General features: G+C 72.8%; 43 protein-coding genes (1 of these 43 only partly in view). 26 read left to right on the top strand and 17 right to left on the bottom strand.

All coding sequences use genetic code 11. The features are described 5' to 3' along the window. Positions 1-69 precede the first annotated feature (69 nt). Positions 70-933 carry a helix-turn-helix domain-containing protein gene (locus tag P8A18_RS23920; protein WP_306057473.1) on the top strand — a complete coding sequence of 288 codons (864 nt, stop codon included), beginning with the start codon at positions 70-72 and terminating at the stop codon, positions 931-933. Continuing rightward, positions 930-1,175 (top strand): DUF397 domain-containing protein, encoded by a 246-nt coding sequence (locus tag P8A18_RS23915; RefSeq protein WP_306057471.1) that lies wholly within the window; start codon positions 930-932, stop codon positions 1,173-1,175. Before P8A18_RS23920 ends, P8A18_RS23915 begins: the two co-directional genes overlap by 4 nt. Positions 1,176-1,235: 60 nt before the next feature. On the opposite strand, the gene glyA is transcribed toward P8A18_RS23915, so the two are convergent. Then, entirely contained in the window at positions 1,236-2,519 is a 1,284-nt protein-coding gene (gene glyA / locus P8A18_RS23910; protein ID WP_306057470.1) for a serine hydroxymethyltransferase, read from the bottom strand. A gap of 397 nt (positions 2,520-2,916) precedes the next feature. Between glyA and P8A18_RS23905 the strand changes: the two genes are divergently transcribed. Beyond that, positions 2,917-5,151: an ATP-binding protein gene (locus P8A18_RS23905; RefSeq protein ID WP_306057468.1), complete on the top strand. Its 2,235-nt coding sequence runs from the start codon at positions 2,917-2,919 to the stop codon at positions 5,149-5,151. Positions 5,152-5,614: 463 nt separating this feature from the next. On the opposite strand, the gene P8A18_RS23900 is transcribed toward P8A18_RS23905, so the two are convergent. Then, positions 5,615-6,862 carry a hypothetical protein gene (locus tag P8A18_RS23900; RefSeq protein WP_306057464.1) on the bottom strand — a complete coding sequence of 416 codons (1,248 nt, stop codon included), beginning with the start codon at positions 6,860-6,862 and terminating at the stop codon, positions 5,615-5,617. A 272-nt stretch (positions 6,863-7,134) separates the two neighbouring features. On the opposite strand from P8A18_RS23900, the gene P8A18_RS23895 reads away from it, so the two are divergent. Continuing rightward, entirely contained in the window at positions 7,135-10,341 is a 3,207-nt protein-coding gene (locus P8A18_RS23895) for an AfsR/SARP family transcriptional regulator (protein ID WP_306057463.1), read from the top strand. A 369-nt stretch (positions 10,342-10,710) separates the two neighbouring features. On the opposite strand, the gene ku is transcribed toward P8A18_RS23895, so the two are convergent. Then, a complete protein-coding gene (gene ku, locus P8A18_RS23890) occupies positions 10,711-11,841 on the bottom strand; it encodes a non-homologous end joining protein Ku (protein ID WP_306057461.1) in 1,131 nt (376 codons plus the stop codon). A gap of 61 nt (positions 11,842-11,902) precedes the next feature. On the opposite strand from ku, the gene ligD reads away from it, so the two are divergent. From ligD to P8A18_RS23845, 9 genes are all read left to right on the top strand, one after another. Next, on the top strand, positions 11,903-12,799 hold the full coding sequence (gene ligD, locus P8A18_RS23885; protein WP_306057459.1) for a non-homologous end-joining DNA ligase: 897 nt from the start codon (positions 11,903-11,905) through the stop codon (positions 12,797-12,799). A 147-nt stretch (positions 12,800-12,946) separates the two neighbouring features. Beyond that, a complete protein-coding gene (locus tag P8A18_RS23880; RefSeq protein WP_306057457.1) occupies positions 12,947-15,052 on the top strand; it encodes a HEAT repeat domain-containing protein in 2,106 nt (701 codons plus the stop codon). Beyond that, on the top strand, positions 15,049-15,381 hold the full coding sequence (locus tag P8A18_RS23875; protein WP_306057455.1) for a zinc ribbon domain-containing protein: 333 nt from the start codon (positions 15,049-15,051) through the stop codon (positions 15,379-15,381). Before P8A18_RS23880 ends, P8A18_RS23875 begins: the two co-directional genes overlap by 4 nt. A gap of 128 nt (positions 15,382-15,509) precedes the next feature. Further along, entirely contained in the window at positions 15,510-16,247 is a 738-nt protein-coding gene (locus tag P8A18_RS23870; protein ID WP_306057453.1) for a hypothetical protein, read from the top strand. Beyond that, entirely contained in the window at positions 16,244-17,557 is a 1,314-nt protein-coding gene (locus tag P8A18_RS23865; RefSeq protein ID WP_306057451.1) for an ATP-binding protein, read from the top strand. Before P8A18_RS23870 ends, P8A18_RS23865 begins: the two co-directional genes overlap by 4 nt. Positions 17,558-17,626: 69 nt before the next feature. Next, positions 17,627-19,015, top strand: a complete 1,389-nt coding sequence (locus P8A18_RS23860; RefSeq protein WP_018550008.1) for an FtsW/RodA/SpoVE family cell cycle protein — start codon at positions 17,627-17,629, stop codon at positions 19,013-19,015. After that, entirely contained in the window at positions 19,012-20,469 is a 1,458-nt protein-coding gene (locus tag P8A18_RS23855; RefSeq protein WP_306057448.1) for a penicillin-binding transpeptidase domain-containing protein, read from the top strand. Before P8A18_RS23860 ends, P8A18_RS23855 begins: the two co-directional genes overlap by 4 nt. Positions 20,470-20,473: 4 nt before the next feature. Further along, on the top strand, positions 20,474-21,541 hold the full coding sequence (locus tag P8A18_RS23850) for an amidase (protein ID WP_306057446.1): 1,068 nt from the start codon (positions 20,474-20,476) through the stop codon (positions 21,539-21,541). A gap of 119 nt (positions 21,542-21,660) precedes the next feature. Continuing rightward, complete coding sequence (locus tag P8A18_RS23845) at positions 21,661-21,969, top strand: SCO0607 family lipoprotein (protein ID WP_306057444.1); 309 nt, start codon at positions 21,661-21,663, stop codon at positions 21,967-21,969. A 31-nt stretch (positions 21,970-22,000) separates the two neighbouring features. On the opposite strand, the gene P8A18_RS23840 is transcribed toward P8A18_RS23845, so the two are convergent. From P8A18_RS23840 to P8A18_RS23830, 3 genes are read right to left on the bottom strand one after another with little or no spacing between them, the layout of a single operon-like run. Continuing rightward, entirely contained in the window at positions 22,001-22,876 is an 876-nt protein-coding gene (locus P8A18_RS23840) for a hypothetical protein (RefSeq protein WP_306057443.1), read from the bottom strand. Between the two features lie 46 nt (positions 22,877-22,922). Then, positions 22,923-23,972 carry a protein kinase family protein gene (locus P8A18_RS23835; protein WP_306057441.1) on the bottom strand — a complete coding sequence of 350 codons (1,050 nt, stop codon included), beginning with the start codon at positions 23,970-23,972 and terminating at the stop codon, positions 22,923-22,925. Beyond that, entirely contained in the window at positions 23,956-25,074 is a 1,119-nt protein-coding gene (locus P8A18_RS23830) for a ferritin-like domain-containing protein (RefSeq protein ID WP_306057439.1), read from the bottom strand. Before P8A18_RS23830 ends, P8A18_RS23835 begins: the two co-directional genes overlap by 17 nt. A gap of 177 nt (positions 25,075-25,251) precedes the next feature. Between P8A18_RS23830 and P8A18_RS23825 the strand changes: the two genes are divergently transcribed. The 5 genes from P8A18_RS23825 to P8A18_RS23805 all read left to right on the top strand — a co-directional run bounded on the left by P8A18_RS23825 (position 25,252) and on the right by P8A18_RS23805 (position 31,400). Continuing rightward, positions 25,252-26,187 carry an AurF N-oxygenase family protein gene (locus P8A18_RS23825; RefSeq protein WP_306057437.1) on the top strand — a complete coding sequence of 312 codons (936 nt, stop codon included), beginning with the start codon at positions 25,252-25,254 and terminating at the stop codon, positions 26,185-26,187. A 26-nt stretch (positions 26,188-26,213) separates the two neighbouring features. After that, positions 26,214-26,963: a TetR/AcrR family transcriptional regulator gene (locus tag P8A18_RS23820; protein ID WP_306057435.1), complete on the top strand. Its 750-nt coding sequence runs from the start codon at positions 26,214-26,216 to the stop codon at positions 26,961-26,963. Between the two features lie 17 nt (positions 26,964-26,980). Then, positions 26,981-27,283, top strand: coding sequence for a DUF8847 domain-containing protein (locus P8A18_RS23815; protein ID WP_306057433.1), 303 nt, complete (start codon positions 26,981-26,983; stop codon positions 27,281-27,283). A gap of 52 nt (positions 27,284-27,335) precedes the next feature. Further along, positions 27,336-30,059, top strand: coding sequence for an outer membrane protein assembly factor BamB family protein (locus P8A18_RS23810; protein WP_306057431.1), 2,724 nt, complete (start codon positions 27,336-27,338; stop codon positions 30,057-30,059). 168 nt (positions 30,060-30,227) lie between these two features. Beyond that, positions 30,228-31,400 carry a C40 family peptidase gene (locus tag P8A18_RS23805; protein ID WP_306057429.1) on the top strand — a complete coding sequence of 391 codons (1,173 nt, stop codon included), beginning with the start codon at positions 30,228-30,230 and terminating at the stop codon, positions 31,398-31,400. A 31-nt stretch (positions 31,401-31,431) separates the two neighbouring features. Here P8A18_RS23805 and P8A18_RS23800 read toward each other — a convergent pair whose 3' ends face one another. From P8A18_RS23800 to P8A18_RS23780, 5 genes are read right to left on the bottom strand one after another with little or no spacing between them, the layout of a single operon-like run. Then, complete coding sequence (locus P8A18_RS23800) at positions 31,432-32,673, bottom strand: styrene monooxygenase/indole monooxygenase family protein (RefSeq protein WP_306057427.1); 1,242 nt, start codon at positions 32,671-32,673, stop codon at positions 31,432-31,434. 28 nt (positions 32,674-32,701) lie between these two features. Further along, positions 32,702-33,352: a GTP-binding protein gene (locus tag P8A18_RS23795; protein ID WP_306057426.1), complete on the bottom strand. Its 651-nt coding sequence runs from the start codon at positions 33,350-33,352 to the stop codon at positions 32,702-32,704. Further along, positions 33,333-33,749 carry a DUF742 domain-containing protein gene (locus P8A18_RS23790; RefSeq protein ID WP_306057425.1) on the bottom strand — a complete coding sequence of 139 codons (417 nt, stop codon included), beginning with the start codon at positions 33,747-33,749 and terminating at the stop codon, positions 33,333-33,335. Before P8A18_RS23790 ends, P8A18_RS23795 begins: the two co-directional genes overlap by 20 nt. Beyond that, positions 33,746-34,225, bottom strand: a complete 480-nt coding sequence (locus P8A18_RS23785; RefSeq protein ID WP_306057423.1) for a roadblock/LC7 domain-containing protein — start codon at positions 34,223-34,225, stop codon at positions 33,746-33,748. Before P8A18_RS23785 ends, P8A18_RS23790 begins: the two co-directional genes overlap by 4 nt. Continuing rightward, complete coding sequence (locus tag P8A18_RS23780) at positions 34,222-37,239, bottom strand: sensor histidine kinase (protein ID WP_306057421.1); 3,018 nt, start codon at positions 37,237-37,239, stop codon at positions 34,222-34,224. Before P8A18_RS23780 ends, P8A18_RS23785 begins: the two co-directional genes overlap by 4 nt. 364 nt (positions 37,240-37,603) lie before the next feature. Here P8A18_RS23780 and P8A18_RS23775 point away from each other — a divergent pair, with 364 nt between their 5' ends. Continuing rightward, positions 37,604-38,389 carry a protein phosphatase 2C domain-containing protein gene (locus tag P8A18_RS23775; RefSeq protein ID WP_306057420.1) on the top strand — a complete coding sequence of 262 codons (786 nt, stop codon included), beginning with the start codon at positions 37,604-37,606 and terminating at the stop codon, positions 38,387-38,389. 37 nt (positions 38,390-38,426) lie between these two features. Here the strand turns inward: P8A18_RS23775 and P8A18_RS23770 are convergent, their stop codons facing one another. Beyond that, on the bottom strand, positions 38,427-38,924 hold the full coding sequence (locus P8A18_RS23770; protein WP_202453320.1) for a MarR family winged helix-turn-helix transcriptional regulator: 498 nt from the start codon (positions 38,922-38,924) through the stop codon (positions 38,427-38,429). A 226-nt stretch (positions 38,925-39,150) separates the two neighbouring features. On the opposite strand from P8A18_RS23770, the gene P8A18_RS23765 reads away from it, so the two are divergent. Together P8A18_RS23765 and P8A18_RS23760 are read left to right on the top strand one after the other, a co-directional pair. Then, positions 39,151-39,993 carry a lysozyme gene (locus tag P8A18_RS23765; RefSeq protein ID WP_306057418.1) on the top strand — a complete coding sequence of 281 codons (843 nt, stop codon included), beginning with the start codon at positions 39,151-39,153 and terminating at the stop codon, positions 39,991-39,993. 275 nt (positions 39,994-40,268) lie between these two features. After that, positions 40,269-40,949 carry a polysaccharide deacetylase family protein gene (locus P8A18_RS23760; RefSeq protein ID WP_306061109.1) on the top strand — a complete coding sequence of 227 codons (681 nt, stop codon included), beginning with the start codon at positions 40,269-40,271 and terminating at the stop codon, positions 40,947-40,949. A gap of 132 nt (positions 40,950-41,081) precedes the next feature. Here the strand turns inward: P8A18_RS23760 and lon are convergent, their stop codons facing one another. Further along, positions 41,082-43,496, bottom strand: a complete 2,415-nt coding sequence (lon, locus tag P8A18_RS23755; protein WP_306057417.1) for an endopeptidase La — start codon at positions 43,494-43,496, stop codon at positions 41,082-41,084. A gap of 190 nt (positions 43,497-43,686) precedes the next feature. On the opposite strand from lon, the gene P8A18_RS23750 reads away from it, so the two are divergent. The 5 genes from P8A18_RS23750 (at position 43,687) to P8A18_RS23730 (ending at position 50,703) form a co-directional block, all read left to right on the top strand. Next, positions 43,687-43,833: a hypothetical protein gene (locus tag P8A18_RS23750; RefSeq protein ID WP_306057415.1), complete on the top strand. Its 147-nt coding sequence runs from the start codon at positions 43,687-43,689 to the stop codon at positions 43,831-43,833. Between the two features lie 37 nt (positions 43,834-43,870). After that, the gene (locus P8A18_RS23745; RefSeq protein WP_306057414.1) at positions 43,871-44,563 is read left to right on the top strand and encodes a spermidine synthase family protein; all 693 of its coding nucleotides are present in this window, start codon (positions 43,871-43,873) and stop codon (positions 44,561-44,563) included. Between the two features lie 235 nt (positions 44,564-44,798). Next, a complete protein-coding gene (locus tag P8A18_RS23740; protein WP_014154105.1) occupies positions 44,799-45,536 on the top strand; it encodes a response regulator transcription factor in 738 nt (245 codons plus the stop codon). Further along, the gene (locus tag P8A18_RS23735) at positions 45,533-46,609 is read left to right on the top strand and encodes a HAMP domain-containing sensor histidine kinase (protein ID WP_306057410.1); all 1,077 of its coding nucleotides are present in this window, start codon (positions 45,533-45,535) and stop codon (positions 46,607-46,609) included. The genes P8A18_RS23740 and P8A18_RS23735 overlap by 4 nt, the downstream gene beginning before the upstream one ends. Positions 46,610-46,866: 257 nt before the next feature. Further along, positions 46,867-50,703, top strand: coding sequence for a multifunctional oxoglutarate decarboxylase/oxoglutarate dehydrogenase thiamine pyrophosphate-binding subunit/dihydrolipoyllysine-residue succinyltransferase subunit (locus P8A18_RS23730; protein WP_306057408.1), 3,837 nt, complete (start codon positions 46,867-46,869; stop codon positions 50,701-50,703). Between the two features lie 70 nt (positions 50,704-50,773). On the opposite strand, the gene fxsT is transcribed toward P8A18_RS23730, so the two are convergent. The 4 genes in view from fxsT to P8A18_RS23710 are tightly spaced (at most 6 nt apart) and all read right to left on the bottom strand, a layout consistent with a single transcriptional unit that may run on beyond the window. Further along, positions 50,774-54,088: an FxSxx-COOH system tetratricopeptide repeat protein gene (gene fxsT, locus P8A18_RS23725; protein WP_306057407.1), complete on the bottom strand. Its 3,315-nt coding sequence runs from the start codon at positions 54,086-54,088 to the stop codon at positions 50,774-50,776. Next, on the bottom strand, positions 54,085-55,362 hold the full coding sequence (locus P8A18_RS23720) for a CHAT domain-containing protein (protein ID WP_306057405.1): 1,278 nt from the start codon (positions 55,360-55,362) through the stop codon (positions 54,085-54,087). The genes fxsT and P8A18_RS23720 overlap by 4 nt, the downstream gene beginning before the upstream one ends. Further along, positions 55,355-57,295, bottom strand: coding sequence for a hypothetical protein (locus tag P8A18_RS23715; protein ID WP_306057403.1), 1,941 nt, complete (start codon positions 57,293-57,295; stop codon positions 55,355-55,357). Before P8A18_RS23715 ends, P8A18_RS23720 begins: the two co-directional genes overlap by 8 nt. Positions 57,296-57,301: 6 nt before the next feature. Further along, positions 57,302-57,671 carry the final stretch of an AAA family ATPase gene (locus P8A18_RS23710; protein WP_306057401.1) on the bottom strand. 578 nt of this gene lie beyond the right edge of the window, so only the last 370 of its 948 coding nucleotides appear in the window; its start codon lies beyond the right edge, outside the window; it ends in the stop codon at positions 57,302-57,304.

Genomic DNA, 57,671 nt, shown 5'->3' with positions numbered 1-57,671 from the left:
AGCCCCCGCCTCGACCATGACACCGAGTCAGAAGCGGTACGACGGGGTGCAGCGCGAAAGGTGGCCACGATGGCCTACGGGAACACGGACGGCGGTACGGGATCTGCGGGCGGTACGGAGCCGGAGGCTTCGGACAGTCTGCGTACGTTCGGCGCGGTCGTCCATGCCCTACGCGAACACGCGGGCCTGAGCCGCGAGGAGTTCGGCAAACTGGTCGGCTACTCGAAGCACACGATCGCCTCCATCGAGCAGGGCCGCCGCTGGCCGGAGCGCGGCTTCGTAGAGAGCGCGGAGCCGGCCCTCGGCAACACGGGTGCCCTTCGCAAGGCCGCACCGTATCTGACCCGGCAGGCCGGTCTCGCGAGTTGGTTCGTGCAGTGGGCACGCCTGGAGGCGACGGCGATCAGCCTCTACACGTACGACTGCCGGGTGATCCCGGGCCTGTTGCAGACCGAGGCGTACGCGCGGGCCATCTCGCTCGACGTCCCACCCCTGCCGGACCCGGAGGAGCTGGAAGAGCGGATCGCGGCACGGATGGCCCGTCAAGAACTGCTGTCCGTAAACCGGAAGCCGCCTACCGCCGTCAGCTTCATCGTGGAGCAGTCGGTGCTGGAGCGACACACGGGCGGGGACGACGTCACGCGCGAACTCCTCGACCACTTGATCGAGTTGATCGAGGGAAACTGGAACGTGGAGTTTCAGATCATGCCCATGCGTCAGCCACACCACGCAGGCACGGATGGCCCGATCCTGCTGGCGGAAACGCCCGAACACCGATGGTTCGCCTACTCGGAGGGCCAGCAGAACGGGCGGCTGATCTCCGATCCGAAAGAGATCAGCATCCTCCAGCAGCGGTATGCGAAACTGCGTTCACAGGCTCTGACTCCCGAGGACTCGCTGAGCCTGCTGAAGCGAATGCGAGGAGCGCTATGAGCACGTCCGGCCTGACCTGGTTCAAGAGCAGTTACAGCGGCTCTCAGGGCGACGCCTGCGTCGAGGTGGCAATGGATTGGCACAAGTCCAGCTACAGCGGCTCGGAGGGCGACAGCTGCGTCGAGGTCGCCGCCTGCCCCGCCGCCGTCCATGTCCGGGACTCCAAGGACCAGCACAGCCCCGAACTCGCCCTCTCCCCCGCCGCGTGGGGCGAGTTCGTCACGTACGCCGCCCGGGGCTGAGCCCCAAGCCGTGCCCCGCACCGGTCGACTCCGGTGCGGGGCACAGTCATGCGCGCCGCGTCAGGCGACCGGCAACCCCGGGGCCGGGTACCCGGCCATCAGTTCCTTCACCTCGGCCCGCACCGCGCCGATCGTGGCCTCGTCGCCCGCGCGGGCAGCCGTGATCACGCGGTCGATCCACTCCGCGACGGCCGCCATCTCCGACCCGGGGACGCCCCGCGAGGTGAGCGCCGGGGTGCCGATGCGGATGCCGGAAGGGTCGAAGGGCTTGCGGGGGTCGTAGGGGACGGCGTTGTAGTTGACGACGATGCCGGCGCGGTCGAGGGCCTTGGCGGCGGTCTTGCCGGGGATGTCCTTGCTGGTGAGGTCCACCAGGAGCAGGTGGTTGTCGGTGCCGCCGGAGACCAGGTCGAAGCCCCGGGCGGCCAGTTCCCCGCCCAGTGCTCGCGCGTTGGCGACCACCCTGTGGGCGTAGGAGCAGAACGCCGGGGTGGCCGCCTCGTTCAGGGCGACGCCGATGGCGGCCGTGGTCTGGTTGTGCGGGCCGCCCTGGAGACCGGGGAAGACGGCGCGGTCCAGGGCGCGGGCGTGCTCGACGCGGCTGAGCAGCATCGCGCCGCGCGGGCCGCGCAGGGTCTTGTGGGTGGTGGTGGAGACGACGTCCACGTACGGGGCGGGCGAGGGGTGGGCGCCGCCCGCGATCAGGCCCGCGATGTGGGCGATGTCGGCGACCAGGACCGCGCCCACCTCGCGGGCGATCTCCGCGAAGCCCGCGAAGTCGATCTCGCGGGGCACGGCGGTGCCGCCGCAGAAGATCAGCTTCGGCCGCTCGGCGAGGGCCAGGTCGCGGACCTCGTCCAGGTCGACGCGGCCGGTGTCGCGGCGCACGCCGTACTGGACGCCGTTGAACCAGGTGCCGGTGGCGGAGACGCCCCAGCCGTGCGTGAGGTGGCCGCCCATCGGCAGGGACATGCCGAGCACGGTGTCGCCGGGCTTGAGGAAGGCCAGGTAGACGGCGAGGTTGGCGGGTGAGCCGGAGTACGGCTGGACGTTGGCGTGGTCCATGCCGAAGAGGGCGCGGGCGCGCTCGGCGGTGAGGGTCTCGACCTGGTCGATGACCTGCTGGCCCTCGTAGTAGCGCTTGCCGGGGTACCCCTCGGAGTACTTGTTCTGGAGCACCGTGCCGGAGGCTTCGAGCACGGCGGCGGAGACGTAGTTCTCGCTGGGGATCAGGCGCAGGGTGTCGGCCTGGAGCTGTTCCTCGGCGGCCACGAGTGCGGCGAGCTCCGGATCGGCTGCCGCCAGGGCGGGGTGGCGGGGCTGTGCGGGTACGGACGCGGTCACGGGGTTCCTCCCGGGTCGGTCGCATGGCTGCGGCGTGGACCCGGATGCCCAGGCGGACGGCTCTCCGGCATGACGCCCCCGGGCACGCCCGGGGTGTGCCGCTCCCTCGTGGTCGATTCCACTGAGCACCCCGCGCGGGGATGCGCGCCAGTCGCGGCGTCTCGCACTTTACCGGGCGGACGTACACCGACCAAGGCCCCATTCCCGGTACCGGCGGCCTCTCGCGGCACTATGGTCACTCAGGCGCACGCATATGCCTGCGACATATGCGAAACACCTCGATGCGACGCGGGATTCGGCAATCGGCCGCAGTCGGCCGCCGCGGGCCCGGGTATCGAGCGCACGTACGGAAAGGATGTCTGTGGAAGTCGGCACTCGGCTGTCCGGAGGGGAACGCATGCGGGGGCACGAGCACACCAACAACGATCTGAGCGGTACGGTGCACGGCTTCGTGGTGCAGGCGAGAAACGTGGACGGCGGCATCCATGTGTCGGGCGCCGCCCCACGGGAAGAGGTGCCGCCGCCCTGGCAGTTACCGCCCTCGGTCCGCATCACGGACCGGACGGACGAACTCCGCACCCTTGAGGCGCACCGCTGCCGGGCCGCGGAGGGCGGCCACTCCACGCTGGCGGCGGTGAGCGGGCTGGGCGGGGTGGGGAAGACCGCGGTCGCGCTGGCCTGGCTGCACGCCCTGCGCCCGGACTTCCCCGGTGGTCAGCTGTACGCCGACCTGGGCGCCCAGGCACCGGGCGGGCCCGTCGACCCCGGCGAGGTGGTGGGGCGGTTCCTGCGGGCGCTCGGCGTCCCCACCGGCCAGGTACCGCCGACGCTGGGCGAACGGGTCGCGCTCTACCGGTCGTTGACCGCTGACCGGCGGCTCGTGGTCCTGCTCGACGACGCCGCGACCGCGGCCCAGGTACGGCCCCTGTTACCCGCGGGGCGGTGTGTGACGGCGGTGACCAGCCGTCGGCGGATGTCGGGGCTGAGCCTCGACGGGGGCCATGTGCTCCACCTGGAACCCCTCTCCACCGAGGCCGCGGTGGAACTGCTCGACGCGACCCTCGCCGACGGCCGGGTCGCCGCCCAGCCCGAGGAGGCGCGGGCTCTCGTCCTGCTCTGCGCGGGCCTGCCGCTCGCGGTACGCATCGCCGGGGCGCGGCTGGCGGCCCGCCCCCGGCAGGGCATCACCGCGATGGTCCGCGCCCTGTCCGAGGAGCACGAGCGGCTGAGGGCCCTGGCGATAGAGGGCGACCACGACGTACGGGCGGCGCTGGACCTCTCCTACCAGAGCCTGCCCACCACGGCCGCCCGCCTCTACCGGCTGCTGGGGCTCCACCCGGGCCGGGAGTTCGGCGCCCCGGTGGCACACGCGCTGCTGGGCGGGGATGCCGTCGAGGCGCTCGACGCGCTGCACGACGCGAATCTGCTTGTCGACATCGCCGGGTCGTCGGGCGGCGAGCGCTACCGGTTCCACGATCTGGTGCGGCTGCACGCCGCCGCGCGGGCGGCGCAGGAGGAGAGCGGCGAGGAACGGGCCGCGGCCCTGCTCCGCATCGGTCACCACTATCTCGCCAATACCCGCCGGGCCGAGGAGATCATCGAGCCGGGACGCTCGCTCCCCGCGCCGGACCCCGAGCCGGAGCCCGGCGTCCGGGAGGACCTCGGCCCGGTGGGCGGGCAGACGGGGCCGGAGGCCGCGCTGGACTGGCTGGAGCGGGAACTGCCCAACCTGATGGCGGTGATCCGCCTCGCGCGCCCGATGGGCGCCCCGGAACTCGCCTGGGGGCTCACCGACGCGCTGTGGCCGCTGTTCCCGCGCCGCAAGCTCTACGGGGAGTGGCGCGAGTCGCACGAGGAGGGGCTGCTCGCCGCCGAGGAGGCGGGGAACGAGGAGGCCGTCTGCCGGATGCTCACCTCCGGGGCCCTGGGGAAGCTCGCCACGGGGGACCACGCCGAGGGGCTCGCCATGTTCGAGCGGGCCTCCGCCTCCTTCCTGGCGCGCGGCGACGCCCTCGGGCACGCCCGGACGCTGAACTACCGGGGTCTGGCCCATCGGCGGCTCGGGCGGCTCGACCGCGCGGCCGAGCTGTTCGCCCGCGCCGCGACCGGGCTTCCCGCCTGCGGGGATCTCCGGGCCGGTGCGCTGGCCCGGTTCAATCTGGCCGATGTCGCCCTGGCCGAGGAGCGGTACGAGGACGCCGTCGTCAACGCCGAGGCCGCCCGCCTCGCTCTGGAGGCGGCCGGCGACACGTACAACGCGGCGCGGGCCGCCGGTCTGACCGGGCGGGCCTGCGTGGGGCTGGGCAGGCTCGCCCGAGCGGAGTCGGAGCTGTCGGCGGCGCTGTCCGCGCTCCAGGCGGAGGGGGCCGGATTCGAGGCCGCCCACGTGCTCGGAGCCCTGGCCCGGCTCTCCGAGCGGCGCGGGCAGCCCCAGCAGGCCCGGCGGTACTACAGCAGGGCGCTGTCCCTGTACGCCTCAGCCGGCCGGTCGCGGTCGGCGGAGGCGGACGAGGCGCGGGCACGGCTCGGCGCCCTGGAGCCGGCGGAGACGGAGCCCGGGGCTCCGGACGCCGAGGCCCCGGGTGCGGCCGGCCCCGAGGACGTGCGGGACGGCGGGGACGCCGGCCCGTAGCCGCGTACGGTCCTGACGACCCGGATGGCGGCCGGGTCGAATCCGTCCGGGTCCAGGCCAGCCACCAGCCAGACGTGCGCGACCGAGGCCCAGACCGCCCAGGACTGTGCCGGCCATCCCCGGCCGTGGACCAGCAGCCGTGGCCGGCCGCCGCACCGCAGCCAGCAGTGGTTCCCCCGGTACACGGCCACCACCAGGGCGCCGGGGTGGCGGTCGGCGAGTCCGGCCGCGTACCGGACGGGGCCCTCGTACCGCGCATGCCCCGTCAGGAGGTCCCCGGCGGAGGGGAGTTCCGCCACCAGGACGTCGGCCAGCAGCGGCATCGGGGGCGGCGTGGCGAACCGGACGCGCAGATGCTCGTCGACGTCCCGCAGCGCGCGGCCGGCCTGCAGCACGGTGGCTCCGGTACGGCGGACGCCCCGCTGCTGGACGTCCTCGGTGAGACGCACCGTCGTCGCGCCCATCAGGCCGGCCCGCGTTCGCCGGGCCGCACGGTGACCGGCAGTGGGGCATGGTCCGTATGCGGCCGGGCCGCGGGGGCGCGCAGTCGGAGCTTGCGGTAGATCAGGGCGCGCATCCTGACGGCGAACCGCCCCGGCTCCGAGGTGATCCGGGCCGCCACCTGTTCGTAGCGCTCGGCGCGGTGGGCCGAGGCGGCGCGGGCGAGCTGGCGGTCCAGGGGGCGGCCGGTGTGCAGTCTGGGGGCGAAGGAGGCCAGTTCGGCGGCGGGCGAGGCGGGGTCCAGGTCGCCCTCCGGGTCACTGCCCATGAAGACGGGAACGCCGGTCATGGCCCCGTAGAGGGTGAGCGAACCGTGGTCCCCGACGATGTGGTCGGCGGCCACCAGCGCCCCGACCCAGTCGGCGTACTGGCTGATCAGCAACAGCCCGGAGCGTCCGAACCCCGCGAGCCAGCTGCGTATCTGCCAGGCGCCGTGGGCGTTCCAGACGTGCGGGTGGAGCAGGAGGGCGACCCGGAAGCCGTCCCGGGGCAGCTCCGCGACCAGTCGTTCCAGCAGTTCCCACTGCCGGCCGAGGAGGGAACCCGGCCCCCAGGTGGAGCAGGCCGTCACCAGTCGCTGCCGCGGCCCGACGCCCAGGGCGTCGCGGTAGAGGGCCCGTTGGGGCAGGCTCGCCGTGATCCGGTCGAAGCAGGGGTCGCCGACCACCTCGGCCGCGGGCAGGGCCTCGGGGCATTCACGGCCGAGCCGCGTCATGTCCTCGTGGTGGGCGAGCACGATCGATTCGGGCACCAGCCGGCCGTCCTGGATCAGCCACTGCCGGTCGAGTCCGTAGATCCCGCGTCCGGCGACCGGGCGGCCGCGCCGGCCGGCGGGGATCAGCTTGTTGTGCCCGGCGCCGTGCGGCAGCACGATCACCGGGGCGTGCAGTTCGCCCAGTCCGCCGTGGGCCGCGGCCAGTGCCAGATCGAACGGCGTCTGCACCGCCTGGTGCCAGGGCAGCACGAGGCCGCCCAGCTGTTCCAGGAAGTGGTCCACCCCGTGGCTGAACACGTCGGGCGCCTGAGTGAAGAACACCTGCAACCGCGCGTCGCCCTCCAGCAGACGTACGGCTTCGAGCAGTCGTTGCCCCGCGGTGACCGTGTGCACCACGGCCAGCACTCTCCTGCGGGTCCGCCGGGTGGCCCAGCGGTCGACGTCCAGGCGCACAGGCACGAGAGGCCGGTGCGCGTCCGGCATGGTCAAGCTCATCTGATCAGTCCCCGTTTCGTCGCCGCGGACCGGCGGCCCGCGAGGGCCGCGACTGGTGGCGGCCCGGCACGCTTCTGCCCAGGGACGTGGACGGACGGCTTGCAGGAATCCTGCGTTCCAGCTGTACGAAGAAATGCGCCGCGTCATGCGCCCCGGACACGCCCCTGTGCGCTCTGGTCCGGGTCGATGGGTCAGGGAAGAGTGGACGGTTCCGCACAGACGTGCGGACGCTGCCGACGGCGGCAGGAAGTGGCGCACCCATCGGGGGCGATATGGATCTTCTTGCTCTGGGACCTCTCGAACTGTGGCACGGGGAACAGCAGCACATGCTCGGTTCGGTGAAACACCGCGCCGTGCTCGCGGTTCTGGTACACGCGCGCGGGGAACCCGTCGCCGTGGACACGTTGATGGAGCGGGTCTGGGGCGACGAGCCCCCGCTCAAGGGCCCCACCACGCTCCAGACCTACCTCTCCAAACTGCGCGGCTGTCTGCGCGACGCGGTGGGGCCGCTCGTGCAGGTGGACCACGTGCCGCCCCGGCTGTACCGGCTCCGGATGAACGAACCGGACGACCTGGACCTGATCCGCTTCCAGCGGTTTCGCACCGAGGCCGCCGCGGCGGCGGAAGAGGGCCGGACGGACTGGGCGATCGGTCTGCTGCGTCTCGCCGAGAGCATGTGGCGGGGCGAGCCGCTGGCGGAGAACTCCGGAGAGTGGGCGGCGTCGGTGCGCGCCCGCCTGCTGGAGGACCACCGCCATGTACGCGAGGAGCGCATCCGGCTGGAGCTGGAGCTCGGGCACCATGCCGATCTCATCGGTGAGCTGCGGGAACTGGCGGCGGAGAGCCCGCTGGCCGAGGGGATCATCGGCTCCCTGATGCTGGCGCTCCACCGCAGCGGCAGGCACAGCGAGGCGCTGGAGCTGTACCGGACGACGCACGCCCGGCTGCGCGAGGCGCTGGGCATGGAACCCGGGCCCGGTCTGCGGACACTCCATCAGCGGATTCTGGAACAGGACCGGGCCCTGACGCGGCCCGAGGTGGTCGCCGCCACCGCCGGGCCCCCGCCCGAGCCCCCCTCTCCCCCGCCCGCGCGCCCTGTGGCCGGCCCCCCGGTACGTAACAACCTCCCCCGTGACACCCGGGACTTCACCGGCCGCACCCGGGAGCTGGCGCTCCTGCGCGAAGGGCTCGACGGCGCCGACGAGTACGCGCTGCCGCTCACGGTGCTGCACGGAATGCCCGGTATCGGCAAGACCGCGCTGGCGGTGCACGCGGCGCACCGGCTGGCCGACGCGTATCCGGACGGTCAGCTGTACGTGGATCTGCACGGGTTCAGCGGGCGGCGGCCCTTCGACCCGGCGGAGGCCCTGGCGCTCCTGCTGCACGCGGCCGGCGCGGGCGCCGCGATACCGGCCACCCTCGATGAGCGGGCGGCCAAGTGGCGGGAGTGGACGGCGTGCCACCGGGTGCTGGTGGTCCTCGACAACGCGCGGGACGCCGCCCAGGTCAGATCGCTGTTGCCCGGCTCGGCCGGCTGCATGGCGATCGTGACGAGCCGCAACCGGCTCTCCGCGCTGGACGGGGCGACCTCCCTGCTCGTGGACGCGCTGCCGGCCCGGGAGGCGGCGGCCCTGTTCACCCGCGTGGCGGGCACCGCCCGTACGGCGCGTGATCCGGAGGCGCTGCGGCTGCTCGTGGAGGCATGCGGCCGCCATCCGCTGGCCACGACCCTGCTGGCCGGACGGTTCCGGCACCGGGAGATCTGGGACCTGCGCCACCTCCTGGACCGTCTGGCGCAGTCGAGCGATCCGCTGGACGAACTCGACGAAGAGGTGTTCGTCTCCGCGTTCCGGTTCTCCTACGCGGAGCTGGCTCCCGGCACCCGCAGGCTGCTGCGCCTGCTGGCGCTGCACCCCGGCCCCGACATCACGGCCGCGGCGGCAGCCGCGCTGGCGGGAGACCAGTCCGGTCCCCGGCCCGGCGGCGGAGCCGGGGGCGCGCGGCGCAGCATAGAGGAGCTACTGGACTGCCACCTCCTGACCGAGCCGGCGCTCGGCCGCTACCAGCTCCACGACCTCACCCGGGCTTTCGCGCTCCGCATGTCCACGGCCACGGACTCTCAGAACGCGCGCGGCGCGGCCGTCGGCAGGCTCCTCGGGTACTACCTCACTTCCGCGCACCGGGCCCACCGCCTCACCCACCCGCGCCGGCGGACGCTGGAGCCCGAGCACCCGTCGGTGTACGCGGCCGAGTTCGACGACGACGCGCAGGCGACGGTCTGGCTGAACGCCGAGCGGGCCAACCTGCTGGCCGCCGCCCGTACCGCCGCCGCCGAGGGCACGGAGCACGCGCCCCTCTTCCCGCACGCGCTGGCCCCCTCCTTACGGATCTGGGGCAGCTGGGCGGTCACCAACGAGCTGTACGGCGCGGCCGTGGAAGCGCTGCGCCCCCGGGGGAACCCGGTACTGCTGGCGCAGACACTGGTGGAGGCGGCGGACGTGCTGGCTCAGACAGGGCCCGGGGAGGCGCTGAGCTGCGCCGCGGAGGCGCTGACGCTGTTCCAGGGCCTGAACGACCTCGCGGGGTGCGCCGACAGCTCCTTCCAGGCGAGCCGCGCCCACCTGGGCGCCGGCCACACCGGTCCTGCGCTGCACATGGTGGACCGGGCGCTGGCGCTCTACCGCGGCCTTGGGGACGTGTACGGCGAGGCGGACTGCCTCAACGTCGAGGGGGCGGCGCTGTATTACGAGGGCCGGTACGACGAGGCGCTCGTCCGGGCGCGCGTCACACTCCGGATCCACGAAGGCACGGGGGACCTGCTGGGGCAGACCCGCGCACACAACAACATCGGCGAGATCCACCAGCTCCAGGGGCGCATCGAGCAGGCCCGCGACCACCTCGAACGGTCGCGGATACTGGCCCACCTGCACAGCGGGGCGCAAGAACTGGCCATCCTGGACACCAACATGGGCGCGGTGCACCAGGCCATGGGAGACACCCAGCAGGCGCTGGCGGGCTTCCGTCGGGCACTGGAGAGCCACCGGGCCCGGGGGGACGCGCTGGGCGAGGCGAACGCGCTGATCAGCATGGGTGCCGCGCTCACCGCGAACGGTGACAGCGCGGAAGCGCTGCTCCACTTCACCTGGGCGGAGGAGGTCGCGCGCAGGATCGGCAGCGCCTACGAACGCACCAGGGCCCTGCTCGGGGTGGCCGACGTACATCGCTCGACGGGCCGGCCGGAGGCGGCCCTGGAGGTCTACGGACAGGCGCTGGCCCTGGCCGAACACACCGGCGCCCGCCCCGCCGCGGCGCGGGCGCTGGCCGGTCTCGCGCGCGCGGCCCTGAGCACGCGCCGCGACCGCCTGGCCCTGGAGTACGCGGGAAGGGCGGAGGAGGTGTACCGGAGTCTGGGCGCCGAGGCCGAGGCGGAGAACCTTCGGCGGCTGCTCCAGGAGGACGAGAAGAGGGCCGGTGACTGAGCCTCGCTCAGGCGCCGGCCCGTTCAGCCGTGATGCGGGTCAACCGCCGGCCGCCTGCCTCGTCCGGGCAGGCGCGGTCACCACATCCACTGGAGCAGATTCAGCATTGAGGGTACAACTTTCTTTGGTCTGGGCTTAGTTGGGCGTCATTTCGATGCCGGAGGACCGACGCAGCGATCATGGCACGAACTCACGCCGAAAGAATCCGTACTTGATCACTCGTTTGAGTGATTCCTGCGGAATCACCCCAGGAACTCCCCCCGCAGACAGGCACTTTCACCGCCAATACCGCAGATTCGCCTGATACATTCGATACGGTCGCAACAGCTGACAACCCGGGGTGCGCAACCGGCCCCCGCGCCCGCCCGGTCAGGCCGAGGCGCGCTTGCGCGAGGTGCCGCTCTTGGCGGTGGACTGCTTCTTGGCCGGCGACTTCTTGGCGGCCGCCTTCTTGGCCGTTCCCTTGTTGGAGGCCGCCTTCTTCGCGGGCGGCTTCTTCGCGGACGCCTTCTTGGCCGTGCTCTTTGCGGCGGACTTCTTGGCCGCACCGGAGCCGGAGCCGGAGCCGCCGGAATCCGAACCGCCGGAGCCCGAGCCCGACGCCGCCTTCTTGCGGGAGCCGCCCGACGCCTTGCGGTCCGAGATCGAGGTGACGCCGGCGACGGGCCGCTCGCCCTCGCCGTTCTCCCCGCCGTTCTCCTCCCCGCCCTCGCCCTCCTCGCCGCGGGCCTCCTTCGCGGCCCGGACGCTGCTCTCCAGGGCGGCGATCAGGTCGATGACCTTGCCGCCGCCGGAGGAGCCCTTCTCGGCCGGCTCCGGGACCTCGCCGGACGCCTTGGCGGCGATCATCTCCTCGACCGCCTCGCGGTAGTCGTCGTGCAGCGAGTCCATGTCGACCTCGCCGAGGGTGTCCATCAGGGCGTCCGCGAGGTCGAGCTCGGCGTCGCGCACCGTCACGTCGGACTCCGGCGCGACGCCCTCGGGGGCCCGGATCTCGTCCGGCCAGAGCAGGCCGTGCATGGCGATCACGTCGCCGACCACCCGCAGCATGCCCAGCCGCTCGCGCCCGCGCAGCGCGTACTTGGCCAGCGCCACCTTCCGGCTCCGCTTGAGGGCCTCGCGCAGCAGGGTGTACGGCTTGGCGGCCGGGACCCCGTTGGCGGAGAGGTAGTACGCCGCGTCCATCTGGAGCGGGTCGATCGCGTCGGCCGGTACGAAGGCGACGATCTCGATCGTCTTGGCGGTGGGCAGCGGCAGCTTGCCCAGATCCTCGTCGGTGATCGGGATCATCGTGCCGTCGGCGTCCTCGTACGCCTTGCCGATCTCGGCCGGGGCCACCTCCTCCCCGTCCAGCTCGCACACCTTGCGGTAGCGGATGCGGCCGCCGTCCTCGACGTGGATCTGCCGGAAGGAGACCGAGTGGTTCTCCGTGGCGTTGACCAGCTTGATCGGGATGCTGACCAGCCCGAAGGAGATGGCGCCGTTCCAGATGGACCTCACCGCTTCACCCCTTACATCCGCAATATCCGTAGAAATCGCTTTTGCGTGTGATTCTTATCGTATGACGCCGATCACGGAGGTGGAGGGGCGACGGCTGTCGCTGAGCAATCTGGACAAGGTGCTCTACCCGGCCACCGGCACCACCAAGGGCGAGGTGCTGCACTACTACGCGGCCACGGCGTCCGGGGTGCTGCTCCCGCAGCTGCGGGACCGGCCGGTGTCGTTCCTGCGCTACCCGGACGGGCCGGACGGGCAGCTGTTCTTCACGAAGAACCCGCCGCCCGGTACTCCGTCCTGGGTACACAGGACCCCGGTGCCGCACCGCGAGAGCGAGCCGTCCGAGCAGGTGGTCGTCCAGGATCTGGCCTCCCTGATGTGGGCCGCGAACCTGGTGGTGGAATTCCACACCCCGCAGTGGCGGGCGGAGACGCCCGCGGTGGCCGACCGGCTGGTGTTCGACCTGGACCCGGGGGCGCCCGCCACGGTCGTGGAGTGCTGCCGGGTCGCGCTGTGGCTGCGGGAGCGGCTGGCCGACGACGGGCTCGACGCGTACGGGAAGACCTCGGGGTCCAAGGGTCTGCATCTGCTGGTGCCGATCACCCCCACGGACTCGGCGGCGGTCTCGGCGTACGCGAAGGGGCTGGCCGTCCGGGCGGAGCGGGAGCTCGCGGACCTGGTGGTGCACCGGATGCGGCGGGCGCTGCGGCCGGGCAAGGTGTTCGTCGACTTCAGCCAGAACGCCGCCGCCAAGACCACCGCCACGCCCTACACCCTGCGCGCGCGGGCCGAACCGTCCGTCTCGGCGCCGGTCACCTGGACGGAGATCGAGCAGTGCCGCAGCCCCGGTGAGCTGGTCTTCCTGGCGGGCGACATGGCCGGGCGGCTGGACCGGCACGGCGACCTGCTCGCCCCGCTGAACGAACCCGGCCGGGGCCGGCCGATTCCGGATACCGCGTAGCCGTACGCGCCGGCACTCCTACCGCACAGACGCGAGTTTTGTCATGTCCAAGGGCAAATGGGTACGGGGGGTGGTCGGATTGTCCGAGCCGTGGTGCACACTCTGCGCAGACACTGCTTTCGTGGACGTCGGTGGGGAGGCGATGGCGTGTTCGCGGGGATCGAAGAGGTCGACTGGGCCTCGATGGAGCATGCCTACGGGCCGGCCGACGACGTGCCGGCGCTGCTGCGGGGCCTGGCGTCCCCCGATCCGGCGGAGCGCGAAGGCGCCCTGGACGGGATGTACGGGGCGGTGCACCACCAGGGCGACGTCTACGCGTGCACGCTCGCCTGCATCCCCTTCCTCTTCGAGCTGGTGGCCGATCCGGCGGTCCCGGACCGGGGCGACATAGTCGAGCTGCTCACCAGCATCGGCGGCATCGACCTGGGCGAGGACGACGAGGAGGAGATCGACGAGGACGAGGCGGAGGGCGCGGCGAACTACGCGATGGCGGCGGCCGCCGTCTCCGCCGGCGCCGGGGTCTTCTTCCCGCTGATGGCCGACCCGGACCAGGGCCTGCGGCTCTCCGCCCCGCTCGCCCTGGCCACCCTGCACGACGACCCGGCCCGGGTGCTGGTCCTGCTGCGGGAGCGGCTGGCGGTGGAGGCGGACGAGGAGGTGCGGCTCGCGCTGGTCGAGGCGGCCGGGCGGCTCGCGCTGCGCCACCGGCCGCTGGCCGCGCCGGTCGCCGACTGGCTGAGCCGGCTGGCCGCCGAGGCCAATCCGCCGGGGCTGCGGCTGGCGGCCCTGGCCCAGCTGGCGCGCTGCGCGCCGCGCTCGCTGCCGGGCGATGTGGTGCCGCTGGTGACGGGGCTGCTGCGGCAACTGCGTACGCTCCCCGACCCGGCGGGCGCCCGGCCCTGCGGTGCCAAGCCCGCCGCCCCCGAGGCCGCCCCGGTGGCGCTGCTGGGGCAGTTGCGGGCGCCGGCCGCCGAGGAGAGCGCGGGGCGGACCGCGCCCTGGACGGCCGATCTGCTGCGCACCCTGCACATCGGGCTCGACGACCGCGTCACCGAACGCACGGAGCTGCTCACCGATCAGCTGCGCAGCCCCGACCCCTGGCAGCGCGCCGACGCCGTGCGCATGAGCGGCGGGCTCATGGGCGACTGGCGGGGTTCCTACGCGGAGCTGGTCGGGCTGGTGGGCGAGCAGCTCGCCTCGCCCGATCCGAAGCTCGCGGAGGCCGCTTCGCATCTGCTGGAGGGCCTGTTCGGCCTGGCCGCGCCCGCGGCGGACGCGCTGGCGGCGCGGGTCGCGGCGGACCCCGGGGCCTGGGTGCGGGAGTGGGCGGGCGGGCGGCCGACGCTCGGCAGCGCGGTGAAGGCCCTGGCCCGGCTGGGCGACGCCCGCGCGCTGCCCGCCCTGGCCGCGGCGCTCGACCGCCCGGACGTGCCGTACGACGTGGGGCCCGGCATCGGCTTCCTGGGCGAGGCGGCCCGGCCGCTGGCCGGCGCGCTGCGGAGCCGGCTGGGCGAGGTGGTGCTCGACGAGCAGGCGTACGACCGGGCGGGCCCGCTGCTGACCGGGCTGACCGCGCTGCGGGCGGGCGAGGCCGCGCCGGAGGTGCTGCGGGTGCTGCGCGGCACCGAGGCGTTCCGGGGCGAGTGGCTGCGTACGGCGGCGCTGCGGGCGCTGGCCTCCTTCGGGCCGGCCGCCGGCTGCGCGGTGCCCGAGCTGCGGGCGCTGATGCGGCACACCGGGACGACGGAGTCGGTCGAGGCGGCCGAGGCGCTGTGGGCGGTGGAGGGGGACGCCGGCGCGGTGCTCCCGGTGCTGGTCGAGGGGCTCGCGACCCAGAACGTGTACGTGGCGCGTGCGGCGGCGAGCGCGCTGGGGCGGCTGGGCGGGCGGGCGGCGGCGACCGCGCCGGGGCTGCGGTCGCTGCTGCGCCACGAGGAGCTGTGGCTGCGGGTGGACGCGGCGATCGCGCTGTGGGAGGTTTCCGGGCGGGCCGAGGAGTCCGTCCCGGTGCTGCTGGCGGCCTGGGAGCAGAATCGTCACGTCCGGGTCCGGGTGGCGGAATGCCTGGCGCGGATGGGGCCCGCTGACGCGGGGTCGGACGCGGCGCACGTGCTGTTCGCCGAGCTCACCTCCGTACGCCGGCACAACGCGATGGACGGCGGGTACGGCAGCCATGACACGTACACCGACGAAAAGCTGCTGGCGCTCTGCCGCCGGGCGCTCCTGGGGAACACGGGGAAGGAACCCACATGATCATCTTTGGCACGCGAGGCTATCTCTACCAGTTGGCCGTCCTGACGCTGGTCTGCGGCTGGTGCGGGAATCCGGCCGCGCACACGCTGCGCAAGCGGGTCACGAAGTTCACGCTGTTCTTCGTGCCGCTGTTCCCCTTCTCCACCAAGTTCGCCACGCAGTGCACGTTCTGCGGCGGTGAGCAGCGGATACCCAAGGAGCAGGCCGACCAGCTGCTGGCCCAGCACATGGCGGCGCAGGGCGGCAACCCGTACGGGCAGGCCCAGCAGCCGGGCTACGCACCGGGCGCGCCGGGGCAGGGCCAGGGTCAGAACCCGTACCAGCACTGACCGCGGCAGGCTGACTGACTGCGCATCAGCACTAAATACACATAAGAGACTTCCTTCCGAATAAGGTCGACGGGGCGGACGGGCCCTCCCCGGTCCGCTCCCCGGAAACCCCCGGATCGGAGGAAGTCATGCGGCGTCCGCGGCTGCTGCCCGCCCTCGTGGCCGTCGCCGGTGCCGCGCTGCTGGCCGGCTGCGGCACGGGCGGGGAGCTGCGGAGCGCCGGCCGGATGCCGGCCGCGGTCGGTCCGGTGCGCCTGTGGCCGACGCTGCCCCCGGCGTCCGCCGCCCCGTACGACTACGGCGAGGGCGAGACCGCGCGCATCCCCGGCATCCGGGTCCCGGGCGGCGATGTGCGCCGGCTGGACCCGGTGGCGGTGGTGCGGGCGGGGCTGAAGGCGCTGCCCGACCGGTCCAGCGGGGTCGACGAGCTGCCGGACCGGACGGTGGAGCAGATCAACGCCTGCCGCGACGCGCCCCGTTCCTGCCCGGTCCTGCCGCCCTACTTCCGGGACCTCACCGGGGACGGCAAGGACGAGATGGTCCTCGCGATCCGGCTGGCCGGCCGTCAGCTCTCGGTCCGGGTCTACATGCCGGACGCGGGCGCGCTGATCCGCATCATGTCCACGTCGGACGCGGTGATCAGCGTGGAGCTGGCCGGCCGGGACCTGATCATGCGGGCGCCGTCGGCGATCACGGGCTACGAGTACCGCACGGCGTGGTCCTGGGACGACCGGCAGCGCGCGATGCTTCCCACGCAGGACGAGATCCTGCGCATCGGGCAGGACAAGGGGCACCCGCCGAGCCCGCGCCCCTCCGCCCGCCGCACGCCCCGGCCCACGGCCTCCGTCCCGGCGGAGCGCCGATGAGCCGCCGGGCGAGGACGACGCGGCGCCGGCGCCGGCTGCGGCTGCCCGCCTGGACCGCCACGCTCACCTGGAAGTCGGCGGTCTTCATCACCGTGATGTGCTGCGTGCTGGCCGCGCTCCTCGGCGTGCTGGTCCACACCGCGGTCACCCGCCAGACGGTCGGCCACGCCCGCGAGAAGGCGCTCGCCCGGCTCACCGAGGTGTCCCGCGCCTACGAGGCGGGCGAGGCGCTCCCGCCGCGCTCCGGGGTGGACCCGCCGGGGCTGCCCGCGCGGCTTCGGGCCCTGGCGGCGGGCGGGCGGCGCGGCACCATGGTCGCCGGGCACCTGGGGCGCCCGGCGATGTGGGCGGCCACCCCGGCGGACGACGGGCGGGCGCTGGCCGCCTGGACCGACTACAGCCAGAGCGCCCGCACGATCAACGGCCTGGACGGGGCGATCCTCGGCTCCTCGCTGCTGGCGATCGGCGCCACCCTGCTGGTCGGCGCGTTCGCCGTCACCCGGGTCACCCGGCGGCTGCACCAGACCGCGCGGGTGGCCCGGCGGATCGGAGCGGGCGATCTGGACGCCCGCGTCAACGACCCGCGTACGGCGGACCCCGCGCGCCGGCAGGACGAGGTCGCCGTCGTCGCCGGGGCGCTCGACACGATGGCGTCGGCGCTCCAGCGCAAGCTCCAGGCCGAGCAGCGCTTCACCGCCGATGTGGCGCACGAGCTGCGCACCCCGCTGACCGGTCTGTCGGCCGCCGCCGAACTGCTGCCGCCGGGACGGCCGTCCGAGCTGGTGCAGGACCGGGCGCGGGCCCTGCGCGCCCTGACCGAGGACCTGCTGGAGATCTCGCGCCTCGACGCCCGTACCGAACACGTCGATCTCGATGTGCACGAACTGGCCCCGCTCGCCGCGGGCGTGGTGCGGGCCTCGGGCACGGACACCGAGGTCGTCGTCACCGGGGAGCCGGTACGCGTCGAGACGGACCGGCGGCGCCTGGAACGGGTGCTGGGCAACCTGATCAGCAACGCGCACCGGCACGGCACGCCGCCCGTGGTGCTGACGGTCGACGGGCCGGTGGTGACCGTACGCGACCACGGCGACGGCTTCCCCGAGTACCTGACGGCGGGCGGCCCACAGCGCTTCCGCACCGAGGCCGGCGGCAAGGGGCACGGCCTCGGGCTGACCATCGCAGCCGGGCAGGCCGAGGTGATGGGCGCCGCGCTGTCCTTCGGGAACGCGCCGGACGGCGGGGCGGTGGCCCGGCTGACGCTGCCGCACTACGTACACCTCGACGAGGAGGAGTCCCCGGGCACCGCCTGAGGGCTCCCCGTAAACCTCCACACCTGAACATAAGGGAAATACCACCCGCCTCTTGCTACGTTGCGGGGCATGACCGCATCGACGGCGGACGCACCCCCGCCCGTGCTGCGCCTGCCCAAGCGGCGCGGCGTGGAACTCTCGCTCCTCATCGGGGCCGTCCTCATCTCCGTCTACGGCTACGCCGCGGTCGGGCTGGCCCACGACGACGCGGTCCCGCCCGACGTCGCCGGATACGGCGGCGGCCTCGGGCTGCTCGCGCTGCTCGCCCATCTCGCGGTCCGCTTCCGCGCCCCGTACGCCGATCCGCTGCTGCTGCCCATCGCCGTCCTGCTCAACGGCCTCGGTCTGGTGCTGATCTACCGGCTGGACCTGGAGACGCCGGGCGACCGGGCGGCGACGACCCAGCTGATCTGGTCCACGCTCGGCGTCGCGTTCTTCATCGCGGTGGTGGTGTTCCTGCGCGACCACCGGGTGCTCCAGCGCTACGCGTACCTCTCGGTCGCCGCCGCGCTCGTCCTGATGATCGTGCCGATCTTCTTCCCGGCGGTGAACGGGGCGAAGATCTGGATCAGGGTCGCCGGCTTCTCCTTCCAGCCCGGCGAGTTCGCCAAGATCCTGCTCGCGGTGTTCTTCGCCGCCTACCTCGCGGCGAACCACAACGCCCTCGCGTACACCGGCCGCAGGATCTGGAAGCTCCAGCTGCCCACCGGGCGGGTGCTCGGGCCGATCGTGGCGATCTGGCTGCTCAGCGTCGGCGTCCTGGTCCTGGAACGCGATCTCGGCACCTCGCTGCTGTTCTTCGGGCTGTTCGTGATCCTGCTGTACGTGGCGACGGGGCGGACCGGCTGGATCGCGGTCGGGCTGCTGCTCGCGGCGGTCGGCGCGTTCGTCGTGGGCTCCTTCGAACCGCATGTGCACAGCCGGGTGCAGGACTGGCTCGACCCGTTCGCCTCGATCGACGCCGGCCGGGGGCCGGGCCAGCTCGCCCAGTCGCTGTTCGCCTTCGCCGCCGGCGGGATGCTCGGCACCGGCCTCGGGCTCGGCCACTCGGTCCTCATCGGGTTCGCCGCCAAGTCCGACTTCATCCTGGCGACGGCCGGCGAGGAGCTGGGCCTCGCCGGGCTGACCGCCGTCTTCCTGCTGTACGCGCTGCTGGTGGCGCGCGGATTCCGGGCCGGGCTCGCGCTGCGCGACGCGTTCGGGCGGCTGCTGTCGATCGGGCTCGCCTCGATCCTGGCGCTCCAGGTGTTCGTGATCGCGGGCGGGGTGATGGGGCTGATCCCGCTGACGGGGATGGCGATGCCGTTCCTCGCGCAGGGCGGTTCGTCCGTGGTGACCAACTGGATCATCGTGGCGCTGCTGATCCGGGTCAGCGATGTCGCCCGCCGGCCGCCGCCGGACGAGGTGGAGGCCGGGGTCGTCGCCCCGGCCCCGTCCCTCCCGGAGGGCGAGCGGTGATCCGCCACATCCGGCACGCCGCCGCGTTCTGCCTGCTGCTGCTCGTCGCGCTGCTGGTGAACGCCGCCCGCGTCCAGGTCTTCGAGGCCGACGAGCTGGACGACAACCCCGCCAACCGCCGTAACACCATCGCCCGTTACGACCAGCCGCGCGGCAACATCCTGGTCGACGGCCGGCCCGTCACCGGCTCGAAGGACACCGGCGAGCAGCTCGCCCACGAGCGGACCTACCGCTACGGCCCGCTGTACGCCCCGGTGACCGGATACGCCTCGCAGACGTACGGCACCACGCTCATCGAGAACGCCGAGGACGCGGTCCTCTCCGGCACGGACCCGCTGCTCGCCCCGCTCCCCCTGTGGAACGAGGTCACCCGGGACCGGCAGCCGGGCGGTGACGTCGTCACCACCGTCAACGACGCGATGCAGCGGGCCGCCTACCGGGGGCTCGGCAACCGGCGGGGCGCGGTCGCGGCCATCGAGCCGGCGACGGGCCGCGTCCTCGCGCTGGTCTCGACCCCGTCGTACGACCCCGGGCGGCTGTCCGGCACCGGCTCGTCGGTCACCGACGCCTGGCGGGAGCTGAACGCGGCGGACAGCCGGCCCATGCTCAACCGCGCGATCCGGCAGACCTATCCGCCCGGCTCCACGTTCAAGATCGTGACGGCGGCCGCGGCCCTGGACGCGGAGGTCGTCACCGATCCGGACGCGGCGACCGACACCCCGTCGCCCTATGTGCTGCCGGGCACCTCCACCGTCCTGCCCAACGAGTCGCGCGGCTGCGCCAAGGCGTCGCTGGCGGACGCGATCCGGGTCTCGTGCAACACCGTGATGGCGCACCTGGGGGTGGAGGTCGGGCTCGACGGGATGGTGGCGGCGGCCGGCCGGTTCGGCTTCAACGACACGGACCTGAAGATCCCGTCGGGGGTGGCGAAGAGCAACTTCGACCGGGAGATGAGCGACGACCAGCTGGCACAGTCCTCGATCGGGCAGTTCGACACCACGGCGACCCCGCTCCAGATGGCGATGGTGGCGGCGGCCGTCGCCAACGGCGGGGAGCTGATGTACCCGCACCTGGTGGAGCGGACGACCAAGCACAGCGGCGCGACGGTGCGCACGACCGGTTCGCGCTCCTACCACCGGGCGATGGAACCGACGACGGCGATGCGGCTGCGGCAGATGATGGTCGACGTGGTGGAGGACGGTACGGGCACGAACGCGGCGATCGACGGGGCGACGGTCGGCGGCAAGACCGGCACCGCCCAGCACGGCGTCGACAACTCGGACCTGCCGTACGCCTGGTTCATCTCCTGGGCGCAGGCCGACGGCGCGGCCCGCCCGGCGGTGGCGGTCGCCGTGGTCGTCGAGGACGCCGAGGCCGACCGGGCCGACATCAGCGGCGGCGGCAGCGCGGCGCCGATCGCGCGTGCCGTGATGGAAGCGGCCCTGGAAGACTGAGCCGGTGACGGAATCCTGGGACGTGCGCGGGGCGCTGGCCGCGATCGGGCGCGAGGACCCGCGGCTGTGCGCGTTCCTCGACGTCCGGCCCGAGGAGGCGCTCGCCCGGCTCCCGGCCGCGTCCCGCCTCCCCCTGGCCGGGCTCCCGTTCGCGGTGAAGGGCCCGGCCGGTATCCGCGGGTACGCGGCCCGGCGGCTGATCGCGGCCGGTGGCGTCCCGGTCGGCTCGACCTCCGTGCCCGGCCCGGGGACGCGCTGGCAGACCTGGGGGCTCGGCGCGCACGGGCGCACCGTCAATCCGTGGCGGCCGGACCGGACCCCGGGCGGTTCGTCGGCCGGTTCGGCGGTGGCGGTCGCGGCGGGCCTGGTCCCGCTGGCGACCGGCAGCGACGGGGCGGGGTCGGTGCGCATCCCGGCCGCCTGGTGCGGGGTGTTCGGGCTGAAGACGACGAACGGGCTGCTGCCGTCGCCGGACCGGTCGGGGCTCGCGTCGGCCGGGGTGCTGGCAGCTTCGGCGGCCGGTGCGGAGACGTATCTGCGCCACGTCCTGGACGGCTACGCGCCGGTGGCCCCCGTGCTGCCCCTGTCCGCCGCCTACAGCCCGGACCTGGGGTTCGCGGAGACCGACCCGGAGGTGGCGGCCGTGGTGCGGGGCGCGGTGCGGCGGCTGGTGGCGGCCGGGGTGGTGCGGCCGGCCGGGGGCGGGTGCGAGCTGCTGGACCCGGCGGCGGCCTGGCACGCGGTACGCGGCGGGGACGTGCCGCCGCCGGAGGCGGAGCTGCGCGGGGAGAACGACCGCCGGCTGGACGCCTTCTTCGCCCGCACCCCGCTGCTCCTGACCCCCGTCACCCCGAACCGCCCGCACGGCCACGAGGGTCCGGGCGAGACCTACTCCACGTCACTGACCTGGGCGTTCAACCTGAGCGGGCATCCGGCGGCGAGCGTGCCCGCCGGGTTCACCGCGGACGGCTGCCCGGTCGGGCTCCAACTGGTGGCCGACCGGGGCCGGGACGCGGAGCTGCTGGGCGTGGCCGGGGCTGTGGAGCGTGTTCTGCCGCCGGTCGTGGGGTGAGGGAGACGAACGGCCCGTACACGTACCCGAGTACCGCATCCGAGTACGGGTACTCAGGACCGCGCCGGCCCGAGGCAGCAGCCTGGACACCGACAGCCACCCCCAGAAGGAGCCCCACCGTGCGCACAGCCCGTCGTCCCCGCCGCCTCCGGACCGCCACCGCAGCCCTCGCCGTCACGGGCGTGGCCCTGGCCGTGCTCACGTCCGCCTGTTCCACGGCGGACGCGGTGTGCTCCGGCGGCGAGTACCCGGTGCTGTACGTGGGCAGTACCGGGAGCGCCTGTGTGCCGGACGGCCAGGAGCCGCCCAAGGGGTACGCCCGTTACCCGGAGGGCAAGGTCCCGGAGCACGTGGACGACAAGTGGTGGACGTACTGGAACACCCACACCCTGGACGCCGACGGGAACATCATCGAGGTCTCGGACTGACCGGCTGACCGGCTGACCGGCTGGCGGACGGTCAGCCCGCCCGCGTGGCCTCGATCGGCTTGCGCATCTCCTCGCGCACCCGGGCCGTTTCGAGCGCCGCCCGGTCGAGGTCGACCTTCTCCGGGTCCTGCAAGGCGCTCTCGGCGGTGACGACGGCGACGAAGGAGGCGGTGTTGCTGTCGCCCCACGCGCACATCGGGAGCGTGGTGGTGACGGCCCCCTCCTTCGAGCTGACGACCTGGCAGGAGACGGTGATGCCGTAGCCCTCGGGGGTGAACTCCCGGGCGGGCACGGCCATGGTCATCCCGTCGGCCTCGGCTGCCCCCTCCAGGATCTTGTCGCGGGAGAACTCCGGTGACTTGATGCGCCCCCACATCCCGGAGACGACCAGGGTTCCACCGCTCTTGGAGGTGTACTGGGTGACCACCGCCTTCGGGTCGCGGATGGTCGGGTCGTAGGTGTCCTCGATGTCCTTCCCGTCCGTGGCCGAGGTGTCCTCGAACAGGGTGTACTCGTCGTCCAGCAGGGTCTTCGGCACGGTCAGCCGGTATTCGGCCGCGGGGAAGCTCCCGGCCGTCGGAAGCTTGCCGTCGTCCGCCCCGTCCATCAGCCGCACGACCCCGAAGGCGACGCCGCCGGCCACCACGAGCGCCCCCGCGACGGCCGCGGCGATCAGGCCGGCCCTGTTCCGCCGGGGCGGCGGCATCCCCGGGAACCCGGGCCCGCCGGGCACCGCGCCCCAGGGCGAGGGCGGCGTCGGGGCGCCCTGCGGATATCCGTACGGGGGCGGCTGCTGTCCGGGCAGCGGCTGCTGGGCGTACGGATTCTGCTGGGGCTGCGGCGGGCCGTAGGGGCCCTGGGGCGCGCCGTACGGGCCCTGCGGCGGCGGGGGCGGGGGCGTGGTCATGGCGCCCAAGCTACGGCATCGGGACGAACACGATTTCGAGGCCCGGTCAGTGTCCGGCCGCGCTGTCGATGGCGGCGGACGGGTAGGGCGTGCGCCTGCTCACCGTCAGCAGGCCGCGGTGGAATCCGTCCAGGACGACGGCGGGCGCGGCATGCCGGTCGACGAGCGCGGCCACCTCGGGCGGTACGCCGCCGGGCCGGTCGCCCGCGATCCAGTCGCGCAGGAAGGCGGCGTCGCGCACCCCGTCGAAGAGGTGGTGGCGCAGCAGGTGGCCGGCGACGTAGTGGCGGTCGTAGGCGAGGTGGCCGGCCAGGAACGCGGACTCCTCGGCGGAGAGGTCGAACGTGGAGCTCAGCGCGAGGCCGAAGTCCGCGAAGCGGATCGCGTGCCCGTCGGTCAGGACGTTGTGGAAGTGGGCGTCGAAGTGGACGAACCCGTGCGCGCCCATGAAGCCGGCGCCGCGCGCGAGGGCGGCGTCCAGCCAGGCGTACGGCGGGTCCTCGCCGCCCCTCGCGGCGGCCTCGCGGCGCTCGCCGAGCCAGGCGGCGAGGGTGTGCGGCACGTGTTCCAGGAAGAGCACCAGGCTCGCCGCGGACCGGCCGATCGCCTCCAGCCGTTCGCGGACGGCCGGGTGGCCCTCCCAGTGGGCCACCGCTCCTTCGATGCCGCCGAATTCGTCGGTGAAGCCCTCGGGCGGGGAGTCGGGCAGGACCCGCCAGTGGTACATCAGCGGGAAGTCCGGGTACGCCCCGGTGCGGACCCAGTCGGTGGTGAGGACGTGCGCGGCCAGCTCCCGCCAGGCTCCGAAGCCGGCCGAGCCGATCCCGTACTGGTAGAAGACCGGCAGCCCGAAGAGGTTGGCGGTCGAGCGTGCGTTGCGCGGGCGCAGTTCGAGTTCGGTCAGGGGCACCCGCTTGACGAAGACCCGGGTGCCGCCCACGTCCAGCTCCGCCGACCTGCCGCCCAGACCGGAGCCCAGCGGGGCGGCCGAGGCTACGGCCTCGCCGATCCGGCGGTCGCTCATCCGGGAGAGCCGGGCCGAGGCCCGGTCGTGGGCGGCCAGGCGTGCGCGGTGGCGCTCAGACTCCTGCCGCATCCACCCCGCCCTGGCTGATCGCCTCGGCCACTTCCGCCACCCGTGCCCGCTCCTCCGCCTCGAAGCGGTCCTTGTCCAGCTGCTCGGCTATTTCCTCGTCCCTCGCCATGAGGAGGTCCAGATCGGAGTCGCCGAGTTCGAGGACGCCCATGTCGACGTAGGCCTTCTGCAGCCGCTCGCCCCACAGGCCGATGTCCTTGACGCACGGGACTATCCGGCTGAACAGCAGCTTACGGAAGAGCTGGAGGTATTCGGAGTGCTCGGAGAGATCCTTCGCCTCCTGCTTGCCGATGCCGAAGTTCTCCAGGACCTCCACCCCGCTGAGCCGGTCGCGCATCAGGTAGCAGCCCTCGATGACGAACTCCTCGCGCTCGCGCAGTTCCGCGTCGCTGAGCTGCCGGTAGTAGTCGCGCAGCGCCATCCGCCCGAAGGCGACGTGCCGGGCCTCGTCCTGCATGACGTACGCGAGGATCTGCTTGGGCAGCGGCTTGGTCGTGGTGTCGCGGATCATGCCGAACGCGGCCAGGGCCAGGCCCTCGATGAGGACCTGCATGCCGAGGTAGGGCATGTCCCAGCGGGAGTCGCGCAGGGTGTCGCCGAGCAGCCCCTGGAGGTTGTCGTTGACCGGGTAGAGCATCCCCATCTTCTCGTGCAGGAACCGGCTGTATATCTCCGCGTGCCGGGCCTCGTCCATGGCCTGGGTCGCGGAGTAGAACTTGGCGTCCAGGTCGGGTACGGACTCGGTGATCCGGGCGGCGCAGATCATCGCGCCCTGCTCACCGTGCAGGAACTGGCTGAACTGCCAGGCGGTGTAGTGCTTGCGCAGCTCGCCCCGGTCCCTCTCGGTCATCTTCGTCCAGTGCGGGGTGCCGTACAGGGTCAGCGCCTCGTCGGGGGTGCCGAGCGGGTCGGTCGGGTCGACCTCCAGGCTCCAGTCGATGCGCTTGTTGCCGTCCCACTGCTTGTCCTTGCCCTTCTGGTACAGGGCGAGGAGGCGCTCGCGGCCGTCGTCGTAGTCCCAGCTGAAGCGTGCGGCGCCGGAGGCGGGCACCTCCCACAGCGGCTGTTTTGGGGCGGTGGTGTAGAGGTCGTGGGTCGACACGGACGGCTCCTTCGCCTCGCGTACGTCGTAACACAGCGCGTTACCGGCTCAGTTGGCAGGTTCACATGTTGGTAGACGCGGGGTCAACAAGTCGTGCGCAGGGGATTGACTGCCTTGCTGACACGCAGTCTCATAATGGGTGACCGTCGGTAACCCATGTGTGAGGTGCCCCCAGCCATGACGACCGTGACCGAAAGCGATCTGCAGACCCTCCGTGACGCGCTCGGCCCGCTGCGCGGCCGCGAACAGATCGCGGAACGGCTGCTGGAGGCGTCGGCCAAGCACTCCTTCGACCCGGACAAGGAGCTCGACTGGGACTCGCCGCCCGAGGACGGCAAGTGGTTCTGGCCGCCGGAGCTGGTCTCCCTCTACGACACCCCGCTGTGGAAGCGCATGGGGCACGACCAGCGGCTCGAACTGGCCCGGCACGAGGCCGCTTCGCTGGCCTCGCTGGGCATCTGGTTCGAGATCATCCTCATGCAGCTGCTGGTCCGGCACATCTACGACAAGCCCGCGACCAGCAACCACGTCCGCTACGCGCTCACCGAGATAGCCGACGAGTGCCGCCACTCGATGATGTTCGGCCGGATGATCACCTGGGGCGACGGGCCCACCTACTCCGTACCGCGCAGGTACCACAACATGGCCCGCGTCCTGAAGAGCGTCTCCACGACGCCCGGTTCGTTCGCCGGCACGCTCCTCGGCGAGGAGATCCTCGACTGGATGCAGCGCCTCACCTTCCCCGACGAGCGCGTCCAGCCCCTGGTGCGCGGGGTGACCCGCATCCATGTGATCGAGGAGGCCCGGCATGTGCGTTACGCCCGCGAGGAGCTGCGCCGCCAGATGGTGACCGCCCCGCGCTGGGAACGCGAACTGGCCCGGCTGAGCTGCGGCGAGGCGGCCCGCGTCTTCTCCGTCTGCTTCGTCAACCCGCGGGTGTACGAGAACGTCGGGCTGGACCGCCACGAGGCCGTCGCCCAGGTACGGGCCAGCGGCCACCGGGCCGAGGTCATGCAGACGGGCGCCAAGCGGCTGACCGACTTCTTCGAGGACATCGGGGTCCTCAACGGCGTGGGACGCAGGCTGTGGAAGAAGTCGGGACTGCTGGCCTGAGGGCGACAGCCCTTAGGCTTGCCGGTATGACTGCCGCAGCCGCGCCGCCCGCGCGCGCGTACCGAAGGCTCAGCGTCGAGGAGCGGCGCACCCAGCTGCTCGGTGCGGCGCTCACCCTCTTCGCCCACCGGGCCCCCGACGAGGTCTCGCTCGACGAGGTCGCGACGGTGGCCGGGGTGTCCCGCCCGCTGGTCTACCGCTACTTCCCCGGCGGGCGGCAGCAGTTGTACGAGGCGGCGCTCAGGTCGGCGGCGGAGCAGCTGAAGCTGTGCTTCGCCGAGCCGGCCGAGGGCCCGCCGACCGAGCGGGTGGTGCGCGTCCTGGACCGCTATCTGGCCTTCGTGGACGAGCACGACGCCGGTTTCAGCGCCCTGCTGCGCGGCGGCAGCGTCGCCGAGACGTCCCGGACGGGCACCATCGTGGACGAGGTCCGGCGGGCGGCGGCCGAGCAGATCCTCCTGCACCTGGGCCACGACGCGCAGAGCGAGCCCGCGCCCCGGCTGAGCATGATGGTGCGCACCTGGATCGCGGCGGTCGAGGCCGCCTCGCTGATCTGGCTGGACGAGGGCAAGCGGCCGGACGCGTCCGAGCTGCGCGACTGGCTGGTCGACCAGTTCATCGGCCTCCTCGCCGTCACCTCGGCCTCCGACCCGCAGACCGCCTCCGCCGTGGCCGCGCTGCTGCCCCTGGAGAACATCACGGGCCCGGCCGGCCGGCTGGCGGACCGGCTCGCCCCGCTCGTCGGGGTGGCCGCGCATCTGCTGCCGCCGGACTGATCGGTCAGACTGGCCGGGTGAGAAGCGAGAACACCGCCTTCGTCGGCGGCCCGCTGGACGGCCGGGTCCTGCCCGTCCTCACGGGCGCGACCGGCCACCCGCCCAAGTGGTACGAGGTCCCCGTCCCGGACGCCGCCGGCGGACCCGCCACCGTGTACGCGTACCGCAGGGCCCCGGCCGGATACTCGAAACGGCTGGGCATCCAGCGGGGCTGGGTGTACGAGTACGTCCCCGAGGGCCGCGAACGCCACAAGCCCCGGTGGCCCTGGTCCAAACCGGGGAACGATGGCGGAAAGGGGCAGCGGGAACTGCCCGACTAGGATCGGCCGTCTGGTCCAGGGACGGCCGGACGGTCACAAAAGGGGGGTCGCCATGGAGGCGCTGCGTCAGGACGATCCGGGGCGCTTCGGGCCGTACACCGTGCTGGCCCGCCTGCGGGAGACGGCCGCTTCGGTGCTGTACCTCGCGCGCGGCGAGACGGCGCAGGACCTCGTCGTCGTCACCGCGGCCCGGCCCGAGCTCGCCGCGCTGCCCGCCTTCCGGCACCGCTTCGACGCGGAGGCGCGTATCGCCGACCGGCTGGCCGGCGGCTGGGTCGCCGAGGTGCTCGACGCCCCCGCGGACGGCTCCGGCGAGGACGACCGCCCGTGGACCGCGTCGGCTTACGTGCCCGCGCTGACCCTGACCGAGGCGATCGGGACCGTGGGCCCGCTGCCCGAGCGCGCCGTGCGGATACTGGGCGCCGGCATCGCCGAGACCCTCTCGCGCGTGCACGCCACCGGGACGGTGTTCCAGGGCCTCTCCCCCCGGACCGTGCTGCTCGCCGAGGACGGCCCCTGGCTCACCGCGTTCGGCCCGCTGGGCGCGGCGGCCGGGGCCGAGGCCGGTCCGGGCGGCGGGCTCTCCGTACGGCTCGGCCATCTGACCCCGGAACAGCTCGCGGGCGAGACGGCGGGCCCGGCCTCCGACCTCTTCGTGCTCGGTCTGCTGCTCGCCTACGCGGCGACCGGGACCACCCCGCTGGCGGACGCCGAGCGCATCGCCCGGGGCGAACCCGAACTCGGGGACGTCCCGGAGGCGTTGCGCGACCTGATCGCCAGGTGCCTGGCGAAGGACCCGGCCGCCCGCCCCGGCGCGGGGACGGTGGCCGCCGAACTGGCGCTGGAGGGCGCCGCCGGTCTCGCGGCGGGCGGCTGGCTGCCGGGCCGGCTGTCGGCCGCCGTGGCCGCGCAGGGCGTCAGGGCCGGCCGCCTGGCGGCCGGGGCCGAGCCGGGCGGGCCCGTCCCCGCGCCCGTGAATGAATCCGTTTCCGTCAAGAACGTGTCTGTGGAGAACCCCGTGCCCGATCACAATCCGGCGTCCGAAGAGAACCCCTCGGGTGCCCAGGGCGCGAACGCCCCGAAGTCCTACGGTGACGTCTGGGACGCCGTGGCCCCCGCGCCGCCCCCCATACAGGACGCGGTGCCCGGCGTCTTTGACGCCGTACCCCCGCACCACCAGGCGCCGCCCCCGCACCACCAGGCGCCGCCCCCGCCCGCCTGGCAGCAGCCGACCGTCGCCGCGCCGGGCCCCATCCCCTCCACCCCGGCGCCGCCGCCCGACACCCACACCACGCAGCTCAAGGCCATCGGCGGCCCCGCCGCCCCCTGGCCGAACCCGGGGACGTACGAGCAGCAGCCGTACGCCCAGACCGCGCCGCCCCCGCAGCCGCTGCCCGTGCCCCTGCCTCCGGCGCCCATCCCCAACATCGCCCCGCCCGCCGAGCCCCGCCGGGGCGGCATGGGCCGGCGGGGCCTGCTGATCGGGGCCGCCGCGGGTGTGGCCGGACTGCTGGCCGGGGGCGGGACCCTGTACGCGCTCACGTCCGGCGACGACGACAAGCCGAAGGACGACCCCAAGCCCGCGCCCACCACCGCCGGGCCCAGCCTCTCCGGAGTCGCCCCGCAGCCGCTCTGGATCCACACCCACCCGGCGGACGAGCCGCTGCCGCTGACCGCCGCGCTCTGGAACGACCGGCTGCTGGTGCTGACGGACCAGAGCCATGTGAGCGCGGTCGATCTGCGCACCGGACGCCGGCTCTGGGAGAACGCGGACGGCGCCAAGGGGCAGGCCGCCCTCGCCGCGGGCGAGGAGCACTGCTTCGTGGCGGGCCCCTCGGAGTTCCTGTGGCTCTCGGCGAAGGACGGCCGGGTCGCCCACCGGGTGGCGTACGCCGACGGCTTCGAGGACGCGCCGGACCTGTCGGTGCGCACGCTCGTCGGATCGGCCGGGACGACCATCTGGTTCACCGGCTCGCACAAGGCCACCGTGAAGGCGCCCGCGCCCAAGAAGGGCGAGAAGCGCGGCAAGGACAAGCAGGTGGTGAGGTCGTACCTGTTCGCGTACGACGTCGTGGGGCGCAAGGAGCTGTGGCGGACGCCGGTGCCCAACGGCCGCGGCCCGATCGCGCCCGTCTTCCGGCTGATCGCGGTCCGGCCGGACGCCGTCATCGTGCGGCAGGACCATCTGACGCTCACCCCCGCGGCCCTGAAGGCGGCCAAGAAGAAGGGCATCTTCCGCAGCTTCGACCGGGAGACCGGCAAGGCCCAGTGGAGCCGCAGGTTCGGCAGCGTCACCCTCGACGGGGCGGCCGTGGGCGACGCGGAAGGCGTGCTGTACGCGGCGAACGGCACCGGCCTGCGCGCCTTCGAGACGCCCGCGGGCAAGGCGAAGTGGACGCTGAAGGGCACCGGCAAGACGGTCTTCGGGCCCTCGGTCGTGACGGGCGACCTGCTGCACACCACCAACAGCAACCAGGAGGTGGGGGCCGTCGACCGCGGGAACGGCAAGCTGAAGTGGCGCCGGTCCACGGAGTCGGCGGAGACCAAGGCGCCCGCGGTCACCGTCACCAAGAGCGGCGACACCGTGTTCGCGGCGGGCTACGGCCAGGTCACCGCGTTCTCGGGGGCCGACGGGCGGCGGCTGTGGAAGTTCCAGGACATCGGCAACCAGGACCCGGACGGCGAGACGGTGAAGGCCGGCTACCAGGTGCTGACGTACGGCAAGACGGCGATCGTGCGGCGCGGCCGCACGGTCTACGCGTTCCCGGTGGCCTGACCGCGCCGGCCGGAGGGCGGGCCGCCGCCTTCCGGGGGAATCCGGGGGCGCCGGCCCGCCGCCACACCCCCGGGTTCTTGCATCGCCCGGCGCCGGGTGAGCGTATGGATGGATTGCGCTCACTCATGGGGTAGTCGCACGATTCGCCCCGGTTGTGGAGGTGAAGTCGTGTCGGGCACTTGGCTGCGTTCCCTCGGCACAACGGCGCTGGCCGCCGTCGTCGTGACCTCTCCGGGCACCGCCGTCGCGGCGCCCTCGCCCGGTCCCGGGGAGCCGTCCGGCGCGGCGTCGGCCTCCGGGGCCGCCGACAGCAGTGCCGCCGGGCTGCTGAGCGAGTTGCAGCGGCTGTACCAGCAGGCGGAGGAGGCCACCGAGGCCTACAACGGCACGGCGGCCGAGCTGAAGAAGCGGGCCGCGAAGGCGAAGGAGCTCGACGCCGCACTCGTCACCGCCCGGCTCGCCCTCTCCCGCAGCCGCGACGCCGCCGGCCGGCTGGCCCGCGAGCAGTACCAGGGCCGGTCCGACCTCTCCGCGTATCTGCGGCTGCTGCTGATGCGCGACCCCGAACACGCCCTGGACCAGGGGCAGGTCATCCAGCGGCTGGCCGCCGGGCGGGCGGCGACCGTCCGGCGGCTCGGTACGGCCGAGAAGCGGGCCGACGAGCTGGCGAAGGAGTCCCGCAAGGTGCTGGACGAGCAGCAGGTGCTCGCCGCCCGGCAGAAGAAGGAACGCGACACCGTGCGGACCCGGCTGAAAGAGGTGGAGGCGAAGCTCGCCACGCTCTCCGCGGACCAGCTCGCCGAAGTCTCCGGTCTCGAACAGAAGACCACCGACCAGGCGCAGAGCGCCCTGGTCGCCTCCGGCGCGCTCTCCTCGTTCCGCCCGCCGTCCGCGCAGGGCGCCGCAGCCGTCCGGTACGCGGTCCGGCAGATCGGCAAGCCGTACGTGTGGGGCGCCCAGGGGCCGGATTCGTTCGACTGCTCCGGGCTGACCTCGCAGGCCTGGGCGAACGCCGGACGTACCATCGCGCGCACTTCGCAGGAGCAGTGGCGGCAGCTGCCCCGGGTGCCGATGAACGCGCTGCGCCCCGGCGACCTGGTGGTCTACTTCCCGAAGGCGACCCATGTGGCGCTGTACATCGGCAACGGCCAGGTGGTGCAGGCGCCCCGGCCGGGCTCGCGGGTGAAGGTCTCCCCCGTGGCGTCCAATCCGGTCCTGGGCGCGGTGCGGCCGGACCCGGAGGGCGCCGCGATGGCCACGTACCGGGCGCCCGAGCTGCCCGCCGGCTCGTCCGCCGGCTCCGACGAGGGGTACGCCTCCTCCTCGGCCCCGGCCTCGTAGCGGCCGGGGCGCGGGAGTCCGCAGGACCTGCTCAGGCGGCGGGTCCCGTGACCGAGGCCAGGTAGGCGTTCGTCTTCTCCGGGTCGTAGAAGAAGTTCTCGAAGTCCGCCGGGTCGTTGAAGCCGTTGGCGAAGCGGTCCGCGACCGGCTGGAGCTGTCCGCCCGCACCGATGAGGTTCAGGACGTGCTCCGGCGGGACCCCGAGCATGGCGTTCGTCCACTTCGTGACGTGCTGGGCGGTGTCCCAGTAGCGGTCGAAGGTGGCCCGCATCCAGGTCTCGTCGAACTCCCGGTCGCCGTGCTCGACGATCGCGTCCAGGTAGGCGTCGGCGCACTTGGAGGCCGAGTTGGAGCCCTGGCCGGTGATCGGGTCGTTGGCGACGACGACGTCCGCCACTCCGAGGACCAGGCCGCCGCCGGGCAGCCGGCCGACGGGCTTGCGCACGGTCGGGGCGTAGCGGCCCGCGAGGGTGCCGTTGGCGTCGGTCAGCTCGACCTTGGTGGCGCGGGCGTACTCCCAGGGGGTGAACCGCTCCATCAGCTCCAGCGTCTTGGCCAGGTGCTCGGAGGGGTCCTTGATGCCCTGGAACGCGTCGAGCGGGCCGCCCGGGACGCCTTCCCAGAACAGGATGTCCGCGCGGCCCGATGTGGTCAGGGTCGGCATCACGAAGAGTTCGCCGACACCGGGGACCAGGTTGCAGCGGACCGCGTCGAAGTCGGGGTGCTCGGGGCGCGGGCCCATGCCGTGGACGTACGCCACGGACAGCGCGCGCTGCGGGGCGTCGTACGGCGAGCGGGACGCGTCCCGGCCGAACATCGAGACCAGCTCGCCCTTGCCGGCCGCGACCATCACCAGGTCGTAGGCGCGGGAGAAGTAGTCCAGGTCGGAGACGGCGGCGCCGTGGATGACGAGCTGGCCGCCGCGCTGGGCGAAGGTCTCCATCCAGCCGGCCATCTTGACCCGCTGGTCCACGGACTGGGCGTAGCCGTCCAGCCTGCCGACCCAGTCGACGGCCCGCGAGAAGTCGGGGGCGGCGACCGAGACGCCGAGGCCCTCGATGCGCGGGGCCTGCGACTCCCAGAAGTTCAGCTGGTAGTCCCGCTCGTGCTGGAGCGCGGTGTGGAACATACACTGCGTCGACATGACCCGGCCGGAGCGGATCTCGTCGGCCGTGCGGTTGGACATGAGGGTGACTTCGTACCCCTTGGACTGAAGTCCGAGGGCGAGCTGGAGCCCGGACTGACCGGCTCCGACTATGAGTATCTTCCGCATCGCGGTTCTCCGTTGTGTGTGGCTGGGGCTACCCGGGGCCGGCGTCGAGTGCGTGGCCGACCAGGGCCAGCAGCGACTCGACGACGGTGATCCTGCTGCGCGCGTCCATGATCACCACGGGGACGTGCGCGGGGACGGTCAGGGCCTCCCGGACGTCCTCCGCCTCGAACCCGGGCGTGCCCTCGAAGTGGTTGACGGCCACGATGTACGGGAGTCCGCAGCTCTCGAAGTAGTCGAGGGCGGGGAAACAGTCGGCGAGCCGCCGGGTGTCGGCCATGACGACCGCGCCGATCGCGCCGCGCACCAGGTCGTCCCACATGAACCAGAAGCGCTGCTGGCCCGGGGTGCCGAAGACGTACAGCACCAGGTCGTCGTCCAGCGTGAGCCGGCCGAAGTCCATGGCGACGGTCGTCGTGGTCTTTTCGGGCGTGGCGTCGAGGTCGTCGATGCCCTCGCCGGCCCGGGTCATCATCGCCTCGGTCTGGAGCGGGGCGATCTCCGAGACCGAGGTCACGAAGGTGGTCTTGCCGACGCCGAAGCCGCCCGCGACCACGATCTTGGTGGCGATCGGGGCCCTGGTGCGGTCCAGCTGCCAGGGCTGGAGCTTCTCCTCGGGCCGGCCCTCCGGCCCCGGCTGCCGCGGGGCGAACAGCGGCGACTCAGAGACGACGGAGTCCATCGAGCACCCTTTCGAGCAGTGCGCGGTCGGGCTGGCCGGTGCCGTGACCGGTCCCGTACACGCGGATCTTTCCCTGGTCGGCCAAGTCGCTGAGCAGCACCCGGACCACGCCGAGCGGCATCTTCAGCAGGGCCGAGACCTCCGCGACGGTACGCATCCGGCGGCAGATCTCGACAATGGCCCTGAGCTCCGGCATCAGTCGCGATGCCAGGTTCCCGCCGGTGAGTTCGCGGCGCTCGTCGGGCGCCTCCAGCGCGGCGACGAACGTCTCGACCAGCAGCACGTGCCCGAAGCGGGTGCGGCCACCGGTCAGCGAGTACGGGCGGACCCGCGCGGGCCGTTTGCCGGCCCCCCGGACGGGAAGCTTGCGGGCCGGTCCGGCGGCGGCATGGCTCACTGGGCGCTCTCCATCGATTTGCGCAGTTCACTGCGGAGTTCGGGGGTGAGTACGTGTCCGGCCCGGCCGACGAACAGCGCCATGTGGTACGCGATGACGCTCATGTCGCAGTCGGGTGCGGCGTGCACCCCGAGCAGCGAGCCGTCGCTGATCGACATGACGAAGACGCTGCCCTCCTCCATCGCGACCATGGTCTGTTTGACGCCGCCGCCCTCCATCAGCTTCGCGGCGCCGGCCGTGAGGCTGCCGATGCCGGAGACGATGGTCGCCAGGTCGGCGCTGGAGCCGCGCGGACCGCTGGGTTTTCCCTCTTCGGAGGCGCTGAGGTGGCCGGGGTCGGAGGAGAGCAGCATCAGCCCGTCGGACGAGACGACGGTGACCGAGTGGACCCCTGGCACCTCCTCCACCAGATTGCTCAGCAACCAGTGAAGGTTCCGGGCCTCGGTGCTCAGCCCGAATGTGCTGGGCGCAGTCAACTGCGTGCCTCCTCGACTGTGTCCCCCGTCTCTTCGGTCCGGCCGTCGCTACGGCCTGCCGGCTCGGCCTGCTCGGTCCGTGTGGTGCCTCCGGCCGGTCCTGTGCCCTCGGCGATCTCCGCCTCTACGTCGCGGCGGCCGTCCTTCGCCCCCTGGTGGAAGCCGCCGAGCCGGCGCCGCAGGGCCTCCTTGTCGACGCTCCCCCCGCGCTCGGCGGCGGGAGCCCCGGCGGGCCGGACGATCTTGGGGGTCCGCTTGGGGAGGCCCTTGTCGGTGATCCGTCCGGCCTCGGGCTCGCGGGGGCCGGGGACGGTGCCGGTGGCTTCCCGGGCCTCGGCCGCCTCGGGTTCCCCCGTCGGGGTGCCGCTGTGCGGGCCCTCGTCGGGGGCGCGCTCGTGGCGGTCGGGGCCGATGGCGTACGGGCCGCCGGCGGTCGTGGGCTCGGGGACCTCGCCGGAGCGCGGCGGGCGCGGCAGGCGCACCTGGAGGGTGGCTTCGGGGTCGTTCTCGGGGTCGGGGGCGGGGGCGGCGGGGTCGGGGGCGGACTGCGCGGCCGGGAGGGGCTCGGGGGCGGAGGCCGCTTCGGGGGTCTCCGTGGGCTCGTCGAACTCGTCGGGCTCGTCGGGCTCGGGCTCCGGGGCGGCGGGGGCCTCAGCGTCCTCAGCGGCCTCCGCGTCCGTCGTGGTCTCAGCGGTCTCCGGGGCCTGCGGGGCCTCGGCGTCCGTCGTGGCCTCGGCGTCCGCTGTGGTCTCCGTGACCTCGGCCGCCCCCGACGCGGCGATCGCGCGTTCCGCCGCCGCGATCATCGGGTCGTCGGACGTCGACGGGCCGCGCCCCGGCAGCGTGTTGGAGTTGGCCTCGGCCACCGAGCCCGGCAGGTTCAGTGCGGGCGCCTCGCCGGCCGTGGTGACCGGCGGCGGGGTGGCGGCCGGGAGCGCCTTCGGCAGCAGGGCCTCGGGGAGCACGACGACGGCCGTCACCCCGCTGCCCTTCTGCTCGCGCAGCTCCACCCGTACGCCGTGGCGCGCGGCGAGCAGCGAGGTCACCTGGAGGCCGAGTCCTGCCCCGTCCGCGTTCTGCTCGCCGGCCTCGAAGAGCGTCGGATCGGCGAGGCGGGTGTTCAGCTCACCCATCCGTACCGAGGACATGCCGATGCCCTCGTCCTGGACGGAGAGCATGACCTCGCCGGTCTCCAGCAGCCAGCCGGAGAGCTGGACGTGGGAGTCGGGCGGGGAGAAGGAGGTCGCGTTCTCCAGGAGTTCCGCGACCAGGTGGCTGAGGTCGTCGGCGGCGAACCCGGCGACCTGGGCGTGCGGCGGGAGGGACTGGATGGTGACCCGCTCGTACCGCTCGATCTCGCTGACGGCCGCGCGCAGGACGTCGACCAGCGGGATCGGGCCCGGGTGCCCGTGGCCGTGCTCGGCGCCCGCGAGGACCAGCATGTTCTCGCTGTGGCGGCGCATGACCGTGGCCATGTGGTCGAGCTTGAAGAGCGTGCCGAGCCGCTCCGGGTCCTGCTCGCGCTCCTCCAGCGACTCGATGACGCCGAGCTGGCGCTCGACCAGGCCCAGGGTGCGCAGCGAGAGGTTGACGAAGGTGTGGTGGACGGTGTTCTTCAGCTTCTCCAGCTGGGCCGTGAGGTCGGCGGTGCGGACCTGGAGTTCGGCGCGCTGGACGGTGAGGGTCTCGCGTCCGGCGACCAGCTCGGCGCGCTCGGTCTCCAGGGACTCGAAGCGCCCGTTGAACTCCGTCAGCAGCCCGTGCAGCTGACCGTGCAGGGCGTTGATGGAGCGGACGACCTGGGCGAACTCGTCGTTGCGACCGGTGTAGCGGACCGGCTCGGCGGTGGCGGGCTCCGCCGCGAGCCGGGCGGCGCCGATCCGCAGTACGGCCAGCGGCTGGGTGAGGGTGCGGGCGACGGCGGTGGAGACGCCGACGGCGACGAGCAGACAGCCGCCGAGGAGCGCGATGCGCAGTTCGAGGGCCGTGACGTCGTCGTCGCGGAGCTGCCCGAGCCGCTGGACCTGTGTGGTGCCGAGGGCGGACTCCACCGAGCGCATCCGGTCGACCCGGGCGGAGAGCGCCGCGGCGACCTTCTTGGTGCTCACCTTCAGGTCGTTGTCGGACAGCTCGGGGCGGTCGGTGAGTTCGGCGAGGTACTTCTCGGCGCTGTTGACCTCGGGGCCGGTGACAATGGAGGCCAGCTTGTCGCGGGCGGTCGTACCGGCGGACTGGTCGAACCCGGCGAGCGCGGACAGCTCGCCGACCCGGGCCTGCTGGGCGGCGGCGCTCAGCGCGTCGCGGGTGCGGTCCTCCTTGGTCTCGCCCTCGTCCTCGGTCCGGACGGGGAGACCGGTGAACGGGTCGATCCGCGGGGCCGCCGGCTCCGGGCGGGGCACGGCGAGCGCGGCGAGCAGCAGCCCTCGGGTGGCGGCGGCCTGTTCGGTGGCACGGCCGAGCGCCTGCGGGGTGCGGGTCTCCTCCGCGGCGCGCGGCGGGGTGTCCCTGGCCAGCTCGTCGGCGAGGCCGTGGAGCTTGGCGATGACCTCGGAGTACGCCTGGTGGGCCTCCAGCGCCGTGCCCTTGCCGCTGACCGCGTCGCGGCGCAGGGAGGGGATGGTGGACAGGTCACGGCGGAGGTCGGCGGGGGCCGCGTCCCTGATCTCGTCCACCTGCTGGTCGACGCGGGCGCTCCGGCTGCCCGGCTCGCCCGCACGGCCCCCGGCGATGTACGTGGTGACCTCGTCGCGCTCGTCGGCGAGGGAGTGGGCGAGCGAGATGGCCTGCTGGTTCAGCTCGGCGAGGGTGACCAGCTGCTGCGCGTCGGTGAGGTCGGACGAGGCGGCGAGCACCGCGGGCGTCCCGGCGGCTATGACGGTGATCCCGACGACGGCCACACCCGCGACCAGCCTGGTGCGGACGCGTACGGTGCGGCCGCTCCCGGCCCCGGCAGTCGGCGCCGCCTCGGAACCGCTGTTGCTGCCGCCCTTGCTCCGAGGCCGCTTCTTCTGCACCGGTGCTCGCAATCTTGACTCGTCCGCCCTTGAAGCAGAGGTGACGCACGGTCACAAGAACGAGCGCCCCGCCCCCTGGTACGGCTTCCGACCATTCCAGTGCTTTTGCGCAGGGGGCGCGCATCAACCGCTCCGCCACTCGAACGAGTGAACATCACTCCCGAGTTGGCGAACAAGTCACGCCGCCGGGCGCCGGCGCCCCCCACGGCCACCGGCTGGAACTTCCGGGCAGGCTTTGGCAGGATGCCCGCCCGCATCCCGGGGCGGAGCACGCCCTTCCGCCTCGCTCACCCGCCTGACCTGCTGGTATGCACCAATCCCGGTGCCGTGCAGGCGCGGTGAAGGCATCGTGCAGACTGACCGCATGCGCATCGAACTCGCTACCGCCGCCGGCACGCCCGGACGTCCGAACGAGGACTGGACCGCCACGGCCCTTCCCGCTTCCGGCCAGGGCGGAGGACTGGTGCTGCTGGACGGCGTCACGCCCCCGCAGGGCGACGACGGCTGTGTGCACTCGGTTCCCTGGTTCACCGCGAGACTGGGCGGCGCCCTGGTCGAACTGTCCGGTTCGCGGCGGGATCTGACCCTGCGCGAGATCCTGGCGGAGTCCATCCGGCACACCGCGGACAGCCACCGCTCCCTGTGTGACCTTTCTCACGTGCGTACGCCACAGGCAACCGTCGTCGTCGTGCGTTGGGACGAGGCCTGGGTCGAGCACCTGGTGCTGTCCGATTCGGTGCTGCTGTTCGAGTCGCCCGGCGGAGATGTACACGCTGTGCTGGACGACCGGCTCGACCGGCTGCCGCCGGAGCTTCTGGTCTCGGAGGCGGTGGCCGACGCCCGCGCGCGCAACAAGGAGGGCGGCTTCTTCACGGCTGCCGCCGATCCGGACGTGGCGGACCGCGCGGTGACCGGGCGGACGCCGCGCGCGGAGGTGCGGGCCCTGGCGGCGATGACGGACGGGGCGAGCCGCTGGACGGAGATGTTCGGCGAGGGCGACTGGGCGGACTGCCTCGGGGTCCTGGAGAAGGAGGGGCCGCAGGGGCTGATCGACCGGGTCCGCGCCCTGGAGGACGCGGACACGGAGCGCAGGCGTCTGCTGCGGGGCAAGACGCACGACGACGCGACGGCGGTCTACGCCCGGCTGTGAGGCGGTACGAAGGCGGCGGGGCGGCCGCCCGTCACCGTCAGTCCTCGGCGCGGGCGTTCAAGTGGTGGAGCAGCCGGGCCAGTTCCGCCACCTCGGCGCGGTCCCAGTCGGCGAGCTTGCGCACATAGCGGTCGCGGCGCGCGTCGCGGACGCTGCGGAACCGGGCGAGGCCCTCCTCGGTGAGGTGGACGAGGAAGGCGCGCCCGTCGGCCGGATCGGGCTCCCGCGCCACCAGTCCGAGCGCTTCCAGGGCACGGAGTTGACGGCTCATGGTGGCCTTGCCGACGCCGAAGTACGAGGCGAGATCGGTGGCGCGCTGGCGCCCGGCGGATTCCAGGCGTACGAACAGGCCGTAGGCGGCGGCCTCCAGCTCGGGGTGCACCTCGCGCGCCATTTCGCCGGAATTGGCCCGTGCGCGGCGCAGGAAGACGGCCAACTCCAGCTCCAGGGCGAGGAATTCGTGGTCCACACCACTTCCTCCGGTTGCGCCGGGTTCACGCCCGCTTTCGCTCCCGTGCACGTCAACACCCCTCATGAGCTTTCCTGCCGCTGAAAGTTTCTTCCGCCGGCGGTCATCGCCGCAGCTCGGTCAGTATTTCGCAGGAGTAGACCAACGGCACAGCCGAGGCCCTCTTCCGTCACATGGGTCTACGTGCGTAGCGTCATGCATGACATGTTCACACCATGGCATGTCTCCGGGGTCGCCACGCCGTGTTCCCCGGGTCGGCAGATCCCCTCACCGAGGCCTCGGAGGCACGCACATGCCCGTGCACAGATCCGGCTCCACGAAGTCCCGCCGCTCCCGCTTCGCGGCCGCGGGCACCCTGCTCGCGGCCCTCTCGCTCCTCATCGCCCTGCCGGGCGCCTCGAACGCGGCCGGCGGAAGCCCGGCCGGACCGGCCCGCGGCACCGCCACCATGGGCATGGGCGTCGTCGCCCACGACGGCCAGGGCGGCCTGCCGATCGGCACCCGCGCCGTCCAGACCGAGGGCGTGGACGTCGCCAGCTACCAGGGCAACGTCGCCTGGGCGACCCTCTGGAACAGCGGCGTCAAGTGGGCCTACACCAAGGCCACCGAGGGCACGTACTACACGAACCCCTACTTCGCCCAGCAGTACAACGGCTCGTACAACGTGGGCATGATCCGCGGCGCCTACCACTTCGCGACGCCCGACACCACGAGCGGCGCCGTCCAGGCCAACTACTTCGTGGACCACGGGGGCGGCTGGTCCAGGGACGGCAAGACCCTGCCGGGCGTGCTCGACATCGAGTGGAACCCGTACGGGGCGCAGTGCTATGGCAAGACCGCGGCCCAGATGGTCGCGTGGATCCGTGACTTCGTGAACACGTACAAGGCGCGCACCGGGCGGGACGCGGTCATCTACACCGCGACCAGCTGGTGGAAGGACTGCACCGGCAACAACGCGGGCTTCGCCACCACCAACCCGCTGTGGGTGGCGCGCTACAGCTCCGCGGTCGGCGAACTCCCGGCCGGCTGGGGCTTCTACACGATCTGGCAGTACACGTCGTCCGGCCCGACCGTCGGCGACCACAACCACTTCAACGGCGCCCTCGACCGCGTACAGGCGCTGGCCAACGGATAGACCCAGCCGCACCCTTCCCGCACGGAGCCCGGTGACGTACCCCGTCGCCGGGCCTCGTCGCGTTCACGCCCCCGGCCGGCCCGGCACTTCAGGAGACACCCCCGCTATACATCCGGTGTATACGCCACATGTATAGTCGCCGCTCCAGGTCGCACACCAGTGCGGCCGTTCGCGCGAGGGAGTGGCGAGCCGTGCCCAGTAGGACGAAGTCGATCGGTACAGGGTTGGCCGTCGCCCTTGTGACAGCGCTCACTCTGACGTTGAGCGGCTGCTCGATGGAGACCACGGCGCCCGGCTCCGCGCGCGCCGACGCCGGCTCGGACGCCAAGGGCTCGTTCGGCCCGGTGGACTGCCGCAAGGCCAAGTGCATAGCCCTGACCTTCGACGCGGGCCCCGCCGAGGACACCCCTCATCTGCTGGACATCCTCAAGGAGAAGAAGGTCCACGCGACCTTCTTCCTGCTGGGCAAGAACCACGTCAAGAAGCACCCCGAGACCGTCCGCCGCATCGAGGCCGAGGGCCACGAGGTCGCCAACCACACCTGGTCGCACGAGATCCTCACGGACAAGAAGCCCGCCGAGATACGGGCCGAGCTGGAGAAGACGCAGGACGCGATCGAGGCGATCACCGGCAAGAAGCCGCGGCTGATGCGCCCGCCGCAGGGCCGCACCGACGACACCGTCTCCGGGATCAGCAAGGACCTCGGTCTCTCCCAGATCCTGTGGAGCGCCACCGCCAAGGACTACTCGACGAACGACTCCGCGCTGATCAAGAAGCGGATACTCGACCAGGCGAGCAAGGACGGCATCATCCTGCTGCACGACATCTACAAGGGCACCGTGCCCGCCGTGCCCGGCATCATCGACGCGCTGAAGAAGCAGGGCTACACCTTTGTGACGGTGCCCCAGCTGATGGCGCCCGCCGAGCCCGTCCCGGGCACGATCTACCGCCCGTAGTCCCGCGGCCCGTACCCGGAACGGCCGGGGTTTCGCCTCGCGTACGCGAAACGGCCCGCCTCCCCCGCGAGGGGAGGGCGGGCCGCCCGTACCGGCCGTGTCCGTGCTGCCACGCCCGTCACGCCGTGGCACCTACGCCGCGGCCGGAACCCTCAGCTCCGCCGAGGCCGGGGCGAGGGCGATCTCCAGCACCTGGCGGACGTCGGTGACCGGGTGGACCTCCAGGGTCTCCAGCACCTCGGCCGGGACGTCGTCCAGGTCGGCCTCGTTCCGCTTGGGGATCACCACGGTGGTGATGCCCGCGCGGTGCGCGGCCAGCAGCTTCTGCTTCAGCCCGCCGATCGGCAGCACCCGCCCGGTCAGCGAGACCTCACCGGTCATCGCCACGTCCGTGCGGACCAGCCGGCCGGAGAGCAGCGAGGCCAGCGCGGTCGTCATGGTGATGCCCGCGCTCGGGCCGTCCTTGGGGACCGCGCCCGCCGGGAAGTGGATGTGCGCCCCGCGGTCCTTGAGGTCCGCGACCGGCAGCTCCAGTTCCGCGCCGTGCGACCGCAGGAAGCTCAGCGCGATCTGCGCGGACTCCTTCATGACGTCGCCGAGCTGACCGGTGAGGGTCAGTCCGGACGCCCCGGTCTCCGGATCGGCGAGCGACGCCTCCACGAACAGGACGTCACCACCGGCCCCGGTCACCGCGAGCCCGGTCGCCACACCCGGCACCGCGGTGCGGCGCTCGGCCGGGTCCTGGGCGGACTCGGGGACGTGGTGCGGGCGCCCGATCAGACCGCGCAGGTCGTCCTCGGTCACCGTGAACGGCAGCTCGCGGTCGCCCAGTTCGTGCTGGGCCGCGACCTTCCGCAGCAGCCGGGCGACGGACCGCTCCAGGTTCCGCACACCGGCCTCCCGGGTGTACTCGCCGGCCAGCTTGCGCAGCGCCGACTCGTCGAGAGCGACCTCGTCCTTCGCCAGACCGGCCCGCTCCAGCTGGCGCGGGAGCAGGTGGTCACGGGCGATGACGACCTTCTCGTCCTCGGTGTAGCCGTCGAACCTGACCAGCTCCATCCGGTCGAGCAGCGCCTCCGGGATGGCCTCCAGGACGTTGGCGGTGGCCAGGAAGACGACATCGCTGAGGTCGAGCTCGACCTCCAGGTAGTGGTCGCGGAAGGTGTGGTTCTGCGCGGGGTCGAGCACTTCGAGGAGGGCCGCGGCCGGGTCGCCCCGGAAGTCGGAGCCGACCTTGTCGATCTCGTCCAGCAGGACGACCGGGTTCATCGAACCGGCCTCCTTGATGGCCCGGACAATGCGTCCGGGCAGCGCCCCCACGTACGTACGCCGGTGGCCGCGGATCTCCGCCTCGTCCCGGACACCGCCGAGCGCGACGCGGACGAACTTGCGGCCCATGGCGTGCGCAACGGACTCCCCGAGCGAGGTCTTGCCGACGCCGGGCGGGCCGACGAGGGCCAGCACGGCGCCGCCGCGCCGCCCGCCGACCACACCCAGCCCCCGGTCGGCACGGCGCTTGCGCACCGCGAGGTACTCGGTGATGCGCTCCTTCACGTCCTGGAGTCCGGCGTGCTCGGCGTCCAGGACCTCCTGGGCGCCCCTGATGTCGTAGGCGTCCTCGGTGCGCTCGGTCCAGGGCAGTTCGAGGACGGTGTCGAGCCAGGTCCTGATCCAGGAGCCCTCGGGGCTCTGGTCGGAGGACCGCTCCAGCTTGTCGACCTCCTTGAGCGCGGCCTCGCGGACGTGCTCGGGCAGGTCGGCGGCCTCGACGCGGGCCCGGTAGTCGTCGGACTCGTCCTCCGGGTCGCCGTTGAGCTGGGAGAGCTCCTTGCGTACGGCGTCGAGCTGGCGCCGCAGCAGGAATTCGCGCTGCTGCTTGTCGACGCCCTCCTGGACGTCCTTGGCGATGGACTCGGCGACATCCTGCTCGGCGAGGTGTTCACCGAGCCACTGGATGGCGAGCCTCAGCCGGGCGACCGGGTCGGTGGTCTCCAGCAGCCGGACCTTCTGGGCGGTGGTGAGGAAGGGTGAGTACCCGGAGTTGTCGGCGAGCGCGGAGACGTCCTCGATCTGCTGGACCCGGTCCACGACCTGCCAGGCGCCGCGCTTCTTCAGCCAGCTGGTGGCGAGCGCCTTGTACTCCTTGACCAGGTCGGCGGCGGCCCCGGGCAGGGGGTCGGGGACGGAGGCGTCGGCCCGGACCCCTTCCACCCACAGCGCGGCGCCCGGCCCGCTGGTGCCCGCGCCGACCCTGATCCGGTCGCGGCCCCGGATGAGGGCGCCCGGATCGCCGTCGGAGAGCCGTCCGACCTGCTCGACGATCCCGAGGACACCGATGCCGGTGTAGGTCCCGTCGATGCGCGGGACGAGCAGCACCTCGGGCTTGCCCCCGTCCTCCCGGGCCGCGGCCTGCGCGGCCTCCACGGCGGCGCGCACCTCGGTGTCGGACAGGTCGAGAGGCACCACCATCCCCGGCAGCACGACCTCGTCGTCGAGCGGCAGCACGGGCAGGGTGAGCGGTGTGACGGCATTGGACTCAGTAGCCATGATCTCCCCTTCGGCAGTCAAGTTGAGCTATGAAGACTCAATGCTTGTGAGCCCCTCAATGTTCCCCCCGGCGTGTTCGCTCTGAGCGATCAGGGGTAACACCGGCCGCGCCGCCTCCCGTGCAACACCGGGAGGCCGTCGCCGATTTCCGGCACCACGCACTCGCCCCGCCCCCGGAATCGGTGAGGCGGTGCCCGCCGCCGTGGTGTCCCGGGGCGCCGCCCGGGCGATCAGCACGGACGCCGACGTCACCACGCCCGCCGCGGCCGTGGAGTTCGTGGCGCCGCCCGGCTCCGGCAACCCATTGGCCCCCGCCCCGCCCGGCGCGACAGGATGACCGTGACACCGGCCCACGCCCACCGGAGACCAGCGCCATGCCCCACACGTTCGGCCCCGACACCGACGCCCCCGTCACCCTGGACCGCCGCGAGGGTCCGTACGGGGAGGTCGTCCTGCGCAGGCGGGGCGAGGACTTCGAGATCATCGCCAACGGATGCTTCCTCATGGACACCTCCGACGGACGCTCCGAGCGCCTGCTGATCGACGCCGCGCTCGCCGCGCTCCCGGCCGGCCGCACAGGCCCCGCCGTCCTCATCGGCGGGCTCGGTGTCGGGTTCTCGCTCGCCCGCGCGGCCGCCGAGCCGCGCTGGGGCAGGATCGCGGTCGCCGAGCGGGAGCAGGCGATCGTGGACTGGCACCTGGCCGGGCCGCTGGCCGGGATCTCGGGGCCCGCGCTCGCCGATCCCCGTACCGAGGTGCTGACGACCGACCTCGTCGCGTACCTGCGCACGACTACGGACCGTTACGACGCCTTGTGTCTGGACATCGACAACGGGCCGGACTGGACCGTCACCGAGGACAACGGGAACCTCTACTCCCCCGCCGGTCTCGCGGACTGCCACGCGCGGCTCACGCCGGGCGGCGTGCTCGCGGTGTGGTCCGCACAACCTTCCGCCGCCTTCGAGCAGGCCCTACGGAATGCCGGGTTCCAAGGGGTAAGGACGGAAGAAGTAGGCGTTGCCCGAGGTGTTCCGGACGTGGTCCATCTCGCCATTCGCGCACTCTGACATCCCCCCGGCGGGTATTACGGCCCCCCGGGCGCCCGGGGCCCGAGCCCGACGAGCGCGGCACTCCGCGTTTCACGTACACCCGTTCCGTCCGCACAGACTTGCACCCTGCGTAGCCGGAAGCCCTCCGCTGCCTCTACGCTGCTGACCGGTAGCGGGATCACCCACGAAATTCACGAGCGAAAACCGTTCGTCCGGGGGAATGGCCTCCGTGAGAACGGGCAGGGGCGGGGCGATGGAACAGACACACACCACCCACAACGGTGTCGCGGCCACCCCGGGCGCGCAGCGCCGCGTGCTGGTGGTCGAGGACGACGCCACGATCGTCGATGCCATTTCCGCCCGGCTGCGGGCGGAGGGCTTCCTGGTGCAGACCGCTCTCGACGGCCCGGCGGCCGTGGACGCGGCCGAGGCCTGGCAGCCGGATCTGATGGTGCTCGACATCATGCTTCCCGGCTTCGACGGCCTGGAGGTCTGCCGCCGGGTGCAGGCCCAGCGGCCGGTGCCGGTGCTGATGCTGACCGCCAGGGACGACGAGACCGACATGCTCGTCGGGCTCGGGGTCGGCGCCGACGACTACATGACCAAGCCGTTCTCCATGCGTGAGCTGGCCGCGCGGGTCCACGTCCTGCTGCGCAGGGTGGAGCGGGCGGCGCTGGCCGCCGTGACACCGCGCAGCGGGATACTCCGCCTCGGCGAGCTGGAGATCGACCACGCGCAGCGCCGGGTGCGGGTCCGGGCCGACGACGTCCACCTGACACCGACCGAGTTCGACCTGCTGGTGTGCCTGGCGAACACCCCGCGCGCGGTGCTCTCCCGGGAGCAGCTGCTGGCCGAGGTCTGGGACTGGGCGGACGCCTCGGGCACCCGGACCGTCGACAGCCACATCAAGGCGCTGCGCCGGAAGATCGGCGCGGAGCGCATCCGTACCGTGCACGGCGTCGGCTACGCGCTGGAGACCCCGGCGCCATGACCGCGCCCGGACCGGGACTGCGGCCGTTCTCCATCAAGGCCAAGCTGGGCACCCTGGTCGTGGTGTCGGTCTTCATCACGACGGGGCTGCTCATGGTCGCCCTGCGTACGCGGACCGAGCTGCGGTTCATCACGGTGTTCTCGGTCATCGCGACCCTGCTCATCACCCAGTTCGTGGCGCACGGTCTGACCGCGCCGCTGGACGAGATGCGTGCCGTGGCCCGCTCCATCTCGCACGGCGACTACACGCGCAGGGTGAACGGCGCGGGCCGGCGCGACGAACTGGGCGACCTGGCCCAGACGATCAACCTGATGGCCGACGACCTGGCGGCGGTGGACCGGCACCGCAAGGAGCTGGTGGCGAATGTCTCGCACGAGCTGCGCACCCCCATCGCGGCGCTGAGAGCCGTCCTGGAGAACGTCGTGGACGGGGTCTCGTCCGCCGATCCGGAGACGATGCGCACGGCGCTCAAACAGACGGAGCGCCTCGGCCGGCTGGTGGAGACGCTGCTGGACCTGTCCCGGCTGGACAACGGCGTGGTCACGCTGAGGACCGGCCGCTTCGAGGTGTGGCCGTATCTGTCGGGGGTGCTGAAGGAGGCGAACCTCGCCGCCGCGCACCGCCGGCTGTCCTCGGGTTCCGGGAACCACTCGCGCACCGACGTCCATCTGCACCTGGACGTCTCGCCGCCCGAGCTGACCGCGCACGCGGACGCGGAGCGGCTGCACCAGGTGGTGGCCAACCTGATCGACAACGCGGTCAAGCACAGCCCGCCGCACGGCCGGGTCACGGTGCTCGCCCGGCGCGGTCCGCAGCCGGAGTCCCTGCTCCTGGAGGTGGCGGACGAGGGCCCCGGCATCCCGGAGCCCGAGCGCCATCGCGTCTTCGAGCGTTTCAACCGGGGCGAGGTGGCCTCCCCGCACGGTCCGGGCAGCGACGGCGGTACGGGTCTGGGGCTCGCGATCGCCCGCTGGGCCGTGGATCTGCACGGCGGCCGTATCGGGGTGGCCGAATCTGCTCGCGGCTGCCGCATCCGCGTCACTCTTCCGGGGATACCTCAACAACGAGGTTGACGTAGGGTTCGAACCGGAAGGGCACGTTCTGCGTGTTCTGTTCAGGGGGTACGGTCCAAGGGGCCGTAGTTGCGGCCTCGCGTACCCGGAGTGAAGCGGAACCATGCTTGTTTCCCGCCATTTCCTGCGCCGAAACCCGACTTTCGATGTGACTTGCACGACGAAGACCGGCCCGGCCTGCAGGGAACGGCCGGGGAGGCGTAGCCTTGATTCCCGCTGTCCATCACCTTGTGAAGCGGAAGAGGGCGGTTGCCGCCGTGTCGTCTCAGTCCCCCAGTAACTCGAGCATCTCGACCGACCAGGCCGGCCCGGGTACCAACCCGGCCGCGGCTTTCGGCGCCAATGAGTGGCTCGTCGACGAGATCTACCAGCAGTACCTCCAGGACCCCAATTCGGTCGATCGCGCCTGGTGGGACTTCTTCGCCGACTACAAGCCGGGCAAGACCGGCACGGCGGACAAGCCCGTTCCCGGCGCCGCAGCCGCGGGGGCTGCAGCGCCCGCGGCCCCGGCCGCCGCCACCAACAACACCGCACCGGCAGCGCCGGCGCAGCCCGCGGCCCAGGCACCGGCGGCTCCCGCCGCGCCGGCCGCTCCCGCCGCGCCCAAGGCTCCGGCTCCGGCCGCACCCGCCCCGGCAAAGGCCGCACCGGCTCCGGCCGCGAAGGCCCCCGCCGCCAAGGCCGCGGCCCCGGCCGCCAAGGCGGACGCGGACACGGAGGCTCCGGCCGGTCCGGAGTACGTGACGCTGCGCGGCCCGTCCGCCGCGGTCGCGAAGAACATGAACGCCTCGCTGGAGCTGCCGACGGCCACGTCCGTGCGCGCCGTCCCGGTGAAGCTGCTCTTCGACAACCGCATCGTCATCAACAACCACCTCAAGCGCGCCCGGGGCGGGAAGATCTCCTTCACGCACCTCATCGGGTACGCGATGGTGCAGGCCCTCAAGGCCATGCCGGCGATGAACCACTCCTTCGCGGTGAAGGACGGCAAGCCGACCCTGGTCAAGCCGGAGCACGTCAACCTCGGCCTGGCCATCGACCTGGTGAAGCCGAACGGCGACCGCCAGCTGGTCGTCGCGGCCATCAAGAAGGCCGAGACGCTCAACTTCTTCGAGTTCTGGCAGGCCTACGAGGACATCGTCCGCCGCGCCCGCAACGGCAAGCTCGGCATGGACGACTTCACCGGCGTCACCGCCTCGCTGACCAACCCCGGCGGCATCGGCACCGTCCACTCGGTGCCCCGCCTGATGCCCGGACAGGGCCTCATCATGGGCGTCGGCGCGATGGACTACCCGGCCGAGTTCCAGGGCACCTCGCAGGACACCCTGAACAAGCTGGGCATCTCCAAGGTCATGACCCTGACCTCCACGTACGACCACCGGGTCATCCAGGGCGCCGCCTCCGGCGAGTTCCTGCGCATCCTCTCCCAGCTGCTGCTCGGCGAGAACGAGTTCTACGACGAGATCTTCAAGGCGCTGCGCATCCCCTACGAGCCGGTCCGCTGGCTCAAGGACATCGACGCCTCGCACGACGACGACGTCACCAAGGCCGCGCGGGTCTTCGAGCTGATCCACTCCTACCGGGTCCGCGGCCACGTCATGGCCGACACCGACCCGCTGGAGTACCACCAGCGCAAGCACCCCGACCTGGACATCACCGAGCACGGCCTCACCCTGTGGGACCTTGAGCGGGACTTCGCGGTCGGTGGGTTCGCCGGCAAGTCGTTGATGAAGCTCCGCGACATCCTCGGCGTGCTCCGCGAGTCGTACTGCCGCACCACCGGCATCGAGTTCATGCACATCCAGGACCCGAAGCAGCGCAAGTGGCTCCAGGACCGGGTGGAGCGCCCGCGCCCCAAGCCCGAGCGCGAGGAGCAGCTGCGCATCCTGCGCCGGCTCAACGCCGCCGAGGCGTTCGAGACGTTCCTGCAGACCAAGTACGTCGGCCAGAAGCGGTTCTCGCTGGAGGGCGGCGAGTCCGTCATCCCGCTGCTCGACGCGGTCATCGACTCCGCCGCCGAGGCCCGCCTCGACGAGGTCGTCATCGGCATGGCCCACCGCGGCCGGCTCAACGTGCTCGCCAACATCGTGGGCAAGTCGTACGCCCAGATCTTCCGCGAGTTCGAGGGCAATCTCGACCCGCGCTCGATGCACGGCTCCGGCGACGTGAAGTACCACCTGGGCGCCGAGGGCACCTTCACCGGTCTGGACGGCGAGCAGATCAAGGTCTCGCTGGCCGCCAACCCCTCGCACCTGGAGGCGGTCGACCCGGTCCTGGAGGGCATCGCCCGCGCCAAGCAGGACATCATCAACAAGGGCGGCACGGACTTCACCGTCCTGCCCGTCGCCCTCCACGGCGACGCGGCCTTCGCGGGCCAGGGCGTCGTCGCCGAGACGCTCAACATGTCGCAGCTGCGCGGCTACCGCACCGGCGGCACCGTGCACGTGGTGATCAACAACCAGGTCGGCTTCACCGCCGCCCCGGAGTCCTCGCGCTCCTCGATGTACGCCACCGACGTGGCGCGCATGATCGAGGCGCCGATCATCCACGTCAACGGCGACGACCCCGAGGCCGTCGTCCGGGTCGCCCGTCTCGCCTTCGAGTTCCGCCAGGCGTTCAACAAGGACGTCGTGATCGACCTCATCTGCTACCGCCGCCGCGGTCACAACGAGGGCGACAACCCGGAGTTCACCAACCCGCAGATGTACACGCTGATCGACAAGAAGCGCTCGGTGCGCAAGCTCTACACCGAGTCCCTCATCGGTCGCGGCGACATCACCCTGGAAGAGGCGGAGCAGGCGCTCCAGGACTTCCAGGGCCAGCTGGAGAAGGTCTTCGCCGAGGTCCGCGAGGCCACCTCGCAGCCGGCGCAGCCGCATGTCTCCGACCCGCAGGCCGAGTTCCCGGTGGCCGTGTCGACCGCGGTCTCCGCCGAGGTCGTCAAGCGGATCGCCGAGTCCCAGGTCAACATCCCCGAGTCGATCACCGTGCACCCGCGTCTGATGCCGCAGATGCAGCGCCGCGCCGCCTCGGTGGAGAACGGCACGATCGACTGGGGCATGGGCGAGACCCTGGCCATCGGTTCGCTGCTGATGGAGGGCACCCCGGTCCGGCTCGCCGGCCAGGACACCCGCCGCGGCACGTTCGGCCAGCGCCACGCGGTCCTCGTCGACCAGGTGACCGGCGAGGACTACACCCCGCTGCTCTACCTCTCCGACGAGCAGGCCCGTTACAACGTCTACGACTCGCTCCTCAGCGAGTACGCGGCGATGGGCTTCGAGTACGGCTACTCGCTGGCCCGCCCGGAGTCGCTGGTCATCTGGGAGGCCCAGTTCGGTGACTTCGTCAACGGCGCGCAGACCGTCGTGGACGAGTTCATCTCCTCGGCCGAGCAGAAGTGGGGCCAGACCTCCGGCGTCACGCTGCTCCTGCCGCACGGCTACGAGGGCCAGGGCCCGGACCACTCGTCCGCCCGCCCCGAGCGCTTCCTCCAGATGTGCGCGCAGGACAACATGACGGTCGCGATGCCGACCCTGCCGTCGAACTACTTCCACCTCCTGCGGTGGCAGGTGCACAACCCGCACCACAAGCCGCTGATCGTCTTCACCCCGAAGTCGATGCTCCGCCTCAAGGCGGCCGCGTCGAAGGTGGAGGAGTTCACCACCGGCGGCTTCCGCCCGGTCATCGGTGACGAGTCGGTCAAGGCCGAGGCCGTCCGCAAGGTCGTCTTCGTCTCCGGCAAGCTCTACTACGACCTGGACGCCGAGCGCGAGAAGCGCGGTGACACGGAGACGGCGATCATCCGTCTGGAGCGCCTGTACCCGCTGCCGGGTGCGGAGATCCAGGCCGAGATCGCCAAGTACCCGAACGCCGAGAAGTACCTCTGGGCCCAGGAGGAGCCGGCGAACCAGGGTGCGTGGCCGTTCATCGCGCTCAACCTGATCGACCACCTGGACCTGGCGGTCGGCGCCGACGTCCCGCACGGTGAGCGCCTGCGCCGCATCTCGCGCCCGCGCGGCTCGTCCCCGGCGGTCGGCTCGGCCAAGCGCCACCAGGCCGAGCAGGCCCAGCTGGTCGCGGAGGTCTTCGAGGCCTGACCGGCAGCGCACACACCGAAGGGGCCTGCCCCGCGATTCTCTCGCGGGGCAGGCCCCTTCGGTGTGTGTCTCAGATGACGAGCGGCTCGAAGGACCAGAACCCGGGCCCGGTATCCGCCGACGCCGCCGTGAGCGCCTGCCGGCAGGCCGCTGCCAGCGGGTGGCGGGGCCCCAGCACGGCATCGGCCCGCGCGCTGTTCTCCCGCCCCAGCAGCGGCACGTCCGGCAGCCCTTCGGTCCGGGCCCGAACCAGGACCGTGTTCAGCGCGCACCCGATGGTCCAGGGATGGTCCTCCCCGACCGCCTCCGCCATTGCGACGCGGGCCAGTTCGACCTCCTCGGCTCCCCGGCCCCGGTCCCCCGCCGTCCAAAGCATCAGCCCCAGGTTCCCCTCGGCGCCGATGGTGTACGGGTGCTCGGCACCCAGCATGCCCCGATAGCCGGCCACGACCTGTTCGTGGAGCCGCAGCGCCGGGCCGGGGTCGCCCGCCTCCCTCTGCGCGCCCGCGACCCCAGCGGTGATCAGAAGGGTGAGGGGGGCGTGCTCTCCCAGCATCCGCAGCGCGTCCTCTCTGACCCCGACGAGGTCCATGAGCGCGGTCCCGGCCCACTCCAGTGCGTACCGGCACAGCGCCAGCTGGTACTGCCCGCGCAGCGTCTGCGGGTTGTTGTCGCCCATCACCCGCAGATGGTGCTCGACCGTTTCCCGCAGGGCGTGCCCCGCTTCGCGGTGCCGGCCCAGGAGCCTGAGGTCCGTGGCGAGGTTGATCTCCGAGTACAGGGCCGGTGGCGCGTCCGCGGACAGCACGGCCCGGCGCAGTTCCAGCGTGCGTTCGTCCTGTTCCAGCGCTTGTGCGTACCGGCCGAGCAGCCGCAGTGAGACGGCGAGGTTGTTCTCCGCGTTGAGGGTGCGGGGGTCCTCGGGTCCGAGCAGCCTTCGATCGCGTTCCAGGATCGACGCGGAGAGCTCCAGGGCCTCCTGGTAGCGGCCGAGGCCGCGCAGATCGGCGGCCAGCCCGCCGGCGGCCCGCAGGTGGTCCAGGTCCAGTTCGCCGCGCTCGGTGGCCAGGAAGTCGGCGGTGGCGCGCTCGACCCTCTCGCTGCTCCGGTAGTCGCCGAGGGCCCGCAGCAGATTGGCGTAGTGGTGACGCAGGTCCCAGATCCGGGGATCGGCGGCGCCGAGCAGCCTCTCCCAGGACTCCATCGCGGGCGCGGCGAACCGAATGCCGCTGCCGTACTCCCCGGAGAGGTACATGTAGCGGAGGCAGTTGAGGACCAGTCGGTGCACCTCGGGGTCCGTGCTGTCCAGGACCCCGGCCCATTCGAGGTGGGTGGTGAGGGCGGCGTACGCCGGCCAGTGACGGATGTCCGAGGGATCGCCCGGATCGACGGCGGCCAGCGCGCGGCGGGCTCCGGTGGCGAGAGCCAGTCGGTCGTGCTCCGGCACGTCCTTGCGGATGATCCGGTGGACCAGGCGGTGCAGGTGGACGGACTCACTGCCCTCGGCCCCGTGCGGCTCCACGCGGATCACGGAGTATTCGCGCAACCGGCGGATCGTCGTGCTCCACAGCGCCGGATCGCGGATCACGCCCGCGAGCCGCTCGGGCAGTCCGTCCGGCGAAACCGCCTTGAGCAGCCGTACGGAAACGGAGCCCGGCGCGAAGAAGCCGCACAGACGCAGCAGGTCGACGGCTTCCGGGGCGGCGGCCTGGAGCCTGTTCAGCAGGATCGCCCAGGCGGTCCGGAAGGTGAGCGGGAAGTCGGCCGACACCTTGACGACGTCCTGGTCGGCGCCGTGGCCGAGCAGCCCGATGTACTCCTCGACGGACATGACCGATTCGTTCAGCCAGCCCGCCGTCTGGTCGAGCAGCAGCGGGAGGTCCTCCAGCGCCCCGGCCAGCCGGGCGGCTTCGGTGGGTGTGAGGCGCGGGGCCCGGCGGCGGACGAAGGCGACCGACTCCTGGTGCGTGTAGGCAGGTACGTCGAGGGCCCGGACGTCGTACTCCCCCCACTCCGGGTTGCGGGAGGTGATCAGGACGTGCCCGGGTCCGAGGGGTACCAGGTCCCGCAGCTGTTCGGGTTCGTCCGCCCCGTCCAGGATCAGCAGCCACCGGGCGTACGGCTCGCCCCAGCCCAGCGCCTCGCGTACGGCACGCAGCCGCTCGCCGTACTCGACGCCGGTGGACAGGCCCAGCACCGGGGCGAGTTCGGCGAGCTTCTGCCGGTAGCCCGAGCGCCGGTCGGCCGGCACCCACCACACGACGTCGTACTCGGAGCCGAAACGGTAGACGTACTCCGCCGCCAGCTGTGTCTTGCCGATGCCGGGCATGCCGTGCAGGACCACTCGGCGCCGCCCCGGCTCGGCCATGTGGAGCGTCTCGTGCATGGCCGGCAGCAGTTCTTCGCGGCCGGTGAAGCGCGGGTTGCGGCGAGGCACCCCGCCCCATACGGCGGGCGGGTCCGCGGGGAAGCGCGGGCCGGGCAGTGCGGCCAGTTCCTCAGGCAGTGGCCGCGTGGGCAGCCTCAGGAGCACCAGCAGCCGTCGCTCCGCCTCGTCGGCGGGTACGCGGACGAGGTCCGCCGCATTCAGCGCCGAGGCGGCGCCGGGCAGCGCCGACTCCGTGAGGCGCACCGCCGCGAACCGGTCGGGGTCGGGTACGACGACCTCGCGCAGGGCCCGGTTCCACTCCTCGTGGCTGCGGAGTTCCGGCTGGACGTAGGGGTCGCTGAGCAGGAGCAGGACGCGGCCGGGGGCGCGAGCGAGGTCCCGCAGGGCCTCCTCCAGCGGCAGTTCGGGCGGTGGGGACCAGCTCCGGCGGAACACCCGCACTCCGCGCAGCTCCAGCCGGTAGCCGATCCATTCCGCCCAGGCCCAGTTGTACCCGGCGGAGCTGATGGTGACGCTCGCGTCGGGGCCGTCGGCCGCGACCGGTCCGGGGTGCGCGGGGGACGTCTCCGGCCCGCGGACGAGGGTGCCGGGCCTCGCCCCGCCGGAGTGCGCCGACTCCGTGATGAGGCAGGCCAGTTCTTCCTTGCGCACCGACGCGCCCCACTGGTTGAAGACGGTCAGCCGCAGCACGCCGGGCCCGCTGGAGGGCCCCGCGGTGACGAGGAACGTCGCCGGGCCGTACGTACCGCCGAAGCGGTGCAGGACGACACCGGGGTCGTCGAGTGCCTCGCAGACGAAGTACGGCGCCCCCTCCAGGGCGACACTGAACGCCAGTTCCTCCTCGTCGTCGTACGGCCAGGCGTCGGTGTCCGTCCGGCCCCGGCCGTCGAGCGGGCCGCGCAGGTCGACGCTGACGCACTGGACGAGGCCGGGTCGCACCTCGGGCAGCCAGCCCACGACGGGTTCGATCAGCAGGGGACGCTCGTCGCGGGTCACAGCCCGCCCCCTTCCCTCGGAGCCGGGGTGCCCTGGTGGCGTCCGGTGAGGCGCAGCGTACTGAGCGGGTGTCCGTAGTACTGGAACATCAGGCTGTACAGCAGCCGCAGCACGTTCCGCTGCCGCCGCGTGTCGAAGGTGCCGTCGTCCCTGACCATCATCGGTACGCCGCCGCCGATCAGGAACGTGTCGTGGACCCCGGCGCGAATCGCCCGCAGCGCGCCGGCCACCGGCCGGTCGGGGTCCTCGGTCACGGTGTCGACGATCCGGCGGATCATCACCCGGGCCTCGGAGTCACCGACCTCGCCGGCCGAGACGATGCAGCCGCCGGCGCCGTTGCGCAGGAATATCTGTGTGAAGCCACGCAGATACTGCCTGCCGTCCCCGCCGTAGTCGAGGAACCGCCCGGAGTGGCACGCGTTCAGGCAGACCAGCGTGTCGTCCCGGCTCAGCAGGCGCATGTCGAGATCGTCGTAGTCCGCCCAGGTCCCGCCGGCCAGGGTGAGCTTGCTGAGCTCGTGGTCGAAGGTGCCGTGGCAACCCATGTAGACGAGGCCGGTCCGCTGTTCGGTGACGTCGTCGAGGTTGTTCAGGAAGCTCTCGATGCCGAAGTGCGTCCGGTGTTCGTACTGTTCGAAGAACTCCTGGTCACGGCTCATGTCGGGGTGGAAGAAGCCCAGCACCGCGCCGTTGGGCGCGACCGCCCTGTCGGGGAAGTCGTCCAGCCAGCGCGCCACGTCCACGAGCGCGCCCAAGGGGCCGCCGCGCAGCCCGGCCTCCGGTACGGCGGGCAGGTCGAGTGCTTCCCACGGCAGGTCGAAGCCCGTCTGGTCGAGGACGACGATCTGCAGCCCGTCGCCGTGGGCGAGCCGGCACCGGTTGATCCAACTGGTGAGCTGGTGCTGGTACTTCGACCAGCGCCGAATGGACCGGAAGAGTTCGGAGGGCGGCGTGCCGCTCCGGCGTGCGTGGCCGAGACCGATGTCCCGGGGCCGTAGTTGACCGCTTCCCGTGGTGTACGGGAAGTGGTCCACCCCGTCGCACCACGCCTCGACTCCGAAGGCCTCCGCCGCACCCGCTCCCGTGTGGTGGCGCGCGACGCGGATGCGGGCGTACGTCGTGTCGGGTGCCCGCGCGGCGTCGACGGGCGCGGCGCCCAGACCGCGCGGCTGCGCCGTCCGTGCCCCTTCCGGTGCCGGCGTCCGCCGGACGGGCGGGGCCTGCGCGGCCGATGCGGCCGGGCCGCGGATCGGGCGGACCCTGCCCTCAGCCATGACGCGCCTCCGGGGCCACGGCCTCGGGGTCCTGCGGGCCGGTGGCGTCCCCGGCCTCCCGCCGTCCGACGACACCGCCGCCGAGTGCCTCGGCCAGGGCGGTCGCAAGGCGGCTGTACGGGTGCCGGCCCGGGTCGACGACCACGCTGCGCAGCCGGCTGCGGCCCAGGGCGCGGATGTGGCCGGCCACCGCCACCGCGTCGTCGACGCCGGCCCGTTGGACCGGGCCCGGCCCCGGCCGTCCGCTGCGGCTCGCGGTGAGCGGCACATTGCCGCGGCCGTCGGTGACGACGACCAGCAGCGCTTCGATCAGTCCGGCGCTGTGGTGCCGGAACGCGCGCCGCAGGGCCTGTCCCGCCAGGTCGAGTCCGTGCGCGAGCGGGGTGGCTCGTCCTGGCCGCCGGGCCAGCGCGGCGGCGATCCTGGGGTCGCGGGTGGACCGGGCGGTGAACGAGCGGGAGCGGAGTTCGTTCGGCTCCCCCTCGCCCCCGACCTCCACGATCTGGACGGAGGCCCGGGTGACGTAGGCCCAGTGCAGGAACGGTTCGAGCGTCGCGTACCAGTCCCAGTCGCCGCGGCACGTGTGGTCGAGCACCAGGGTCAGGGTCCGCACCGGTTCCGGCGCCCGTACGTAGCCGCGCAGATCGGGCGGGGCGATCACCAGCGAATCGCCGGCATCGCCGCGTACCGCCCGGTACTTGGCGGCTTCCATCGCGGTGCGGACCGGAGCCAGGTCCCACAGGTCGCGGGCGCGCCGCACCCCGACGACCGGTCCGCGGGAGGCGCGCCCACCCGTGGTGCGGCGGGCGGGTGTCCGCAGTGTGGCCTCCCCCGGCCCCGGGCCCGCCCTGTCCTCCGGGTACGGGACATCCGCGTGCGGCACTTCCCCGGCGGCCGGTGCGAGGCCGAGCGGCACGGCGGAGTCCGGGCCGTGCACCGGGGTGCCCGCTTCCGCGTCCCGGTCCCGACTCCGCGGCGGCTCGGGACTGTGGGGTCGGCTGCCGGGCCGGGGAGGTCCGGGCAGCTCGTGCTCCGGGGGCGGTTGCGGCGGCGTTCCGGGGCGGTGGACGGCGCGGAGGCGGATCAGCCGTGCCGCCCGGTCCACATGGCCGGCCGTGACCGGGCGCGGTCCGCCGTCGGACGGGCGCCTCTCGGCCGCGGTGGGCCCTGCCTCGTCCAGCCGGGCCAGGCCCCGGGCGATGCGGGCGAGGGCGAGTTCGCGGCGGTGACCTCCGCTCTCCCGCTCGTCCAGGTGTTCCAGCACGGTCGACGCGGCCTCGTCCGTGAGCGTGAGGCAGGGCCGGGGAGTCTCGGGGTCGAGGGCCCGCGCCCAGTCTGCGGGGAGTGCGCCGAGCGGGTCCGGGCCGGGGTGTGGCCGCAGCCCCGGGGCGGCGAGGCGCACGGAGAAGCGGTCCAGCAGGTGGGGTGAGACCAGTTCGGTGTCCTCGGCGCGGCAGCACGCCAGCCATCGTGTGCGGGGCCGGCCGTCGTGCCGGTGGTCCGTGTGCGCGACGGTGTCCGCGCCGAGCAGTCGTACGGCGGCGCGCATGCCCGGGACGCTCAACCGGGCCAGGTCGGGCACGACGACCAGCCGGGGGCCGTTCCCCGTCTCGGCCAGCGGGCCGGGCCCGAGGGTGAACTCGATGCCCGCGGGGCCCCGATGGACCCGGGGCCGTATCCACAGGTCCTCGTCGAGCGTGGCGGAGTCCAGGAAGGTCCGGGGCACGGTACGGCCCGAGGGGTTTCCGCAGGACCGGCCGAGCATGTCCGCGAACACCCCAGCGACGGGGGAGAGGTATTCGGGCGGGAGATCGAACAGGAGCACGCCCGTGAGGGACGGCTCCAGGGCGGAGCAGACGAGCGCGGTCAGCAACCGGCCGGGGAGGTCGTCCGGCTCCCCCGGGTCCTGGTTCGGTGTCGGCCGTTCGGGCATCGCGCGTCAGCCGAAGAGCTCGTCGATTGCGGCTTCCTCGTCCTGCCCCCAGGCCGGCTCCTGACCGTGCACGGACTCGGGCCTGCGGTGGCGCAGGGCGAGCGGCAGGACCCGGCGCACATGGCGGGCATTCACCCGCTCCGTGTCCTCCCGTGCGGCGAGGGCACGGGCGGCCTTGGCCACCAGCAGATCACCACGCTGCCCGACGGCACCTGTCCGGGCAGCCGCTTCGGCGCAGAGCCGGCTGATGTCCGCCTCCAGCCGTACCGCTGTCAGCCGGGCGCGCGCGGCGAGCAGGCCGTCGCGCAGGCGCCGGTTGTCCTCCTCGGCGGCCCGTAGCCAGCCGGAGTCCGCGCGCAGGCGCTCCTCCTCGAAG

Origin of the sequence: Streptomyces sp. Mut1, assembly GCF_030719295.1 — a bacterium.
In the GTDB taxonomy this organism is placed as follows: Bacteria; Actinomycetota; Actinomycetes; order Streptomycetales; family Streptomycetaceae; genus Streptomyces; species Streptomyces castrisilvae.
The sequence above is the reverse complement of the archived record's forward strand: the minus strand, read 5'-3'. Positions and strand labels throughout refer to the sequence as shown.

Excerpts from the sequence above, each read along its gene's own strand:
- P8A18_RS23920 (WP_306057473.1), top strand. The coding sequence starts at position 70 with ATGGCCTACGGGAACACGGACGGCGGTACGGGATCTGCGGGCGGTACG.
- P8A18_RS23915 (WP_306057471.1), top strand. The coding sequence starts at position 930 with ATGAGCACGTCCGGCCTGACCTGGTTCAAGAGCAGTTACAGCGGCTCT.
- P8A18_RS23905 (WP_306057468.1), top strand. The coding sequence starts at position 2,917 with ATGCGGGGGCACGAGCACACCAACAACGATCTGAGCGGTACGGTGCAC.
- P8A18_RS23900 (WP_306057464.1), bottom strand. The coding sequence starts at position 6,862 with ATGAGCTTGACCATGCCGGACGCGCACCGGCCTCTCGTGCCTGTGCGC.
- P8A18_RS23895 (WP_306057463.1), top strand. The coding sequence starts at position 7,135 with ATGGATCTTCTTGCTCTGGGACCTCTCGAACTGTGGCACGGGGAACAG.
- ligD (WP_306057459.1), top strand. The coding sequence starts at position 11,903 with ATGACGCCGATCACGGAGGTGGAGGGGCGACGGCTGTCGCTGAGCAAT.
- P8A18_RS23875 (WP_306057455.1), top strand. The coding sequence starts at position 15,049 with ATGATCATCTTTGGCACGCGAGGCTATCTCTACCAGTTGGCCGTCCTG.
- P8A18_RS23870 (WP_306057453.1), top strand. The coding sequence starts at position 15,510 with ATGCGGCGTCCGCGGCTGCTGCCCGCCCTCGTGGCCGTCGCCGGTGCC.
- P8A18_RS23865 (WP_306057451.1), top strand. The coding sequence starts at position 16,244 with ATGAGCCGCCGGGCGAGGACGACGCGGCGCCGGCGCCGGCTGCGGCTG.
- P8A18_RS23860 (WP_018550008.1), top strand. The coding sequence starts at position 17,627 with ATGACCGCATCGACGGCGGACGCACCCCCGCCCGTGCTGCGCCTGCCC.
- P8A18_RS23840 (WP_306057443.1), bottom strand. The coding sequence starts at position 22,876 with ATGACCACGCCCCCGCCCCCGCCGCCGCAGGGCCCGTACGGCGCGCCC.
- P8A18_RS23835 (WP_306057441.1), bottom strand. The coding sequence starts at position 23,972 with ATGCGGCAGGAGTCTGAGCGCCACCGCGCACGCCTGGCCGCCCACGAC.
- P8A18_RS23825 (WP_306057437.1), top strand. The coding sequence starts at position 25,252 with ATGACGACCGTGACCGAAAGCGATCTGCAGACCCTCCGTGACGCGCTC.
- P8A18_RS23820 (WP_306057435.1), top strand. The coding sequence starts at position 26,214 with ATGACTGCCGCAGCCGCGCCGCCCGCGCGCGCGTACCGAAGGCTCAGC.
- P8A18_RS23810 (WP_306057431.1), top strand. The coding sequence starts at position 27,336 with ATGGAGGCGCTGCGTCAGGACGATCCGGGGCGCTTCGGGCCGTACACC.
- P8A18_RS23800 (WP_306057427.1), bottom strand. The coding sequence starts at position 32,673 with ATGCGGAAGATACTCATAGTCGGAGCCGGTCAGTCCGGGCTCCAGCTC.
- P8A18_RS23795 (WP_306057426.1), bottom strand. The coding sequence starts at position 33,352 with ATGGACTCCGTCGTCTCTGAGTCGCCGCTGTTCGCCCCGCGGCAGCCG.
- P8A18_RS23775 (WP_306057420.1), top strand. The coding sequence starts at position 37,604 with ATGCGCATCGAACTCGCTACCGCCGCCGGCACGCCCGGACGTCCGAAC.
- P8A18_RS23770 (WP_202453320.1), bottom strand. The coding sequence starts at position 38,924 with ATGAGGGGTGTTGACGTGCACGGGAGCGAAAGCGGGCGTGAACCCGGC.
- P8A18_RS23765 (WP_306057418.1), top strand. The coding sequence starts at position 39,151 with ATGCCCGTGCACAGATCCGGCTCCACGAAGTCCCGCCGCTCCCGCTTC.
- P8A18_RS23760 (WP_306061109.1), top strand. The coding sequence starts at position 40,269 with ATGGAGACCACGGCGCCCGGCTCCGCGCGCGCCGACGCCGGCTCGGAC.
- lon (WP_306057417.1), bottom strand. The coding sequence starts at position 43,496 with ATGGCTACTGAGTCCAATGCCGTCACACCGCTCACCCTGCCCGTGCTG.
- P8A18_RS23745 (WP_306057414.1), top strand. The coding sequence starts at position 43,871 with ATGCCCCACACGTTCGGCCCCGACACCGACGCCCCCGTCACCCTGGAC.
- P8A18_RS23740 (WP_014154105.1), top strand. The coding sequence starts at position 44,799 with ATGGAACAGACACACACCACCCACAACGGTGTCGCGGCCACCCCGGGC.
- P8A18_RS23735 (WP_306057410.1), top strand. The coding sequence starts at position 45,533 with ATGACCGCGCCCGGACCGGGACTGCGGCCGTTCTCCATCAAGGCCAAG.
- P8A18_RS23720 (WP_306057405.1), bottom strand. The coding sequence starts at position 55,362 with ATGGCTGAGGGCAGGGTCCGCCCGATCCGCGGCCCGGCCGCATCGGCC.
- P8A18_RS23715 (WP_306057403.1), bottom strand. The coding sequence starts at position 57,295 with ATGCCCGAACGGCCGACACCGAACCAGGACCCGGGGGAGCCGGACGAC.